Below are 56,178 nucleotides of genomic sequence, written 5' to 3' on the forward strand. Positions count from 1 at the left end.
CGCACATCGCGACGGTCGGCGCCCACCTCGCAACGACCCAGGGAGAAGACGGTGAGTGAGCAGACGAACGGGGCACTGTGCGCCGTCCCCGGCGGCCGGATCCGCTACGAGATCCTCAACCCCGACGCACCCGGCACGCCGGTCGTGACCGTCCACGGCGGCCCCGGCACCCCGCACGACTACCTGCGCCCGCTGGCCGACCTGCTGCCGGGCCACCCCGTGGTCGTCTACGACCAGCTGGGCTGCGGCCGCTCCGAGCGGCCGGCCGACCCGTCGCTGTGGCGGCTGGACCGCTTCGTCGACGAACTGGCCGCCCTCCTGGCGGAGTTGGACCTGCCGCGGTTCCATCTTCTCGGCCACTCCTTCGGCACGATGATCGCCGGGGAGTACGCCCTGCGGGGCGGTCCGCACCGCCCCGAGTGGCTCGTGCTGGTCTCCCCGGTGCTCAGCGTCCGCAAGTACGAGGACGACATGCGGCAGCTGCTTTTCCGGCTGCCGCCGGACACCGCCCAGGCACTCACCGACGCCCTGCGCACGGGCCGGTACGACACACCGGAATACGTCGATGCCGCGATGGTCTTCGCCGAGCGGCACATGTGCCGCACCGAATGGCCGGACACCCTGCTGGACGCCACCATGGACACCGCCGCGGCGGTACGCGACACCATGTGGGGCCGGACCGAGTTCCAGATCACCGGCAATCTGCGGTCCTACAGCTGCACCGACCGGCTGGGCGGCCTGTCGGCCGACACGCTCATCATCTGCGGCGAGCACGACTTCGTACCGCCGCGGGCCGGCCAGGCGTACGCCCGGGCGATACCGGGCGCGGACACCGCGGTCATCGCGGGCGCTTCGCACATGCCCCATCTGGAGGCCCCCGAGCTGTTCGCCAAGGAACTGCTGGCCCGCATCGACGCAGGTCATAAATGAGTTGCACCCTCCGACCACGCCCATACGATGGGCGTGACGACAGCCTTGACGCAGAAGGGGACACGTTGCAGCCGGCATTACGTGCCGCAGGTGGTGAACGGGCGAGCCGACGGCCTCTCAACGCCCACGCCACCTGGTGGCCTTTGGTCCGAAGACCATAGCCGCACCGCAGAGCCTGCCGACCCCGGCACGGCTCTGCTCAGCGTGCCCGCAATCCTTCTTCCCATCAGGTCCGTCCTTCATGAGGCCATGAAACAACACAGATATCTGCCTGCCCTTTTGGTCGTGACGCTCATCGGCACGATCATGGAACTCGACATGTCCGTGCCCAGCTTCCCGGACATCGCCCACAGCCTCACAGCGTCCGAGTCCTCGGTACAGCTGACGATCACCTACAACTTCTTCGGCTACTGCCTCGGCGCCCTGGTCTACGGCCCGCTCTCGGACCGGTTCGGCCGGCGCAAGGTCATGCTGATCGGCAACACGATCATGCTGGCCGGCGCGCTGGGCTGCGCCATTGCGCCGAACATCGAGTTCCTGCTCGGCTCCCGGCTCGTCCAGGGTGTCGGCGCCAGCACCTCCGTGGTCCTGGTCTTCGTCATCATCGGCGACGTCTACCAAGGCACCGAACTGTTCAAGATGTTCGGGCTCACCAACGCCGCGATGTCCACCTTCATGACGGCGGCGCCCGCGCTCGGCGGACTCATCAACCGCACGATCGGCTGGCGCGGCAACTACGCCACCGTCTGCGGCATCACCCTGGTCTCCCTGCTGCTGATGGCATGCTTCCTGCCCGAGACCAAGGGCGAACGCACCAAGGTGACCGTCCGTCAGGTCGGGGCGGACTACCGCAAGCTGCTGTCCAGCAAGGAGTTCCTCGCGGCCTCGGTCGTCCCCAGTCTGCTGTTCGCCGCCTACATGGTGTTCATCGCGTCCAGCTCGTTCCTCTACACCGACACCTACGGGCTGTCCACGATCGGCTTCGCCGGCCATCTGCTGATCATCGTGGCCTCGTTCGCGGTGACCAGCCTGTTCGCCTCGAAGCTCATCGGGGTGCTGGGCGGCCCGGAGCGCACGGTGGTCTACAGCATCGCCGCCACCGTCCTCGGCATCGCCCTGTTCCTGGTGTTCGGCCAGGGCGCATGGGCGACCACCGGCCCCATCGCCGTCTTCTGCGTCGGCTTCGCCGCGGTCTACCCGGTCATCTTTGGACGCTCCCTGGCGGTCTTCCCGGAGCTCCAGGGCGCCGCGTCCTCGCTGAACATGAGCGGACGAGCGCTGCTGGTGACGCTGCTCACCGGCGTCGCCAGCAGCCTGTTCACCGGTGACTCCATCGTGACCGCCGGGGTGATGGCCGTCGCCGTGCTCATCGCCGCGCCCCTGGCCTTCGTCAAACCGAAGCAGAGCGCGGCGGACCAGGTGGAAGCCGAGCCGGTGCCCGAGGCCGGCTGACCACCACCGTCCACCGACGGGAAGTTCGGCTTCCCACCCTTCCTTCTCTCCCCCCTTCGTCCGCACGGCGGCGCCCACCGGCAGCCGCCGTGCGGATGCACCCGCACCAGGGGCGCGGGGCCGCACCGCGATACCCCGCGCCCGGAAAGAGGCCCGTCATGAACGCCAAAGGCCAGGAAACCCCCGAAACCGTACGGACGCTGTCCAGCCTGACCGGCGAGTACACCGTCCGCTGGGAGTCCCGCTCCTCCGTCCGTACCCGCCCGCGCAAGACCATCGACTTCGAGGAGGAGGGCTACTTCTTCCCCGAGGACAAGCAGCCGCTGCTGCTGGCCGACGAGGTCGCCTCGCTCGGCGCGAAGGCCAAGAACGACATCCTCGTGCAGTCCTTCTACAAGTACCTGCACGACATCGTGAACCTGGAAATCAAGGAAATCGTCTCGGCCTGCTCGAAAATCCTCTACGCGGACCTTCCGGTGGAGTTCTCCGAGGAGACCAAGCTCAACACCTACTCGGTGATCATCGACGAGTACTACCACGTCTACATCGCCCAGGACATGATCCTGCAACTGCAGGAGCACTACCCGGACCTCAAGCCGCTCGACTACCCGATATCCGACTCGCGGCGCGCGGTCATCGAGACCAAGAAGCAGCTCGACCCGAAGTACCACGACATCTTCGAAATCCTCGCCAACTGCTGTTTCGAGACCACGCTCGTCCGCGAACTCGTGGAGTTCTTCAACAGCCCCGGCGTCCATCCGTCGATCAAGTACTACGTCAACGACCACATGAACGACGAGTCCCGGCACTACGCGTTCTTCTACGACCTGATGACCTACCTGTGGGCCGAGATACCCGAGGACTACCGGCAGGCCATCGGTATCCACCTCGCCGACTTCACGCTCCTGTACCTCTCCGTCGAATCGGAGAAGCTCTTCAACATCGAATTGCTCGGCTCCTTCATCGAGGACCGCGAGCAGGCCCGCACATCCGTGGAAGCGCTCTACGCCGGATTCGAGATCACCCCGGACGTGCCGATCGTCAAGAACGTCCTGCGTGCGTTCCGCAACGCGGGAATGCTCGACCACCCCTCCGTCCGCGCCGGTTTCACCCGGATCGGCTGGAACGTCTGACCCGCACCGCCCACCCTGCACCCGTACCGGAAACCGTCCGGGACCGACGAGGAACACCATGAATTCCACGATTTCGCACCACACCACCACCAAGGTCGACGACGACCGGCGCACCAAGGAAATCGCCGCGGAAATCGAGCAACGCCTCCGGCAGGCCGACAGACTCGTACTGCCGCTGGACGAAACCCTCGAACTCCTCGCACAGCTGACGCAGTTCGAGCTCGGCCGCTTCCTGCTGCACAACCGCGGCCTCAACGGCTACTGGACCTCCTACATCTTCCGCAACGAGCCCACCGGCCCGACCACGCCGCTGGAGCACTGGCTGCTCAACAACTCCCTGCTGTGCCAGGCTCGCGAGCGCTACCACCGCTTCAAGGAGGAGATCGCCGCCCGCATCACCGACGGCGCCGCTCTCGCGTCCATCCCGTGCGGCGTCATGGACGACCTCCTCCAGCAGGACTACGACGGCGTCACCGGCTTCCGCCTCGTCGGGATCGACCTCGACGAGGAATCCATCGGCTACGCCCGCAAGAACGCCGCCGAACGCGGCCTCGCCGAGCACACCACCTTCCACGTACGCGACGCCTGGAACCTCGGCGTGGGCGGCGAGTTCGACCTCATCGTCAGCAACGGCCTCAACATGTACGAGTCGGACCCGCAGCGGCTCACCGACCTCTACCGCAGCTTCCACCAGGCGCTCCGCCCCGGCGGCCGGCTGCTGCTGAGCTTCCTCACCCCGCCGCCCCCGCCCCCGTGGGAGGCCCCCGAGCAGGCCGCGGCCTGGCAGAAGTACCAGATCGCCGAGGCCGACCTGCGCCGCGAACTGTCCATCATGGGCGACATCATCCAGGCCACCTACCTGAACTTCTCCAGCGAGGAGGAGGTACGCGGCCAGCTGGCGGCCGCCGGCCTGAGCGTGGCGGACATCCGCTACAGCCCGCAGGGCGTACTGCCCATCGTCACCGCGGTCAAGTGACGCCCGCGCTCACCTGACCCCCGCCCCGACGGGCCGCGGCGGCCGGAGCGACGACTCGCACCGGCCGCCGCGCGCCCACCCTCGCACCACCCGAACTACGGCCCTGGAGCCCCACTTCTCATGATCACCGCCACCGGTCTCGAACTGCGCGCCGGCGCTCGCGTCCTCATCGAGTCGGCGTCCTTCCGCGTTGCCCGCGGCGACCGCATCGGCCTGGTCGGCCGCAACGGCGCAGGCAAGACCACCCTCACCAAGGTCCTCGCGGGGGAGGGCCTGCCCGCCGACGGCACCGTCACCCGCACCGGCGACATCGGCTACCTGCCGCAGGACCCGCGCACCGGCGACCTCGACGTGCTGGCGCTCGACCGGGTGCTCTCCGCCCGTGGCCTGGACACCGTGCTCCGGTCGATCCGCGAGTGCCAGGAGCGGATCGCCACCGGCCGGGGCGCCGCCCGGGAGAAGGCGCTGAAGAGGTACGAGCGGCTGGAGACCGAGTTCCTGGCCAAGGGCGGATACGCCACCGAGGCGGAGGCCGCCACCATCGCCGCCAGCCTGGGCCTGCCCGACCGCGTCCTCGAACAGCCCCTGCACACCCTCTCCGGCGGCCAGCGCCGCCGCGTCGAACTCGCCCGCATCCTCTTCTCCGACGCCGACATCCTGCTGCTGGACGAGCCCACCAACCACCTCGACGCGGACTCCATCCTCTGGCTGCGCGACTTCCTCAAGACCTACCAGGGCGGGTTCGTCGTCATCTCGCACGACATCGACCTCGTCGAGACCGTCGTCAACAAGGTCTTCCACCTGGACGCCAACCGCACCACCATCGACGTCTACAACATGGGCTGGAAGCAGTACCAGGCCCAGCGGGCCGCCGACGAGCGCCGCCGCAAGCGCGAGCGCGCCAACGCCGAGAAGAAGGCCTCGGCCCTCAGCTACCAGGCCAACCGGCTGCGCGCCGGCACCAAGGCGGTCGCCGCACAGAACATGGCCCGCCGCGCCGAGAAGCTCCTGCAGGACCTGGAACCCGAGCGGCACGCCGACAAGGTGGCCAAACTCCGCTTCCCCGAGCCCGCACCGTGCGGCCGGACCCCGCTCACCGCCGAGGGCCTGTCCAAGTCGTACGGCTCCCTGGAGATCTTCACCGATGTCAACCTGGCCATCGACAAGGGCTCCCGGGTCGTCATCCTGGGCCTCAACGGCGCCGGCAAGACCACCCTGCTGCGCCTCCTCGCCGGCGTCGACACCCCCGACACCGGCAAGGTGATCCCCGGACACGGCCTCAAATGCGGCTACTACGCCCAGGAACACGAGACCCTCGACGGCGACCGCACCGTACTGGAGAACATGCGCACCGCCGCGCCCGGCATGGACCTGGCCGAGATCCGCAAGGTCCTCGGCTCCTTCCTGTTCTCGGGCGATGACGTGGACAAGCCCGCCCGGGTGCTGTCCGGCGGCGAGAAGACCCGGCTCGCCCTCGCCACCCTGGTCGTCTCCTCCGCCAACGTCCTGCTGCTCGACGAACCCACCAACAACCTCGACCCGGCCAGCCGCGAGGAGATCCTCGGCGCCCTGCGCACCTACACCGGCGCGGTCGTCCTGGTGACGCACGACGAGGGCGCCGTCGACGCCCTCCAACCGGAGCGGATCATCCTCCTCCCGGACGGCGTCGAGGACCTGTGGGGCGACGAGTACGCCGACCTCGTGGCCCTCGCATGACCCCCGCCGCACACGAAGGGCCCCCACTGGGCATCGACGCCCCCGCCCGGCTCGGCCGCACCGCGCTGCCCGACGGGCGCCGGCTGGCCTGGGCGGAATGGGGGCCGCCCGACGGCCGGCCGGTGCTGCTGTGCCCCGGGGGCGCCACCGGCCGCAGCCTCGGATTCGGCACGCATCTGCTCGCCGACCTGGGCGTCCGCCTGCTCTCCGTGGACCGCCCCGGCCTCGGCGCCTCCGACCCCGCGCCCGGCCGCACCCTGACCGACTGGGCCGACGATGTGGCCGCCCTCCTTGAGGCCCGTAGCATCCGCCGCCCCCACCTGGTCGGCTACTCCCAGGGCGTCCCCTTCGCACTGGCCTGCGCGGCCCACGGCCTGGCCACCGCGGTATCGGCCGTCTCGGGCAGCGCCGAACCGGCCGCCCCCGAACTGGCCGACGCCCTCGCACCGGACGTACGCGCCATGGTGGCCGCCGTGGCCCACGACCCCGAAGGCGCCGAAGCGACGGTCGCGGCGTCAGCGAGCGCCGCCTCGATGTGGGACCTGGTGACGGCCGGTTGCGCCCCCGCCGATCGCGCGGTCTTCCACCACCCGGCCTTCGCCCACGCCTTCCGCCGGGCGATCGAGGAAGGCTTCACCCAGGGCCCCGGCGGCTTCGCCCGCGACACCGTACTGACCATGTGCCGCTGGCCCTTCACGCTCACCGACATCACGGTCCCGGTCGACCTCTGGTACGGCGAGCACGACACCAGCATGTTCCACTCCCACCACCTGAGCGAACCCCTCGTCCGCGACCTCCCCCTGGCCCACCGCCACCTCGTCCGGAACGCCGGCGGGCTGCTCCTCTGGACCCACGCGGAAGACGTGCTGCGCACGCTGCTGGGGCACGACGAGGGGTGAGGCACCACGGGTTGTCTGCGCGGCGTGCCCGGGTACGCGCGCCGGCACGAAGCCACCACCGGTTGCGCTGCGGGTGGCTCTTGGCGAGCGCGACCTCGACTGTCCGCTCGGTGGGGAGAGAAACCACACGGGCTGACCGGCCTCGAAAACGACGTGGGGGATGGTCGCACCGTTGCGTCGCCAGAACCAGACGTCGACGATGTGAGCGGCCCGGTAGTCCTGGTGCCGTTGCCGCCAGGCTTCGTCGGTCATCCGCTCGTGCTGGACCTCCAGGGCGAGGAGCTGGCCGCATTGCAGATGGAGACCTTCGAAGTCCTTGTGAGAGACGCGGGACGAGGGCATCACCCTGATGACCCACGCCGGGCAACTGTCAGCCAAGCAATTGCGGAGGATCACAGACGAAGTGAGTGCCATGAAAGGTGGTGCGAGCGCCCCGTGACCGATTCGGAGAGCAGTTTCACGGATTGCCTCCCTCCAATGAACACCCGCTTGCCGAGCTCTGAGACGCTGGCGGTGCCTTACAGCGCTGCCCCGATCATGGTGAGGACCTCTGCCGTGGGGCGCACGTCGCCGAAGGAGCGGTAGATCGTGGCGAGCGTGGCGTTGTGATCCTGATCGCGGCCGGTCGCGTTGGCGTCGGCGACCATGACCACCCGATACCCGAGCGCGGACGCGTCGCGAGCCGAGGACTCACAGCACACCTGGGTGACCGTGCCGGTGACCAGGACGGTGTCGATGTGGTGTTCTTCCAGGAGGTCCGGGAGCGAGCAGCGGCCCGGGAAGAAGGCGCTCGGCACGCTCTTCTCCACGAAGATGTCGCCGGGACCGGTGGCGAGGCCCGGCCACAGCCGGCCAGGCAGCGGCCCGGTGCCGCCGGAGTTGCGGAACATCTCGGCCGCTTCGGGGCCGTGGAACTCGTCGCCGACCGGGGTGCGTTCGGTGCGTGCGGGCAGCACCCACGCGACCGTTCCGCCGGCCGCACGCAGCCGGTCGGCGAGCTGTTGGATGTTCGGGACGATGCCACGCGCGTGTGGGTTGGCGTCGACGAAGAACGGCACCATGTCGATGACGACCAGCGCAGTGCGGGCGGGCGTGAGATGGGGATAGGCGAAGCGGCGGCCGCGCCGTTGCTCCTGGCGCCGGTACTCCCGCTCTTCGATGCGCCACGCGTGTAAGCGGGTCTCGCTCTCCTGCACGGTGGGTGTCCTTGTCAGTCGGGGTCGGGGCTCAGCTTGCGGTGGTTGCCGGACCGGCCGATGTCGAGTTCCACCAGGGAGCTGAGGGTGGTGCCGCTGTTCCAGAAGCCGAGCAGGTCGACATCGATGAGGCACAGACCGTGCCGCGCGGCGAAGTCCCGGGCCGGCCGTGTGAAGACGCACGACGCCACGAACACCGGTACGTCGGCGCCGTGTTCGGCGCGGGCGGTGCCGTTGAACGTCTGGATGTCGCGGCTTCCGACCGAGCGGTGCTTGGCGAAGCGTTTGCACTGCACGACGATTTTCCTGCCGTCCGGCAGATAGCCGATCACGTCGGCCCCGAGGTCGCCCGAGCCGCCCACGCGCTCCACCTTGGTGCAGCCGTCGCGGTGGCACAGCTCGGCGACGTACTCCTCGAAGGCGCGGTCGTCCATCGCCCACACCGCCGCCAGGGAGCGCCTGGCTTGGAGCTGTGCGTCCTTGGCCAGTCGGCTCTTCTCGGCCCGGGCCTCGCGTCGTCCGGCGCGCACGAGCCCCGCGACGACGACTGCGAGTGCGACCGTGGCTAACGCCGCCAACAGCACCGTCCCCATGCGTGCTCCCCTCACCTTGTGGCTGCGCCGCCTGGTCTCTCCCCATTTCGAGGCTCGTCCATCCGCTGGATGCGCAGCGGTGGGGGCGGGAGCGGGTGCCGTGCCGTACGGCCTCGCTCATGCGGACGCCGGGGCTGGAGGGAGTCCGGCAGTCTCGATGGCCGGCAGCAGGTGTTCGATGGGACCCACGACGCCAACAACCAACCGACCAGCCTCACCAACCCGTTCGGTCAGCTGACTTTCGCCTACGACGTGGGCGGTCGGGAGACCTCCCGCCACTTCGGCAGCGGGGGAGTGGTAGCACTCCAGCAGCGGTTCGTGTCTTGAGCTGGGTGGTGTAGGTGCGGTGGCGGATGCGGGACTACCTGCGGGGACTGTAACGGCTGGCAGTTGGCCGAGTATGCCGGTCACCGGACCCCGGACCTGCTGCGGGCGGGCAGCGTTCACTCGTCGTAGTACTCGCAGTCGTCGCCCTGGACGCGCGCCCCCAGCACCCCAGCGATCTCCCGCATCTTCTTGAGAAGGAGTTCATCCGGGTGCTTCACCACGATCTGCCCCTCCCTCCAGTCCAAGCAGGCACCGTGAGTGTCCCGTTCGGGGTGGGTGACCATCTGGGCCAGCCACTCGTGCCGGTACTCCAACACTGCGTCCTGGCCCCGCGGAGAAACCCGGGCCACCTGAACCATCTCCAGTTCCGGGTCGGCAGCGACCACCGCCGCCCACTCCTGCGTCGTGATCTGCTCGCCCTCGTCCTCCCACCACGGCGTACGCCTGGTGATGTGCACGCCATAGCCCATGCCCGCACAGTAAGGGGCGCCACTGACACCACCGACGCGATCACGAAGCCACACTGGAGGGGTGCCTGCGGAGGTGTGGGGGCGGGCGGTCAGGCGTCGGGGTCGACTTCGGGGTGTGTGAACCGCACGGGCTTGCCCAGCGACCGGGCGTAGGCGATTTCGGCTCGGGTGCTGTCTCCGATGTAGTCGCCGACTACGAGCACCTCATCAGCGAGCCGGATCTTCGCCCGGTGCAGATCGTCGAGTCGAACCTTCAGCGCCTCGGCCTCGAGGGGATCGGACCAAAGTTCGTGCGGAGACTTCATGTCGCAACCCGGCTTGACGACGATCCTTCCGGCTTTGGTCTCCCGCAGGTCGGCCTCGGTCATCTCGGTCATGAAGCGGGTGGAGCCGCAGATCACGACGATACGCGGGAGGTTCATCTGCTTCTTCGCGTCGGCGAGTTGCTCCTCGGGGGTGAGCGGTTGCGGGTATGACACCGGTTCCTCCTGGTGGTGTGGTCCAAGGGGTGCCTGCGGAAACGAGAACGAGGGTGTCCAAGATCGTCCTGGCGAACGACGTGGACACCCTCGCGACAGCACTCTATGCGAGGACCGACGACATCCTGAAAGAGCTCCCGACCTGGCGCCGTGGCGCCCGCCGGTCGGCATTACGCCCCCCCTGAGCGATGCCGAACTGGTTACCCTCGCCACGATGCATGGCCATACTCGGCTTCACCTCCGAGGCCAAAGGGCTCCGCCATGCCCGTGCCCACCTGCTCCACCTCTTCCCCTACCTGCCCCAGCAGCCCGGCTACAACAAGCGGCTGCGCAAGGCCGCCGGTCTGATACGAAGCATCAACCGGATCCTGGCCACCACCTCGGTGTGGAGCGACGACGTATGGGTCGTGGACTCCACCCCGGTGGAATGCAGCCGCTCCCGCGAGACCATCAAACGCTCCGACCTGGCAGGCTGGACCGAATACGGCTACTGCGCCAGCCACAGGCGCTTCTTCTGGGGCCTGCGCCTGCACCTGGTCTGCACCCTTCAGGGCCTGCCCATCACCTTCGCCCTGACCGGGGCCAAGGTCGACGAACGCGAGACCCTCCTCGACCTCCCGGCCGCCGAATGCGAGCTCCTGCGAGAGCGCCACGGACAGACTCTCATCGGCGACAAGAACCACTTCGGCCGTGGTTTCGAACGCGAACTGTCCGAGCATGGAGCCCAGTTGCTGCGGCCGGCCCGTAAAGGTGAACGGGAACGGCCAGCCCTGTTCAAGCCGCTGCGGCAGGTCATCAAATCGATCAACGAGACCTTCAAAGGACAGCTTGACCTCGAACGGCACCGAGGGCGCACACCCGGAGGGGTCATAGCCCGCCTTGGCGGTGTCGCGTGGTCGGGGTCCGGGATGACGTTCACGGTGAACCGGATGATGCTGCGGGCGATGCCCGGCACCGCCGCCGTGGGGGAGTCCCGTGTCCAGTCCCGCAGCGCGGACAGCAGCATGCATCCCGCATGAGCCAGGGCGGCACGCCGTCACCCCGCGGCGCGCCACCCCGTACCGGCGATGAGGGCCCGAAGGTGCCAGGCATCAACAATGCGACACCAAGCCCATCCTCCCTCAGGGCGTGCAGGTCACCGTGCGCCTAAACGTCGGGCCTGCCTGCCCGAGCGCCCGCAGCCCCTGAGCCGCTCCGGCTGCAGAGCCCCAAGGACGTGGCATAGGGGGATATCCCCCGGCCAGGCCCGGAGGAAGCCACCAGTGTGGTCCACCCTCGCTCAGGCCATGATCGTTTCACCGTCCGGAAAACGAGCCCGTGCCGAGGAGTTCATCATGACCGTGCACCACCAGGCGATCGGGCGACGGAGGCTGCTGCTCGCAGCAACGGCCGGCCTCGCAGCCGTGGCCCTGCTGGCGCCGACCGCCTCCGCCGTGACCAGCGCACCTGCTGCACCCGCCCTCACGGGGGCGAAGGACCAGCAGGCCGCCGCGCTCCGCGCGCTGGAGCGCGCCGCCCACCACCTGCGCTCGACGGAACCGGGCGGCAGCACCTCCGACCTGCGGGCGCTGGACGCCATGATTGGCGACACCAAGGTGGTCGGGCTGGGCGAGGCGACCCACGGCTCGCACGAATTCTTCGCCATGAAGCAGCGCGTCTTCAGCCACCTCGTCGAGGAGAAGGGCTTCACCACCTTCGCCCTGGAGATGAGCTGGACGGCCGGTCTGCGGATCGACGAGTACGTCCAGGGCGGCCCGGGCGACGCTCGGCAGGTGGCCAAGGAGACTCTGACCGGATCGCCCTGGGAGCGCGAGGAGTTCGTCAGCCTCATCAGCTGGATGCGGCAGTACAACGACCGCCACCCCGACCGCAAGGTCCACTTCATGGGGAACGACCTCGGGGCGCCCAAGCTCGGCGACGCCGTCTTCGACCGGGTGCTCTCGTACGTCCGCGCGAACCGCCCCCAGGACGTCGCGCGCCTCGAAGAGTTGTACGCGGGCCTGCGGCCCCCGAACGACGTCTTCGCGTACCTGCGCAAGCCCGTTGCCGAACGCCGCCGGAACGCCACCACCGCCCAGCAGGCGTTCGACCTGGTCACCGCGAACAAGGGGGCCGGCGGCGACGCCTACGAATGGGCCGAGCAGCACGCCCGGAGCATCGCCCAGACCTTCGCGTTCGCCGCGCTCGACCTCTCCGACCCGGCGTCGGTCTCCGAAGCGGAGCACTTCCGTGACCGGGTCATGGCCGACAACACCGCCTGGTGGCACCGTCGCACCGGCGACAAGATGCTGCTCTCAGCGCACAACGGCCACGTGGGCTACCTGTCCAGCGACCCGGCGATGTACCCGACGACCCAGGGCGTCTTCCTGCGCAAGGCCCTCGGCCGGGACTACGCCGCCATCGGCTTCACCTTCGGCCGCGGCTCCTTCCTCACCGCGACCACTCTTGGCAGCCCCTGGAACAAGGTCACGGTCCCCGCCGCCACCCCCGACATGCAGGAGTACACCCTGGACCGGGTGCGCTACCGCGACTACTACCTCGACCTGCGCACCCTGCCCGCCGCGGGCCGCACCTGGCTGAACACCCCCCGCCCCACCTACGACGCCGGCTCGTCGTTCAAGAAGGACCCGCTGCCCACTCTCGCCATCACCCAGGCATACGACATCCTGATCCACCTCAACCAGGTCCACGCGGCCACCAGCCTCTGAGGTGCCGGGCTGATGTTGGGGTTCGGCTGGGGGCGGTGCGGTCGCCAGCAGAGTACGGGGCCCTGGTCGCGGACCGGAGGCTGACGCCGCGAAGCTCCTGGTCGGCCTCCGTCCCCCCTGCGCGTCCGTGTGGATGCGGCTCGCCCCCTGCTCGTGCGCGCGATGATCGCCAGCCGCGTGCAGCGCGACCTGGGGACAGATCGGCGGGGCCGCCGGGATGACGCACCAGTCGGCCCACGAAAATGAGCGCCGGACGAGCGGCATGGGCGGCAAGCGGGCCCCTGGGGCACAGCCGGGGTGAACCCGTGGACGCATTGCGGAACGCGGCCAGGTTGGACGAGTGGTACGCCCGCGGTCGCGAAGCAGGCGACGGCATCGTCACTGGCTCGCGCGGGGTACGCGCGGTCACCGACGGCCTGGACGCCACGGACCGACCACAGCGGGACTGGGAGGAGGACCGTCCCGAGCGTCCGGCGACCGTGACCGCGATGCGTGCCGCGCTCGCCCATTACAGCGACCACGAGTGGGCGATCGGCCGCTGCGGTACCTGGTGCAGACCCTTGCCGCCGCCGGCGAGCTCCAGCGCGAGCAGACCTACGACGGACTGCGGGCAGCCGAGGCGAAGGGCAGCAAAGGCGGGCGCCGCCCGGCCGTCCCGGCCACGACGACCGACACCGTCCGGACCTCCTACCTGGAGGGCCGTTCGATCGCCGCCCTTGCCCGCGACCACGGCGTCAGCCGCGGCGCGATCCGCACGGCCGTCGTCGACCTCCTGCCCGACCACACTGCCATTGAGGAGGTTGCCCCCCCGGAGCCGCCGGTCACCCTCGAGATGCCCGGCAAGGTCGCCGACTTCCTCCGCACCACCGAACTGGACCCCGCCGAGCGGGCCGCGCTCGACCAGGGGATGACCGTACGGCGCGGCGAGGGCTACACCCTGCGCGTCAGCGCCGTCCCCACCGTGCACCGCCAGCTCCTCGACCGCTGCCAGCCGCTCGACGGCGCCCAGGGCGTCCCGGTGGTCCCGGCCCAGCGCAAGGCCCGCCGCGAGTACGAGAACCGGGTCAGCACACTCGCGCCGCCCGGACCATGATCGTTCTCATCGATAACCGCTGTACCGATGTTCCCCGAGGCCGGACTACCGCTGAGTGGGCGGACGCTGACAGGCCGCTAAACGCCTTCCCTGCCACCCTTTCCGGCGCCCGGGTCGTCGGCCGCACCCTGCGGCGTGGTACCCGTCCCCGCTCGGCCCGGCCGCACTGCGCTGTAACGGGTCACCTCAATTCCTTCTGGGGAAGCCGCCGTTCACCTGACCAGTAGGCAATCTCACTACTACATTGGGTGATGTGTCTCACGAACCTTTGCCTCCGCCTGGCGGCCCCCCGCCGCCGAGGCGACGGCAGCGGTTACGGGCTCGCTGGGCCGACCGGCACGCCCTGCCTCAGTTCGGCTTCTGGCTGCTCAGCCGCGGCGCCGTAGTGCTGGCAGCGTGCGGGGTGCTGTACGCCCTGAACGGGTTCCTGATCGGCTGGGCGGACGCCTATGAGGTGATGCTCGGCATCACCTCGCCCGCCGAAGTCCGTCCCCAGTGGTGCGCATGGCTGCTGTCCCTGATGGGCTGGGCCGTAGTCCCCGCCATCGTCGGAGCGGCCGCCGGCTACGTCATCACCGAGCAGATCAAGGCCCATCACGCACGCGAGCTGAGCGACGTGCTCAGCGAACTACGCCTCCTGGCCGCACCCTCCAGCCCTCCGCCGGCCTCCGGAGACGGCTCATGATCACCCTGCACGACGTGTACAAGCAGGGCAGCGAGAACGTCCAGAGGGCAGTCCGGGCGTTCGGCGCCCGTCACTGCCTCAACGGCGCCGCCCCTCCGGACGCCGAAACCGACTGGGAACGGGCGGAACAGCACTTCACCCGTCTGATCGAGATCATTATGGGAGGGGCGGCGCCCTCGCGAGGCAGTACCGCAGCCACCGTGCAGCGGGCCGAGAACGAGGCCATCCAATTCCTTCTGTCGGTCAGCAACGTGCCCGACTACCGCTGTCCCATCTGTGTCATGCGGCAGGCCCCCGCTGTGAGCCCTAGGCCAACGCTGGAGGTGACATGACGGACGACGAACGCGCCGAGCACGCAGCCCGTCTGCGCGGACTGCTCTACCTCGCCTGTCCCGATGCCCGGCCCTGGGCTATCGCTTCCACCGCCGAAGCCATCACCCAGCACGCCGAGGAAACGCCCCGCGAACCAGTACCTGTGGCCGCCTACCTCGACCAGCCCCGGCTGCAGTCCGCTCCGGATCGGCTGGACCTGAGCGGCGCGGTCCTGACCGGTGCGGACCTGAGCGACGCGAAACTGAGCGGCGCGGACCTGAGCCGTGCGGACCTGATCCGCGCGGACCTGCGTCGTGCGGACCTGAGCGGCACGGACCTGAGCGGCGCGGACCTGAGTGGCGCGGACCTGAGTGGCGCGGACCTGAGCCGTGCGAGGCTGCGCGACGCGAAGCTGAGTGGCGCTGGCCTGAGCGGCGCTGACCTGCGCCTCGCTGACCTGGGCGGCGCTGACCTGAGCGGTGCGATGCTGACGGATGCTACAAACATGCGTCTTCCAGTTGGAGCCATCTGGAACCGGGAAACTCTGTGGCCTGCCAACTTGGCATCGGATGTCGCCGGGCACTCCGACCAGGTGAGTCCGGGCGTCTACCAGGTGCGCCGCGGCGGACCGAGCCGGGACCGCGACGCCGTCCGGGTGTGACAGCCCCAGCACAAGCGATCCCAGGTACGTTCAGCACCACGGCGTGCAGCCGTACGGGTATGACGCCGCCGCGGAACTGCTCGATGGCTTCGTTCACGTTCAGGGGCAGCGTTTGTCGACGAGTTTCGGCAGCGGTTCGTGATTAACAAGCGCGTGGATGTTCACGAGAAATGACGGCGCCGGGGGCACTGGCACCGTCCCCGCCTTAGGCCTGCGGGCCACACGCGTCCCGCAGGCACATCGCTCTCTGTGGCCCGTACCTCCACGAGACGCGCACCCGTTACACCCGCACCAAGTTCCACCTGTGGACCGATGCTGATCACGACGGCTGCGAGACCCGCGAGGAAGTCCTCCTGGCTGAAGCAACCAAGAAGCCCCGGCAGGGCAGAGAGTGCCGACTGACCGGCGGCCCGTGGCGCTCCTACTATGACGGCAAGAGCCTCTCCAATGCCGGGCAGCGCGACGTCGACCACGTCGTTCCGCTCGCTGAAGGCCGGGATTCCGGCGCCTCGAAGTGGAACTTTCAGCGACGCGAGCAGTACGCAAACGATCTCGGTGCCAACCGTTCCCTGTGGCTGTCAGCCTTGTCTCCAACCGCGCCAAGGGCGACAAAGTCCCCGCCGAATGGATACCGCCGGCCAAAACCGCCACCTGCACCTATGCCACCGACTGGGTTGCCCCCAAGCTCCGCTGGAGGCTGATCGTTGACCGAGCCGAGAAGAACAAGCTGAGCAGGCTCGTGACTGAGTGTGCTCGCGCGACGGTGACGTACGTCCCGCGCCGTAGATCATCGTGCGCCACGCCTCCTGCCAGTACGTCGGCTGGCGTGCCTCACTGTCTCGTCGGCGCCGAACTTCTTGACCAGCCGCCACCATGTGCGTCGCTCCCCGAGGTGCCCTCCCACGGCCCGACGCTACCGCGCTCCAGCTCGCCACCGACGGCCTGATCATCGCCCCCGGACGCGCCGCTCTGCGCTCAAGCCCTCACTCCACTACGCCTATGACGGTGACGAGCCCTCCCCGTACCGCAACGCATGGGGGGGGACGTCGTGGCCGCGATCGAGGGAGCGTTCACCTCGGCCCGCACCGACCAGGCCGCCGCGCGGTAGCTTCTCGGCCTGCTCACCTGCGGCTGCCGCACGCTCGCCGCCTTCGAGCAGGAACGCTCTTACCTGTACGGAGTCGGCGTCCCCGCTGACTTCCTGCCCTGCCCCCCATGAACCCGGTCGCGTCGATCGTGCCTGACCCCGCGCTCCACATCCTTGGGTGTGGAACAGGTGTCCTGGATTGATCAACTTGGCCTGGAGTCGGCACGGGCCGCGGTGAGCGTATCGGCCCGCCGTCCCACCACGTCGTCACGTCGCGTGGTGTCGCAGCACGTCGCAGGGGGGACGTCCCAAGAGAGAGTCACTTGTCCAACGGCCCTGGTCCTTCCACCCGACAGCCGCCCATCGTGAACGCGTAAGCGGAGGACGTCGCGACAACCCGCGGCGCCCGGCCTCACCGGGAGGAATCGGAACATGAGCACCAGCAAGCGGATCAGCGCGCTCGCAGCCACCACAGCGCTCGTAGGATTGACCACCCTCGGCATCACGGCACCCGCCGCGACCGCCGCGACCGCCGCACCGAAGACTGCTATTGCTGCAGCAGGCGGCACCGCGCCTGCTTGCATTCACCGACACGTCCACACGATCCTTCGTTATGCCAGGGTCAGTAACTGGTGCGGCAAGACCATGCGGGTCAAGGTTCTCGTTGACGGGGACTTCGACAGCCGGTGCAACACGCTGCGCAACGGGTCACACTTCTTTTGGTCATGGGGCTCACACGGGGTGTACCGCAAGACGGTGGTGTGTTGAGCCACTACGCATCGTCACGGCTATAGGGGCCGCACCGTTGTGCTGACCGGCCCGGCGAACCGTTCGTCGTGGCGCGGCTAGCTTGCTGTTGACGGTCGCCAATTGGCGGCTGGCCCCCAGACACCGCAAACGGGCCCCAAATCGGGGCCCGTTTCTACAATTTGGCGCAGGTCAGAAACGGTTACCCAGGTCATTGCGGGAGAGTCCGCCGCCGGCCGTAGGAGCCGGTGCACCTGGCGTCCGGCGCTGACGCGCTGACGCCGACGGCGCCCCGCTCGCGGTGACATGGCGTCACCCCTCCTCTTCGGATGCTGGCAGGGGGATCCCGTCGCCGTACATGGCCACGCGCACCCCCTCTTCGCCGGGTACCCGGTACGGCTCCGAGGGGCCGGACATATTGCTGCGGGCGATCAGGCGGTAGGCGATGGCGAGCGCGGTCGACTCGTCCAGGCCTCCACGGTAATTCGGGCAAGGCCAGGCTGGGTCAGGGGAGCAGGGCGGTAGGTCACATTTGGGCGGACGCGTCCTGCAGCGCGGGAGTTCACGAAATCGCGGAGATTCACTCGCCCGAGCCCAGCAACCCGCCGCGATACCCGCCCTGTCGCCCGGTTACCCGTGGTGGGAAGCGAGCCGAGCGGCGGCTTGAAGGCCTTGGCCATTCCCATGCCGGAGCGGGGCAACTCGTGTCAGGCGCTGGCGAGGAAGTCGATGGCGCGTTCATCCAGCTCGGCCGCGCAGCGTATTCCGCGGGCTCGGAAGCGGGCGAGGTCGCCACGCATGCGGGTAACGGCCTTGCGGGTGCGGACGGAGCGTACGCCGTTTATGTGGTCCAGGGCCCTGTGCCAGGTGGTGCACGCCTGCTCGATCTGGCCGCGCTTGAGCTGCATCTCGGCTCCGGCGACCAGGCCCAGGGCGACGATCCGCGCGTAGGTGCCGGCGGGGCGGGCGCCGGCGGCGCGGCTGTACTGCTCGGCGGCGGTCCGGTAGTCGCCGAGCGCCTCGTAGACCTTGGCGTTGCGCGAGTAGACCGACGCGGCCGGAGGCCCCCAGGCCAGGGCCCAGAACGGCACTTCGTCGCCGGGGTCGGCGGTCAGCAAGATGCTCGCCCGCTCGGCTTCGGCGAGGGCGGTCGTGCGCTTCCCAGCCTTGGCCAGGGTGTGGGCGTGGACGACGCGGAAGGGGGATTCGGTCTGAGCGTCGAATCTGCCCTTGGCGCGGTTCAGCCCCGTCTCTGCCAGGCCGAGACAGTGTTCGGGCCAGTGCAGCTTGAGCCCTTGCATGGCCATCGTGCGCATCACGAATCTCTATGCCCCCACCGCACTTGCGCGGCTAACCCGCGGCCCCTGCATGGTGCAGCCGTTCACCTGCCGTAGCGCCGCTGCCCCTGCGGTCCACTGTTCGCGAATTCTGCTCAACCCGTGTGCGGACGTGGGGTTTTGGCGGAGCGCCGCCCACCTTCCAGCCGCCCGTAGGCGGCCCGCCGCCCGCGGACCGGGTGCCTGCCTACGCGGTCGCCTACGGAAGCTCTGCAACGGCCTGCCCGGTCGCTTCGGTGCCAGAGGCCGAGCCGGTGACCCTGCAGCCGGCCGCGCGGAGCTCCTGGCGTACGGCGGCGGTCGTGGCGGCGGCCCTGACTGTGACGGCGGTGGGCTGCGGAGTGCTGGCGGTGGCCTACCCGTCGCTGGGGCGGGTGTGGCAAGTGGCTGGCTACGTCTCCACGGTTGCGGGCACAGCCGCCGCATTGGTGACGCTGGTCGGCCGACGGAACGCTGCCGGAGCTCGGCAGTAGCTATTGAGGTCGCCGTCAGGGCCTGAGTGCCCCGTTGGAACATCGGAATGCAGATGCCCGCCACCTCGATCTCTTTGGCCGGAGCGAGAGGTGGCGGGCCTTCAGCGAAGTCGAAACCCCGTGCAATGACTGCACGGCACACTCACCGAGATCGTGCGGCTACACACTGTGAGTATTCGGCTTCTAACTGTGAGTAGAGTAGCCAGTCTCCAGTCTCACTCTATGTGCATGTACCGCTGCGCAGCGCCATAATGCCAGCTCAGGTACTCCCTCGCGAGGGAGGGTGTGACGCAACTCACTAGTACTCAGGCCCGCAGGGATGCCTGAGGGGCTGTCGTGACCTGGCTTCATGGACTCTGACGCGGAATCAGTGAAACTGGTCACATAACCATGTGTATCTCGTTGACTCCATAGCGGCAGTGACCTGCGCTCTCTTCCGATTTGTCCCATAAGTGCGATTGAGCGCGGCGTCGCGCCCTCCTCCATCATGGGTCCACCCGGATCCATCATGGGTCCGCTCGGAAGCCTCGATCTCTTTGGCCGGAGCGAGAGGTGACGAGTAACCAGCGAGGTTCGAAACCTTAGGAGGTCACATGGCAGCCGGGCGTGAGACGCCCGCACCTACGCGCCATACGAGGAAGCAGAAGAAGATCCGTCTCCAGGTCGGCGATGATCTGGATGTCTCGATCGGCTTCTACGTATCCCCGCGAGCCTTGGCTCTGATCGGTACGGCCGTCTCGGCCGTCGGCGGGTACAGCGGATACCTCATCCAGCGATAGTGCGGTCTGGGGCCGCCGGAGTTCCGACTCTGGCGGCCCCGGGAGACAAGACCGTGCACGCCAAACGCCCGCTCCAAGGCTCCGGCCGACTCCGCGATGTCGATCAGCCGGTACGCAGGTCAGGTGCGCTTTTTGCGACCCTCGGGGCATGTGCAGGTTCGGCAGAGTGAAGCCCGTTCTGGCAGGGCCCATGCTGACCCAGTGCTGACTTTTCTGATGGTGAGTCAGGTACGTGTTTAGGGGGACCTCGTATCCGGCTTGGCGCGCTCGGTGTGCAACGTGGGACCCGTGCAGTGGGCAGAACGGTGCTGGCAGTGCTGTGCAGGAGCAGTGCGGGGCAGCCGGAGACCAGCCAGGGGCGCCAGTGGTCACCGAGCAGGCGGGTGTCCGAGTCGACCATGTCCTCGGGATGGCAGCCGAGCCGCCAGCCGTCGCGGTGGGGCCGCAGTCCGTTCTCCAGCAGTAGCGCCAGGGAGCCGCAAGCGAGGACGAGGTCCTCGCGGGTAGGGGCGACGTAGGGCAGATCGAGCGGGAACGACAGCGGGGCAGGAGAGACGACGGACAGATAGGCGGGCCCGTCAATATTGATCAAGGCGCTTACCGCGACGGCCTGATCCGCGGCCAGATGGTAGCCGTTGATGGCGCCGAGGGAGTGCCCGAGGACGGGCAGGGGGCGCTGATCAAGGCCCAGGTGTGCGAGTAGGAGACGGAGGTCGCCGAGATACCCGTCCCGGTCGTACCGCTCCGCGCGGTCCGAGTCCCCGTGCCCCTGCTGATCGGGCGCGAACACCCGCCACCCCCCGGCACCCAGGGCACCGGCCAGCTCCGCGAAGTCAGCGCCTTCACCGAGGTGCCCGTGCAGCGCGAGCAGGGGCCGGCCCTCGACGGGACCGAAGTCGAGGAAGGAGAGGCGACGGCCGTCGGGGTGGTGAGGCAGGCACGCATGGGTGGGGCCGAGGCGGGACTGGTCGGCACGGCTCTACCGTACAAAACGAACGCTCCGAAGGCGGACCTGCAGCAGGTGCTCGCCGCAGCCGAGCAAGCGGACGAGAGCCCGGTGCAACACTGGCCCGGTAGCCATCAGCTCATATACGTGCTCCGAGGACGCCCCGCCTCGTGAGCAATCGCCGGAATATTCGAGTGCGGTGTACGGCTCGGCGCTAGATTCTGATCGCCCTTGCCGGGTGAGCGAGCACGCCGCACATCAGATGAACGTGTCCAGGCCGACTCAGAGATCATTTGCGGGACAGCGCTTGGGCAACAGCGATGGGTGGGCCTCCCATCTGCCAGTCGAACGGCGTTGCCCATCGCCTGACACCGCCGTCCTCGCCGGCCCCTTCGACCTGCCGAGGGATTCGCTGGTGCTCAACTGCGGTACGGCAATAGCCGTACCCGCCCATGTCTCCCTCCGCGCGTCCCGGCGCAGACCGGTATCTACGGGGCGTCGATGCCTAGGAACCCGGTGGGCTCAGGCTCGGGACCCAGCCCGTCGAGATCATCCTGCGGGTCTTCGAACCGCCGCACGACCTCAGCGACTTCCCTGTCGCTGGACTCGATGCAGAAGTCGTTGCCCTCAGGGTCGGACAGCACCACCACGGCCAGTCCACAGCTCCGATTCGTCCAGCGCTTCTCGACGACCCTGGCACCCAGGCCCGTCAGCCGGGCCACCTCGGCCTCCAAGGACCCCTCGACAGGGTTCAGCCACAGGCGCGTTCGGTTCCGTGCACGCCCCGCTCACGATCAGTCTGTCGCCTATCTCACCGGCCTGGCAGTGCACCGGGCCTCGGCCACCTATCGAGGCGAGGGAAAGACCGATGCGAAGGACGCCTTCGTCATCGCCGACCAGGCCCGCATCCGCCGTGATCTGGGACTACTCAGGCCCCGGTGACGAAATCGCCATCGACCTGCGCACCCTGACGACTCGGCGCCTCGACCTCGTCTTCGACCGCACCCGACAGATCAACCGTCTGCGGGCTCAGCTGCTGGAGATCTTCCCGGCCTTGGAGCGGTCGCTGGACTTGACCAACAAGGGCCCGCTCATGCTCCTGACCGGCTACCAGACTCCGGCAGCGATCCGCCGCACAGGTGCGAAACGAATCGAGACCTGGCTGAAGAACCGGAAAGTGAAAGGCGCCGCCGCACTCGCTGCTTCTGCCGTGGACGCCGGCCAGGCCCAGCACACCGCGCTGCCCGGAGAGAAACTGGCCGCTGCCATGGTGGTCCGCCTCGCGAAGGGGGTGATGGCCCTCGACGAGGAGATCGCGGGACTCGACGCTCTTATCGAGGACCGGTTTCGCGAGCATCCGCACGCCGAGGTGATACGCAGCCTTCCCGGCATGGGCGCCAGGCTCGGCGCCGAGTTCATCGCCGCCACGGGCGGGGACATGGACGCCTTCGGCAGTGCTGACCGCCTGGCCAGCTTCGCCGGCCTGGCCCCGCAGCCCCATGACTCGGGCCGCGTCAGCGGCAACCTTCGCAGGCCCCGCCGCTATCACCGCGGTCTGCTGCGCAGCATGTATTTGTCGGCGCTGGCCAGCCTCAAGTCGTGTCCCGCTTCCAAGGCGTACTACCAACGAAAACGTGGTGAGGGAAAGGGACACAAGCAGGCTCTCCTTGCTCTCGCCCGCCGACGAATCAACGTCTTGTGGGCGATGATCCGTGACAGACAGTGCTACCAGGCTTCACTGTCCGCTGCTGCAACGGCTTGACATCAGCATTGGGAAGTCCCGTAAAGATCGCCGGGCGTCGGTGGTGGGCTATCTCGTGACCGCTCGGGCTACGCCGCCACGTCCGCACGCTCTCGCCGTCGGGCAAGCCGTCCCGCGAGTCTGGTTGCGTTCCATCGAGTACGCACGTGCCGCGGCATGCATGGGCAGGGCGAACTGGGTGCGGATCGAGCCCGCTCCGCGACCACAGCTTGGCTGGATCTGAGGAAGAAGCCTCCGCCGTGGCCGACAGCCTCCGAGTACGGCGCCCGGATCTGACGACACCATGACCTGGGATGCCGCGTCCGCTGAGAGACCCCGCGAAGGTGACTGAGCCTACGTGAGTTCCTTTCGCATCCACGTGCACATCGTCTCGTAGCGGCGCAACGACCCATCAGGGGCTTGCTCGTCCCACGAGTCCGGCTGACGGTCGTACGCGACATAACCCAGCCTTTCGTATAGCGCACGTGCCCGGGGGTTGCTTTCCTCCACACCGAGCTCGGCCTGCCGCAGACCGCGGCTCCTGATCCGCAGTTCTGCGGATTCAACAAGGAAGGTGCCGATCCCGCACGACTGCAATGCGGGGTGGACTGCCAGCTGCCACAAAGTGCCGACCCCCTTCTTGACCTGGTAGTCGACGCCGCCTTTCGCCACAGGGACGTCCGTTGCAGGGCAGACCGCAAGGTAGTCGACCTCGCCGGTCCGGACACGTTCCAACTGCTTGGCGACGCTGGCCAGGTGGAGGTCAGACCCTGCCCACCCGCACGACGCCAGGTCCGCATGCACCAAATCACGGGCTGACAGCTTCAACACAACATTGATCATCTTCAGTACCTCCGGCAAGCCAGCATCCATGCCGATCACACAGGGCGCAAAGCCGTTTCCTCTGCCCACACTCCTGGCTCACGGGTCACCGCTGCTCAAGCAATCAGACGAACGCTGCTACTGAAAGCGAACGGAGCCAGCTGCGAGAGGCCACCGCGAATGGCCGGCAGTTGAGATGATCTTGCTGTGTCTGGTGTGATCACGGCGTCCGAGCCGTCCTGGATAGCCCCGTTCACCGGGCTGAGCCCGCGGCAGTTCGGCAAGCTGGTCACCGCGCTGCGGCGCGAAGGTGCGGACCCGGTCCGCAAGGGTCGGCCGTGGAGCCTGCCACTGCACGATCGGGTCCTGCTGGTCACCGCTTACTGGCGAACGAACCTGACACTGCGGCAACTCGCTCCGCTGTTTGGGGTATCCAAGTCTGCTGCGGACCGGATCGTCGATCAGCTCGGGCCGTTACTGGCCCTGCGGCAGCGCAAGCGATTCCGCAAGGAGACCGTGCTGATCGTGGATGGCACCCTGGTTCCCACCCGTGATCACACGTTCGCCGAGCAGTCGAAAAACTACCGGTACTCCACCAACCACCAGGTCGTCATCGACGCCGACAGTCGCCTGGTCGTCGTGGTCGGCCGACCGGTGCCCGGCAACCGCAACGACTGCAAGGCATGGGTGGAATCCGGGGCCAAGGCCGCCGTCGGCAACACCATGACGATCGCCGACGGCGCTACCCGGGCACCGGCCTCGTGATGCCCCATCGGCGCCGCAAAGGCGAAGACCTCCCCGACTGGAAGCAGGCGCACAACAAGTCCCACAAGCAGGTCCGCGCTCGGGTTGAGCACGCCTTCGCCCGCATGAAGACCTGGAAGATCCTGCGCGACTGCCGCCTCAAGGGCGACGGTGTCCAAGACGCCATGAGCGGCATCGCCCGCCTCCACAACCTCGCTCTCACCGGATAGCCAAGCGAGCAGGACAACGATCGACCTCCCCCCGTACCCATCCGAAGAACAGTTACGGGACAAGTCTTAGGCATCGACCCGGCCGACAAGCGTCTTTACGTCGCCACCCATGAGGGCGTCTTCACCCCGGGCAAGGGCGGCCAGCCCCAGCGCGTCGGCAACAGCAAGGACGACTTCATGGGTTTCACCATGGCCGGGCGAAGACCTTCCTGGCCAGCGGGCACCCCGCTCCAGGCAGCGACGAACCCGCGAACCGCGGGCTGATCGAAAGCCGCGATGCCGGCAAGACCTGGAAGACCAAGTCCCTCGGGGGTGAGGTCGACTTCCACGCCCTGGACTACGAGAACGTACCGTCTACGGCTACGACAGCACCAACGGGCTGCTGCGCGTCAGCGAGGACGGCGTCCACTGATAACCGGGCCAAGCTCCAAGCACTCGACATCGCCGTGAACCCCGCTGATCCCGACACCGTCCTGGCCACGACGGCCGACGGCATCGCTAAGAGCACCGACGGCGGCAAGACCTTCGCCGACGCCGCGCAGCCCGTCATGGCGTTCGTGTCGTGGGGAGCGAAGGACGCGTTGTACGGCATCGACGCCACCGGCGGCCTCCACCGCAGCACGGACGCCGGGAGAACCTGGAAAGAAGACCGGAGCCGTGCCCGGCGGGCCGCCGCAGGCACTCACCGCCGTCGGCGCCCAGCACGTCCTGGCGGCCACTGAGGACAGCGTCTACGAATCGAAGAACGGCGGGAAGACGTTCGCCCAGCGTCTCGCCACCGAACCGGCCAGCGGACACTGAACCGGCGGGCGGCCGGGCCGCGCAGGGAACCTCGTCATCACGGCACGTCCCGGTCCGTCCGCATTCGGCGAACAGCCCACCCAGCCCGGCTCCTTACGCCGTCTTCCGGCCGCGATGCGCATTCCGGGCAACGGGGACGTCGCAGCAGGCATCGGCAGTGCAGTGCACCAGGGCCGCGGCGATGATGACGGCGCCCCACAGGCCCCGGGCGACGGCGGGCGCGGCTGGTCCTCACCGCGGGCAAGACCCCGAACCGCGGGATCAAGCACGCGACTTCGGCAGGTCCGGCGCAGCGTCAGCTGAGTGCGCTGCCCGCGACCCACTCGTCCCAGCCCATGTTCCAGCCATTGAGGCCGTTGTCCGGGGCGACGGTCTTGTCCTTGGAGTGCTTGATGATCACGACGTCGCCGACCAAAGAGTGGTCGAAGAACCAGGCGCCGGGCTGCCGGCTGTCGTCACCGCCTTTGACGTCGTTCAGGCCCACACAGCCGTGGCTCGTGTTGACCTTGCCGAAGACCGAGTCGGCACCCCAGTAATTACCGTGGATGAACGTGCCTGAGGTGGACAGCCGCATGGCGTGCGGCACGTCCTTGATGTCGTATGCGGGCTTACCGTCCTTCTTCTTGAAGCCGACGCTCGAGCCGTTCATGTGGAGCTGTTTGAACTTCTCGGAGATCACCATCTGGCCGTTGTACGTCGGGTTCTCAGGGCTGCCGGACGAGATCGGGATGGCCTTGATCGTCCTGCCGTCGCGCACGACCTTCATCTGCTTGGTCTCGGCGTCGACCATGCTGACCTGGCTCCGGCCGATCTTGAAGGTGACGGTCTTCTGGACACCGTCACGGCTGAGCTTGACGGTGACGGTGGAGCCGGCCTTCCAGTAGTTCTTGGGGCGAAAGTCCAGGCGGTTGCCGTTGAACCAGTGGCCGACGACCTGCTGGCCGCTGGTCGAGCTGACCTTGATTGCGGACTCCACGGCCGCCTTGTTAGTGATCGCCTTGTCGAAGGTGATCGACACCGGCATGCCCACGCCTACGGTCGACCCGTCCTCGGGGGAAAGGTGTCCGATGAAGTTGTTGGCCGGCGAGACGGTGGCGAAAGTGGAGTTGGCGGTGGCGGAGCGGTCCTTGCCATCCTCGGCCTCCGCGGCGACCTGGTACGTGGTGGCCCGCTGCAGCTGACTGTTCGACTTCCACAAGGTGCCGTCCGCCGACAGGGTGCCCGGGACCTCCGCACCGGTCGCGACGGCGGTCATGGTCACCTTCGTGAGCTTGCCGCCGCTGACGGTGACCTTGACGGGGTCATTGAGCCCGACGTCGTACGCGCCGCCCTTGGGGGAGATCTCGATTCGGGCGTCGGACGCATCCTTGGCGGCCGCCTGGTTCACCGGTGCCTGCGTTTGCGGGGGGCTCCCGGGGGCGCTGCTCTTGGGGGCGGCTTCGCTGATACCGCCGAATGCCGTGAGCGCCACCACACCGCTGAGCACCGTGCTCGCAGCCGCCAACGTGGCACGTCGATTACTCTCCGCCATCACGCGCTTCTCCATTGCTGCTATCCCGGAACGCTTACAACTGGTCGCCACCATCGATCGATTTGATTAGTATTTGCATATATTCCTCCGCTTCTGGGTGCTATGTGGGAATCATCACGAAAGTGGCCTCCCTTATGGGTGGTGGTCCACTGCGTGGCGCGGTAGGCCAGGACCGCTACTCTCATGCAGCCGGCGGCCTAGGCGGTACTCTCCGATCAGAGCGCTGACGAGGACCTTTTCACCGCTTGCCCCGCTGCCCAGGCGTACTGACGGAATCTGCGCGATGGTGATGGCGGCTAGACGCGTCGAGAGCAGTACTCCGGCGATGATCGACGCGGCGCGGGCAAGGAACACGGTCCTGCGCGCTCGATTCCGCTTCGGGCGCTGTGCCGCGACGGCCACGAAAGCGGTAGCGAGCACCCCGGCCAGGCCGCGATCACCTTCTGCGTCGTGAGGCGGAGCTGCCGATGGCCAGAGCGTCGCCCAGCGGTACACCCAGCAGGGCGTTCCCGGGAGGCCGCCGGGGGATCACGGGGTGCGGCTGCGTCGGGGTCTGTCGTACCGCCGCCCAGGTGGTGCCGAGTGTGCGTAGCCGGCCGGTGTCCATCGTGTCGTGCAACCGGGAGCACCACCTGCTTCAGGACGCGTTCCCGCTGGTGAAGGTCGTCGACGGTCAGGTACTGATCCGTCAGCCGCCATTTCCTCGTGCTCACGGCGTTGCCGCACCAGGATGCCGCTGCTTCCACCGAGCTGATCGACGGTCTGGTCCTTGATGGTCTTCGATATTGGCCGCTTCCGTGCGTGCGCCGGAGACGGGCCGTGGCGCTTGTCGGAGCCACCCTGATCTCCACGCCCGCCCGCACCATCCCTTGGGGGAGCAGCCCTTCCGCTGGACGCGCCCCCAAAACTTCCAGAAACGTTGCGCTCCGGCTGGGGCAAAATCTGTGCCCGCGAGCTGAGGTTTCAACGGGATTGGCAGGCAGATTCTCTATCGCATTAAGTGGGGGTGGGATTCTTCACCGTACACAGGCCGCTTCGGCGTGCTACGGTCGATCTCAGTTGCAGTTGTGGTTCCCAAAACTTCAAGTGCCCTCCGGGCGGCGCCTGTGCCACTGGAAGCACTTTTGTTATCCGGTCTTTTTCCGGGCGGGGTGATCATCGCGGCGACACGGGGTCCGTGCAGTGCGGATCCCGATGCACTGCCCCAAAGGAGAAATGATATGGCTGCTGGTACTGTGAAGTGGTTCAACGCGGAAAAGGGCTTCGGCTTCATCGAGCAGGACGGTGGCGGCGCTGATGTGTTCGCCCACTACTCGAACATTGCCGCCCAGGGCTTCCGCGAGCTGCTGGAGGGCCAGAAGGTGACCTTCGACATCGCGCAGGGCCAGAAGGGCCCGACGGCCGAGAACATCGTTCTCGCCTGACGCTGACTGTCGCGTAGCTGTAGCTGGGGCCCGCGTCCTTCGGGGTGCGGGCCCCAGCTACTCGCATTTTCCGCAGTGGTTTCGCCTGCGGACGAGAACCAGGAAATCCGTATGCTCACCGCATACGGGGCATCCTTCAGGGGTGCATGCATCGTTTCATGGCTTCATCGCGAGGGACGCCCGAACATTGCGTCCGCTTCGCGCCACTCATTCCAGCTACTGTGCCGCGCGGATTTTTCGTCGGTCAGATTCGCTGTCGCATTCCACCGGTCCATTCTTGCAATTCTCTGTGCTGCTGATCGCTGCGGGAATTCCTTGATATGTGCCGCATCGAGGAAGGTTCCGCATGAACCGCACACGCACGAACGACCGCTTCACCCGCACCCGTAACGGCAGTGCCGAATCCGGAAGGGGCGGTAGCCGATTCGGTTCGTCGGCCAGGAGCCGCTCCGGCGGGCCGGGCCGTTCCGGTGGTTACGGCCGCCGGCCCGCCGCGGCCCAGGGGGAGTTCGCGCTGCCCAAGACGATCACTCCCGCGCTCCCCGCCGTGGAGGGCTTCGCCGATCTCGACATGCCCGGGGCGCTGCTGGGCGCGCTCAGCTCGCAAGGCGTGACCGTACCCTTCCCGATCCAGGCCGCGACCCTGCCGAATTCCCTCGCCGGCCGGGACGTATTGGGCCGTGGCCGCACCGGCTCCGGCAAGACCCTCGCCTTCGGACTGGCGCTGCTGGCCCGTACGGCCGGGGAGGGCGCCGAGGCGAGGCAGCCGCTGGGGCTGATCCTCGTACCCACGCGTGAGCTGGCGCAGCAGGTCACCGACGCGCTCGCCCCGTACGCCCGCTCCGTGAGGCTGCGGCTGGCCACGGTGGTGGGCGGAATGCCGATCGGCCGACAGGCGAGCGCGCTGCGCGCTGGCGCCGAGATCGTCGTCGCCACGCCGGGACGCCTCAAAGACCTCATCGACCGTGGCGACTGCAGACTGAACCAGGTTTCCATCACCGTCCTCGACGAGGCCGACCAGATGGCCGACATGGGCTTCATGCCGCAGGTCACCGCCCTCCTCGACCAGGTCCGCCCCGAAGGCCAGCGCATGCTGTTCTCCGCCACTCTCGACCGCAACGTCGACCTGCTCGTGCGCCGCTACCTCAGCGACCCCGTCGTGCACTCCGTCGACCCCACGGCCGGCGCGGTCACGACGATGGAGCACCACGTGCTCCATATTCACGGCGCCGACAAGCACACGGCGACCACCCAGATCGCCGCACGCGACGGCCGCGTGATCATGTTCCTCGACACCAAGCACGCCGTCGACGGCCTCACCGAACACCTCCTGAGCAGCGGGGTACGGGCCGCCGCCCTGCACGGCGGGAAGTCACAGCCACAGCGCACCCGCACGCTGGCACAGTTCAAGACCGGACACGTCAATGTGCTGGTAGCGACCAACGTCGCGGCGCGCGGCATCCACGTCGACAATCTCGACCTCGTCGTCAATGTCGACCCGCCGACCGACCACAAGGACTACCTCCACCGCGGCGGCCGCACCGCCCGCGCAGGAGAGTCCGGCAGCGTCGTCACCCTGGTCACCCCCAACCAGCGCCGCGGCATGACCCGCCTCATGGCAGCGGCCGGCATCGTCCCGCAGACCACCCAGGTCCGCGTCGGCGAAGAGGCCCTGCACCGCATCACCGGCGCCCAGGTTCCCTCCGGCATCCCGGTCGTCATCACCGCACCGGTGGTCGAACGCCCCAAGAAGCGCGGCGCCACCTCACGCGGCCGACGCCGCCCCGTCTCGGCGGCCCGCCGCGCGCCCGTACGGCAGTCCACCGCCGGTGCGGCGGCATAGAACCTTCGTGTCAGGAAGCCCGCCCAACTTCGCAGGAGGCACCCTTTGACGCTGGACCAGACGCAGTTCCGCTCAACACGTACCAACGCCGTGCAGACGGCGGCCGATCCCGCGGACGCGGCCGGACCGCAGGTCTGGGAGGACATGACCGTGGAGGTGGCACTGTCCGTGATGGCCGCCGCCCGTACAGGTCAGCTGGTCGTCTGCGACGAGGACGGTATGTGCACCGGCCTGGTCACCCGGGACCGGCTCACGGCCGTTCGTGACGGTTCCGGATACACGGACCGGATCCGCCTGCGTGACATCGCCGACTCATCGGGCCCTTCGCCTCGCCGCTGGTCACGAGGGCCGAAGCCGAGCGTGCGATGCGCTGCCGCCGGCTCGGGGCCCCGCCCGTGGTCGACGGACCCGGCAACGCTCTGGGCGTCCTCGCCCTCTCTCGCTGAACCGCCGTCACCCCTATCCGGGCCCGTCTTCTCTTCCCCCCTGGAGGCATCATGCGCTGTGTCATCGCTCGCTTCCCGTTCGACCTGACCAAGAGCGGCGTGGTGGAATCGATGAAGGGCGTCACACCTGAGCTGATCACCGGTGAGTTTGTCATCATCGGACGACGCCACTACCCCGCCAAGCAGGTCGGCCAGGTCGTCACCCGCCAGGACCGGCGTGATTTCAGCACCGGCGAAGTCCTCAGGGCCATGACCCAACTCGGCTTCACCTGCCGCACCCGCCCTACCGCCGCATCTGCGCCCCTGGCCGGCCCGTACGGGCCGGCTTCCGCAACGCTCGGCGCTCCCCCTGTCCGCCTGACGTACGGACAGGTGTGAGCCGAACCGGGCAGGGAGGCCCCACTGGCATGGGCGAATTCCAGGGGGGATAGCAACACTGCGGTGAGTTGATCAAGCCGCGAGCAGTTTAGACAGACTCGGCTGGGGTCTCCCAGGCGAGCGTTTTGCGTGGGCGGCTGTTGAGTTCGGTGGCGGCGGCGTCCAGGTCCTCGCGGGTGTGGCGGGATAGGTCGGTGCCCTTGGGGAAGTACTGCCGCAGCAGGCCGTTGGTGTTCTCGTTCGAGCCGCGCTGCCAGGGGCTGGCCGGGGCGCAGAGGTAGACCGGGATGTCCGTGGTGATGGTGAAGGCGTGGTGGGAGGCCATCTCGATGCCCTGGTCCCAGGTCAGGGACCGCATCAGGTGCGGCGGGAGGGTCTGGACGGTCTCGGTGAGCGGGTTGCGGACAGCGGCGGCGCCGAGCATCAGGTAGCGGGTGCTGGCGGGTGGACTGCGTTCGACCACGGTGCCGATGGCGGAGCCGTTGTTCTTGCCGACGATCAGGTCGCCTTCCCAGCGGCCGGGGACAGCCTGGTCGGCGGCCTCGGCGGGCCGTTCGCTGATCATGACCATGGGGCGCACGAACCGCGATCGGCGGGCCGCCGAGTGCCGGTGCGGGCGGCGCATCGCGCGTCCGGTCCGCAGGGCCCCGGGTCGGCTCGCGCCTCAGTTCCCCGCGGCCTTGGACGTAAAGCGCCTGGTAGATCGTCTCATGGATCACGTGCATCTCCGGCTGGTCGGGGAGCGGGCCCGTAGAGCGTGGCAGATCTGCTCCGGGCTCCACCGCCGGGTCACGTGGTCCTGGAGGAAGCCCGCAGCCCGGGGTTCTGGCCGATCTTGCCGGGCTTGGGGCGCGGCTCGTGAGCGTCCGCGCGGCGCTGGGCGGCGTGCGGACGGTAGGCCAGCCGCCGTTGGGCATGAGCCTGCGGTTGCGGCGGATCTCCCGGCTTACGGTGGAGGGACTGCGGCCAAGCTCGGCCGCGATGGTCCGGACGGACGCCGTCTCCCGGAGCCGGTCAGCGATGTGGATGCGGTCGGCCTCGGTGAGGTAGCGCGACGGGCCGACGGGTTCCTCAGGGCGAGCCGGGGGTTCGGGTGCTTGCCAGGGCAGCCCCGTGTCCACGATGGGCGGGGCTACCCTGTACCTCCCGGATGCCTGCCGGCCGTAGAACCAACGCTTGCCGGTGCGGCGGTTGATGCCGATGATCCGGCAGGCTTCCGTGTTCCCTATTCCAAGATCCACGAGCCGAAGGTATTCCTCCCGCTCAGGGTCCAACCTCCTGAGCCCCTGAGGCCGCCGATCCATCGGGATCTCGAAGTCCATCGCACCCCTGAACTAGGGTGTTGCGACGGCCACTAGAACCGAAGCGTGCCGGTGGGGCCTCACTGTGTGCCGTGGGTCGGTGAGTCAGTGGTCGGAGTAGCTGAAGTCGCCCACGGTCCAGGCACTGACGTCCTCGATCGCGACGCGGTACATCCCGCCTGTCTCCGGGATCCCCACCGCACCCTGCAGGATCCGGGCGACGTGGAAATGCAGATGCGTGGGCGGTCCGTCCTTCCTCGCGGGGGTGTCGAAGACGGCGGAGAACTCGCCCAGGTCGGCGGAGTCCGTCAGCACCTCCGACACCCTCTGCGTCCACATAGCTTCCGGTGCCAGCCGACCGGTGATGACAGCACCACTGGTGACCACGGTCAGGGACATCTGATTGCTCTGCTCGGACTCCACAAGGGCGGCTATCGCAACGAGCAGCTCGTCAGGCTTCGGCATGGGAACGGATTCTATGCACCGGCCCGCACGGGCGGCTTGGACGATGGCGCAACCGGGCGAGACGGGCGCATACGGCTCCCCTGGTGGCGCACCAGGCCGGGGGTGCGTATGTGCGGCGGCTGCGAGCCAGGGGCGTGCTTCGAGGCATTGGTCGGCTGCCCTTCGGCTGCTACCGGTCTTCGATGAACGCTTGTGCGGTATCGCGTGCGTCGGCAACCGCCGCGTGGAACGGGGGAGATGTGGCGTTGACGGACATTGTGTTCATCAGGGTCACCCTCGTCTGCGGATCGTTCATGCCCGGCCCTTGCCTACCCGACCCTGCGCCCCGCCCGCCAGCCCACCGGAGCCACCGTGCTCGCCGGAGGGGCTGAGAATCGCGGTCGACGCGCCGCGCCGGTCGGCGCCGCCACGGGAAGCTTCGCGGGCGGCTCTGGGTCTCGTCCGTGCGTCGGACCTGCGCTGCGGACAGCCCCCAGCGTTCGCGGATCGGCTTAGCGGGAGACCTCATCGTCGAGCCGCAGCAAATCTATACTTGCTGGAGTAGACATTCGGTTGTCCCCGTGATTACGATTTCTTTCGTAGACGAGATCGAGCAAGGCCCGGCAGACACGAACTGCCGGGCAGCAGTCCACGTATGACGGTGCGGTGGTGGAGTTCCGAAGCCAGGTTGTTGTGCGACGGCGACGGGACTGACGACCGGACCGGGTGGCCCGAAGTGATGAGGGGCCGCCGTGAGCAGGACCGCAGTTGACGCGGTTGCAGTACCAGTCGTACGCAGCCCCTGTTTGCAAGTGATTGGTTCCGAGGAAAGAACGGAGGAGTCGAGCGCCATCAGGATCGCCCGGGCGGAAGACGCGAGCCCGGGTACCGCAGGGCATCGATAGGTAGGTGGTCTCCGGTCACGCATCCGCGATCCCCGCACCCCCGCCGGAGTATCAGGCGGCCGGGCGGACACAGAAGGCCGGCGCAGCACTAGGGCCGGCAGATGGTGTTGCAGTTCCTTCGGGGCCTTGGTGCCAAGTGGCACCAAGGCCCCTCCCCGCGTTTCACATAGAGGTGAGATACAGCAGACGAGTCGCTAAGCCGTCTCGACGACGACGACCACCCCGACTACACGATGGGCCGGGCCGCCGAGTTGCTCGGTAGCAGTCCCGGCTTTCTCCGCGCCATCGGCGAAGCGCGGCTGATCACACCACTGCGCTCCGAGGGCGGACACCGCCGCTACTCCCGCTACCAACTGCGCATCGCGGCCCGCGCGCGTGAGCTCGTCGACCAGGGCACCCCGATCGAGGCCGCATGCCGGATCATCATCCTCGAAGACCAGCTCGAAGAAGCCCAACGGATCAACGCCGAATACCGGCGCACCGGCGGATCGTCCAGTCCACCGGCCGCAGCCTGAGGTGAGCGGGCCCGCCGGTATCGGCGGGCTATCACACCCGCGCGTGGCCGAGCTGCGGCGCGCAGAGAGGATCCTCGTGTCCGAACGGCTCCACCGTCAGTAGACGGCGAGGGAGATGGCGATGTAGTGGGCGGTGAAGGCCGCCACGGTCAAGGCGTGGAACACCTCGTGGAAGCCGAACCAGCGGGGCGAGGGGTCGGGGCGTTGGACGGCGTAGACGACCGCGCCCGCGCTGTAGAGGAGACCGCCGGTCACTGTCAGGGTGACCACGGCCGCACCGCCGGTGTGCAGGAAGTCAGGCAGGTAACGCACCGGTGCCCACCCCAGGGCCAGGTAACAGGGGGTGTACAGCCAGCGGGAAGCGTTGACCCACAGCACGCGGAAGGCGATACCGGTCAGCGCGCCCGTCCACACGATCCACAGCAGCAGGTTTCGCCGGTCAGGAGGGAGGAGGAGCACGGCCAGAGGGGTGCAGGTCCCGGCGGTGATCAGGAAGATGTTGGCGTGGTCGAGGCGACGCAGGACGGCCTCGCCCATCGGCCCCCAGGTACCCAGGTGGTAGACGGCGCTCGTCCCGAACAGCAGCCAGGCGGTGACGGAGTACAAGGTGCAGGCCAGGGCCGCCTGCTGGGTCCGAGTCAGGCAGACGAGGACGATGCCGGCGCTCACCGAGGCAGGGACCATCGCGGCATGGAGCCAGCCACGCAGCTTCGGCTTTACCGGCTCGACCAGGTCGGCCGCCCACTCGACCAGGTCGGCAACCGGGTGAAACTCCTCCCCGGCATTGCCATGATGTGATCCGCCGGGGAGACCGGCTACGGCGTCCCCAGACACAACTTCCCGTCCTGTCCCGTTCTTCTGGGCGTCATCGGCAACCATCCGATCATGCTAAGAGCCTGCCCGTGACAGCGTCGGTCGATCTAGCCACCAACTGGGCCTGCGGTAGCCGCCACAGGAAAGTCACGCCGGGCGGGGGCCGGTCGTGCGGATGCGTGCCATGTCGTTTCGGGGGTATTCGTGCGCCTTAACCGGGCTGTTCAGGATGAGGGTGGCGGTGTGGGCCCAGTGGTGCACGAAAACGAGGACTAGCCGCTGGCCCGCCGCCCGATACTGCCGGCCCTCGCCTTCGAGGGCAGCGAACCGATCGCCGAGGCCCGCAGCGTGGCCCGCCGCTTCCTGACCGACGTCCAGGCAGTACACGGCATCCTGGTCTCCGACCGCGCGATGGGCACCGTGCAGGTGGCCGCCAGCGAGCTGGTCACCAACGCCTACAAGTACGCGCCCGGCCCCTGCCTGCTGGACCTGGAGGTCAGCGAAGGCGCCGTTCAGATCAGCGTCTGGGACACCGACCCGACACTGCCCGCGGCCTGTCCCGCAGACCCGGGCTGGGTCGGGCAGCACGGCCTGGAGATCATCATGGCCGTGTGCCAGAGCTTCGAGGTGCGCCGCGAGCCGGTGGGCAAGCGAGTCAGGGCCGCCATCGTGCTGGCCGACGACCCCGGCGGAGATCCGGCCGGCCGCCTGCTGTGACCGTCCCTGGGCGCCGGAACCTGACGCAGGTGTCTGCCGGCCCTCCAGGTGGTCGGCGGCCCGCTCGGCAGCCTCATGGAGAGTCCGCCGCCGGGCCGGTGGTCGATCCCGCCAGCCAACGTCCTCCAGGTCGTTGGCTGCCCATGAGCCGCCTCCTCCAACGACCGCCGCCGCGGCCCCCCGCTGCGGTGAGCCTCCCGCCGTCGTTCATGGAAGCGGGCCAGCCAGCCTCCGCGCACACCGGAACCCTGCGGATCACTCACGGGACAAGATCATCCCATGGCCCGTTTGACGCGTACCTCGGCGGCCCGGGGCGGCGGCAGCCCCCAACTCAGGGCCATGATCAATCTCAGCGCCAACGGCTGTACCGATGTAAAGGCCGGTCTCCATGGCGGTCATGCGCTGTCACCCCACCCTGGATCGGGTTTGTGCCTCCAGGCTCAGCATGTGGTCGCCGAGCCAGGAAGCAACCCAGGGACGGCACTCTTCCGGGTGTATCTACGGAAGAACCAGACACTAGCCATGGAGAAAACCTGTCGTGACGACAGTAGACATTGGCCCGTCGCAGGGATATTGTCTTTGTCGTACCCAGGAAGTCGAAGTGGGCACGGCAGACACGAACTGCCCTGCCGGCAGGTCAAGCAGGACACGGCCCAAGAGGGTCGTGAGCAGTACCCGCTGTATCAGCAGTACCACCGAGTAACCGAAGTTAAGGAGCGAGACGCCATCAGGATCGCCCGGGCGAGGAAGCAGTCCGCCCGGGTACCGCAGGCCCCGGATTGGAAGGTGGTCCCCGGTCACGCATCCGCGATCCCCGCAGTCCCGCCCTCCCAGGCGGACCCTGCGGACATACAAGGCCGGCGCAGTTCGCCGGTAGATGGTGTTGAAAGCTCGGGGCCCGGGTGCCAGTACGGCGCCCGGGCCCCCCGACGCGCCCCCCGGAAGAAGAGGTCTATGCCCCCTGGCAGTTCCCGCGCCGTCACCCCTCTCGATGACGACGACTACCCCGCCTACACCATGGGCCGGGCCGCCGACATGCTCGGCACCACCCCCGCCTTCCTGCGCGCCCTCGGCGAACACCGCCTGATCACACCTTTGCGCTCCGAAGGCGGCCACCGCAGCTACTCCCGCTACCAGCTGCGCATCGCTGCCCGTGCCCGCGAACTCGTCGACCAGGGCACCCCCATCGAAGCCGCCTGCCGCATCATCGTCCTCGAAGACCAACTCGAAGAAGCGCAGCGCATCAACGAGCAAATGCGCACACAAGGCCCCGAGCCGCAGTCGAAGACCTCAGCCTGACCGGACGCCGGCACGAAGACACGGACGACGCTCCCGGCCCGCCACCGACTGGAGCCCACCATCGGCCCCTGAAACGAGCGCCCCTGACTACCACAGGGCAAGGACCCCGGCGATCACCACGCTGGGGTCCTTCTCTGCCCAAGAGGGTTCCACCAGTCCCGGGCCGGAGCCCTGCCAGCGCGCCGGTGGCCCATCAGCGGCCTGCCAGTCCCAGTGAGGCACACGCCTGCCGTGTCGACGTCCGTGCCGTCCCGCGCGCCTGGCACGATGGTTCCCATACAGCCGCTGCCGGCTCCCTACCCCGCCGACCTCGTTCCCGACGCGACGGGCATGGCGGCCTTCAACGCGGCGTACCGGCAGGCCAAGGAGCAGGACGCCGTCTTCGTCGCCATCGAGTCTCTGGGCGAGCACTGGACGGTGAAGGCCGACATGATCACCGCCCCGCAGCACGCCGTCGCCGACTCGGTGTACGACGCCATCCGCGCTGCGGTCATCCAGATGATCCGCGCCGGCGAGATCCGCTCGGACTCCTCCGCGGGGCCGGTCTACTTCGTACTGCACGACGTGGCAGACGAGAGCCGGGTCCGCGAACTCGCAGCCGCCCTGCACGCCGCCCTGTACTGAAACCTGGCGCCGCTCGCCCGCGCGATGCCTACCGCATCCTGATCAGCCGCCTTCAGGACTCCAAGATCATCTCGTGGCGGCTTTTGAGCTCACCTTGGCTGGACCCCGCCTTGACCCCTGTCTGTCCGCCGTCGGCGTCATCGGATCGTCCTCGGATACCCGTTGTGGTGCCCCGACCCTGTCGGGAGGAGGTAGTGGATCACCCTGTCCGCTCTCCGGGTACCGTCAGGGTATGAGTCATCCGCATCCCGAGCTGAAAGCCGCACCGCCCCTTCCGGAAGGAGGGCTGCGGGTCATCGCCCTGGGCGGCCTGGGTGAGATCGGCCGCAACATGACCGTCTTCGAGCACGCGGGCAAGCTGCTCATCGTCGACTGCGGCGTGCTGTTCCCCGAGGAGACCCAGCCCGGCGTGGACGTGATCCTGCCGGACTTCACCTCGATCCGGGACCGGCTGGACGACATCGTGGGCGTGGTCCTCACCCACGGTCACGAGGACCACATCGGCGGCGTGCCGTACCTGCTGCGGGAGCGGTCAGACATTCCCGTCGTCGGTTCCAAGCTGACGTTGGCGTTCCTGGAGGCCAAGCTCAAGGAGCACGGCATTCGGCCGCGCGCGGTGCGGGTGCGGGAGGGCGACCGGCGTGGTTTCGGGCCCTTCGATTGCGAGTTTGTAGCGGTCAACCACTCCATCCCCGACAGTCTCGCGGTCGCGATCCGCACCCAGGCCGGGATGGTGCTGCACACCGGCGACTTCAAGATGGACCAGTTCCCTCTCGACGACCGCATCACCGATCTGCGCTCCTTCGCCCGCCTCGGCGAGGAGGGCGTGGACCTGTTCCTCACCGACTCCACCAACGCCGAAGTGCCCGGCTTCACCACCTCCGAGCAAGAGCTGAACCCGGCGATCGAGCAGGTGATGCGCACCGCGCCGCGCCGGGTCATCGTCTCGAGTTTCGCCAGCCACGTGCACCGCATCCAGCAGGTCCTGGACGCCGCCCACCAGCACGGCCGCAAGGTCGCCTTCGTCGGCCGGTCGATGGTCCGCAACATGGGCATCGCCCGTGACCTGGGCTATCTGAACGTACCCTCCGGTCTGGTCGTGAGCACGAAGGAGCTGGAGAAGCTCCCCGACCACAAGATCACTCTGGTGTGCACCGGCTCCCAGGGCGAACCGATGGCCGCGCTGTCGCGGATGGCCAACCGCGACCACATGATCCGCATCGGCAAGGACGACACCGTCCTGCTCGCCAGCTCCCTCATCCCCGGCAACGAGAACGCCATCTACCGGGTGATCAACGGACTCACCCGGTGGGGCGCCCACGTGGTCCACAAGGGCAACGCCAAGGTGCACGTCTCCGGGCATGCCAGCGCCGGCGAACTCGTCTACTGCTACAACATCGTCAAACCCCGCAACGTCATGCCCGTGCACGGCGAATGGCGCCACCTGCGGGCCAACGCCGACCTCGCCATCCGCACCGGTGTCGACCCCGACCGGGTCGTCATCGCCGAGGACGGCGTCGTCGTCGACCTGGTCGACGGACGCGCGTCCATCACCGGCAAGGTCCCCGCCGGCAACGTCTACGTGGACGGCATGGAAGTCGGCGGCGCTACCGAGGCGTCCCTCAAGGATCGCCTCACCCTCGCCGCCGAAGGCGTGGTCACGGTGGTGGCGATCGTCGACGCGGACACCGGCGCCCTCGCCGAGGCCCCCGACTTCCTGGCCAGGGGCTTCGTCCACGACGACGCCACCTTCGAGCCGGTCATCCCCGTCATCGAGAAGACCCTGGCCACCGCAGCCGAGGAAGGCGTCGGGGACGCGCGCCAACTCGAACAGCTCCTCGCCCGCGCCGTGGCGAACTGGGCGTTCCGCACCCACCGCCGCAAGCCCCTCATCATCCCCATCATCATCGACGCCTGAGCCGCACCCGGGCAGGCGTCCGGGGGCGGACGCCGATGTGCACGAGGTGAAGCTCGACGACGAGTCGGTCCTGCTGTCCAGCCTCATCACCGGCCCACCGGGTCGGCCCGGGCGGCCCGGTGGCGAGCGCTGCGCCGGGCATCCCGCAGCGCCTCCAGCAGCTGACCTGCCGCCCGAGCAGCAACATGACGGCCACGGGGACCAGAAACGCGGACAGTCTGGCGTACCGGCCAAAGGAGGAGAGAAAGTCCGTTAGACATGACGCTCATTTGACGCTCCGGCCGCCTCACAGCCCGTGTCCAAGGCAGGAAAACGACATGTGACCTGTAGATTCTCCCGTCCACATACCTTGTGACGTGTTTCCTATGACGCGTCATGTGGAGTGCGTTGGATGCTGGAGAAGGCGACTAAGGGCGTCTGAACTGCGGATTTGTGTGTGCGCATTGCGTGCGGTGTGGGCGGTACACCGTGCTGGAGTACGCAACGTCGCTGCTTTCGACACCCGGCAACCGTCACGGTGATCAGGTGTAGACGAAGGCTCCGGGTGCGGTGGTGGTGCCGCCCGTCGTTGTCACGGTGACGTTCGCCGGGCCGGGGGCGGCAGCGGGGGGGGGGAGTGACGGCGGCGATCCGGGTGTTGGAGATGATCCCGAAGGCAGCCGGGACGCCGCCGATCGTCACCGACTGGGTGGACGCGAGCTCGGTGCCCACAATCAGGACCGGGTCGCCTCCCGCGGTCGAGCCGCTGGAGGGGGTCACGGAGGTGATGCCGGGCGGCCCGACGTAGGTGAAGGTGGCTCGCCCGTAGGAGTTGCTCCGCGTGACCACGGTGACCGGCACAGGGCCGGCCGTCTCCGCGGATGGCACGGTGACGGTGATCCGGTCGTCCAGGACGGACGAGGGAGTGACGGCGACGGTGCCGAAGCGCACCGATGTGGTGGTGATCAGGCCGTGGCCGGTCACGGTAAGGGTGTTGCCCCCGCTCAGCGGGCCGGACGTCGGGCTGATGCTGCTCAGCACCGAGTCCGGGAGGTAGTAGAACCGGCCTACGGTCCGGGTGGTGTTCTGCCCGATGGTGGCATCGATCTTGACGTCGGTGACGAGGCGCGGCGAGACGGCCACGATCTGCTGGTCGTTGAGGACGGTGAAGGAGGCGGCCGGCTGGCATCCGAAGCGGACGGCGGTGGTGTTGCCCCAGTCCTTCCCCGATGATGTCCACCGGCGTCCCGCCCGACAGGGGACCTTCATCGGGGTAGGTACCGGGTGGTGCGGGCAGCACGCTCACCGTCTCGTTGCCGTTGTTGACGACGTAGACCTCAAGGTCGTCCGGTGTGACCACCGGCCAGGACGGCGCGTGGAAGCCCGGTACCGTATCGACGGTCTCGTTCCTGATGAGGTCGATGGCGGAGAGGCTGTCATCGCCGTCGCGCGCGACGTACGCCAGCAGCCCGTCGTGGCTGACCGCCAGGCCGAAGGGGATGGGCAGCCCGGTGACCGTGTCCACGACGGTGTGCGTGGCCGTGTCGATGACGTCCAGTTGGTTGCCGCCGTACTCCGTCACATAGACGCGCTGCCGGTCGGGGGAAACCGCCACCCCCCGAGGGAAGACGAACCCGGTGAGGGTCGCGATGACGGTGTGCGTGGCGGTGTCGATGACCGAAACCGCGTTGGCACCTTCCTCAGTGACGTAGACCTCCGTTCCATCGGGGGTGACCGCCAGGTTGCGCGGCCCGGTGCCTACCGGTACCGAGTCGATGACGGTGTCGGTGGCCGTGCTGATGACATCCACCCGGCTCCCACCCTGGCTGGCCACATAGAGCCTGGAGCCGTCGGGTGACACCGCAAGGCTCAAGGCTTGTTCACCCCCGGGATGCTGGCCGTGACGGTGCGGGTGGCGGTGTCGATGACCGCCACTTTGTCGGTCCCGAAGCAGGCCACATAGGCGCGCAGCCCGTCCGGGGCGACCGTGACCCCCCACGGCCCGCTGGTCACACCGATCGTGGTGATGACGCTCCGGGTGGTCGTGTCGATGACGCTGGCGCTGCTGCTCCCGAAGTTGGTCACATAGACGTGCCGGCCGTCCGGGGTGATCGCCGCCATGATGGGGGCGTGCCCCACCGGAATCTCGGCCGCCAGCAGCGGCTCATTCGCCGCCATGACGTCCCCCCGGCTCCGCGACTCCCTCCGTACCCGCCGCCGATGCACCGGCAAAACCGGTGCTGCTGCCGGTGAACGAAGTGCCTCTTGCTGGAGCGCGTTGGCTGGTGCTGACGCCGATGACTAGCGGACCCATGACGCTCTCCTTTTCCTGACGTCCGAGTCGATCGCCCCGCACTGACGGCAACCGCATTGACGGCAACCGCAACCGCCCTGACGGCAACCCAATCGCACTGACGGCAATCGCAACCGCAAGGGCAGCCGCACTGACGGCTCGTCGGCCGGCGGGCTCAGGACGGGTCGTAGACGTAGGGCAGGGCGTTGCTGTTCCCGGCCGGGGTGTGCGCCACGACGCTCACCGTGCCGGGTGCCCCGCCGGGGCTGGTCGCGACGACCTGGCTGTCGGAGATCGCCGCGAACGAGGCCGGGACGCCGCCGAAGGTCACCGCATCGGTGTAGGTGAGGTTGCTGCCGCCCAGCACGACCGCGTCGCCTCCCAGGTCAGCGCCGTGGGAGGGGCTGAGGCTGGTCAGGACGGGTGCCCCCAGATACGTGTAGTACGGATTCCCGGTGGTCGCGGTACTGGTTCCGCCCGGTGTGGTGACGGTGACGGTGACCGTGCCGGTCCCGGCCGGAGCGGTCACGATCAACTGGTTGTCGGAGACCACGGTGAAGCCGGTGGCCGGGATGCCTCCGAAGCTCACGGTGCTGGTGAGCGTCAGATTGCTGCCGAAGAGGATGACGGTGTTGCCTCCAGTGGCCGGGCCGAGGTGGGGGGACAGCTCACTGACGGTGGGCGCGGCGATGTAGAAGTAGGGCAGCGGATTGCTGGTGCCGCCGGCCGTGGTAACGGTCACAGTCACCGAGGACGGCGGTCCGACGGGAGCGATGACTGTGATCTGGGACGCGGTATTGGTGAGAACCGTCGCCGAACTGCTCCCGAACTTCACCGACGTGGCACCGGAGAGATTCGTACCGTTGATGGTCACCACATTGCCACCTGACGTCGGGCCCGAGGCAGGGCTGAGACTGCTGAGAACCGGAACCGGAGCAGCAACGTAGGTGTAGATCAAGGCGTTGCTGGTGCCGCTGGCTGTAGTGACTGTGACAGCGACCGACGACGGCGGCCCGGCCGGCGCAAGCACCGTGATTTGACCCGGGGTATCAGTGAGGATCGTCGCCGGAATACTCCCGAACTTCACCGACGTAGCGCCAGAAAGATTCGTGCCGCTGATGGTCACCACATTGCCGCCCGAAGTCGGGCCCGAGGCAGGGCTGAGACTGCTGAGGGCCGGGGACGAGGTGTAGGTGAAGAGGACGCTGTGGGTGCTGGTTCCTGTCGGCGCCGTGACCGTGATCTGCACCGTGCCGCTTCCCGCGGGGGTCTTGGCCGTGATCAGGGTGTCGCTCACGATGACGAAGTTGGTGCCGTTGGGGCCGAACCTGACCTGGGTGGCTCCGGTGAAGCCGGAGCCGGTGATGATGACGTCGGTGCCGCCCGCTGGAGCGCCTTGGGCGGGGATGACGGTGGTCACTACGGGGGCCATGGGCTCTTCTCCTTCTCGTACCACCTTGGCGACCGCCCCTGGCCGGCGGTTGTCGGTAAGGGCGTGGGGCGTCGCCGCCCGTCCGCGTCGGGGCTCTGCGGACGGGCGGCGACTGGGGGTCTGCCGTGGGGCCCGGCCGACCTGACGGTCAGGTGAGCGTGAAGGGCTCGGCGTTGGAGTTGCCGCCGCAGGTGTGGACCGTGATGGTTCCGGCCCCGGTGGCGAGTCCGCCGGGCACGGTGGCGACGAGCTGGGTGCCGCTGACGGGAGTGAACACCGCGGTGGCGGTGGCGGCGGCGCTGTCGGTGAAGGTGACGGTGTCGACGCCGACGAAACCCGTTCCGGTGATGGTGACCTGGTCCCCCGCCGTACCCGAGGTGGGCAGCACGGAGGTGATGGTCGGCGCGAGGTAGTAGTCGATCTGGGTGGTGCCCGAGGTGCTGGTGCCGCCGGCGGTGGTGATGGTCACCGGCTGGGTCGACACCGTGGCGACCTGGCCCGGGTTGGCGGGGGCGGTGAAGGTGACCTGGGTCGGCTGGGTGGGGGTGACCGCGACGGTGCCGACGGCGCCCACCGCTACCTGCGTACCGGTGAGGAAGTTGGTGCCGAACAGCGTGAGCGGACCGCCGGTGGCGGCTGGCACACAGGTGACGTTGGTCCCTGTGGTGGTCGGTGTGGCGATGACGAAGAACGGCAGCGCGTTGCTGGTGGCCCCGGAACCGCTGGTGACGCTGACCGACACCTGGCCGGAGCACGGCGCCGAGCTGGGCACCACGAACGTGACCTGGGTGGCGGTGACGGTTGTCGGGGTGACAGCCGCCGTGCCGAAGTTCACCCTCGTGGTGGTGGACAGAGCGGTGCCGTTGATCTGGACGGTGTCCCCGGCCTTGCCCTGGTTGGTTGTGGTCGTGGTGTCCACTAAGGAAGTGATGGTTGCCATGATCTTTCTCCTTCGAACGTCTTGCTCTGCCTGTGTGTGAGCAAGAGCAGGCGGATGGCTGACGCGGCCCGCAACCGCAGGAGGTGTCCCAGCGGGCAGTGGGGCGGGAAGAGAGGTGAAGACCGGTGTCTCAGGGCGCCTGGGCGGGTCGTCCTGCGTGAAGGGACGGGGCGCCGCCACACGGGGCGCCGTCAATCTCGCCGGCTTGGTGGTTGCACCGCTTCGGGCAGGCGAGGGCGCATTCGCCGAATGCGACACCAACCCCCCTGCTGAGGAGGGGAATTTGGCGCCTTGCGGTCTCAGCAGGGAGCGGTCAAGGGGGCGGTGGCGGCGCAGTTGTTCGGGGTGTTGCCGGACACATTGGTGACGAGCAGCGTGGCGGAGCCCGCGTTACGGTAGATGCCGCCGCCGTTGACGGTGGCGGTGTTACCGGTGACGCTGCTGGCGGCCATCGCCAGCGTGGTGTCGGTGTAGATGCCGCCGCCGTACGAGGCGTGGTTGCCCTGGACGCCGCCCGCGGTCACCCTCACGGACCCGCCGAGGTTGGCGATGCCGCCGCCCACGCCGAGGCCGGCGTCACCGTTGCTGATGGTGACCGTGGCCAAGGTGAGCTGCCCGTTGGCGGCCGGGAATTGTGAGGGTCCGTCCACCTCGATGATGCGGAAGGCTGGCGCGGTCGACACACGGGTGATCTCGGTGGCCAGCCCGGTCATGGTGATCGGCGTGGTGATGTTCGGCAAGCCCGCCGGCCCTCCGCTGCCACCCGTACTGTGTGGGCTGGTCAGGGTGTAGGTGCAAAAAGGCGCGAGGAGCAGGTCACCGCCCCCGGCGGCGTTGGCTGCGTTGACGGCGTTGACCAATGCCGTCTCGCTGCACGGCACGTCCACCGCTTGCGCCGGACCCGCGGCATCTGCATGCGCTGCCGGGGCGGCGAGCAAGAGACCACCAGCCGCGCCGACCCCGGAAAGTAATCGAAACAGATCGATGGCTCGCACCACGCCTCCTTGGACGTATGAGCCACCCTCATCAGCCGATGCATCGTAAGAGCGCGTCGGCCGACGGCTTCCTCCGGTGGGCACCCTCACGTACCTGCGGCAGCATGCGCAGGCAGACGCCGATGAGCTGCATTCCCAGCGGAGGGATGGGCAGCCCACCTGGTCGGACCCCAACAAGGTAAGTCATCTGAGCTGCCTTACTACAAGAGGTTCGCCGGATCGCCACCCATTCGGCGGGGCGCACCGCCCCGGGGTGTAACTGGAGTTGCACAACGGGAGCCTCGCTCCTTGCCGCGCACGCCGGTGCTGCACCGGACCGAGGCAGCCACTGAACAGCCAGCCGGTCTCTCACCTGTATCGCGTCTGGACTCGCGACGTTAAATCTCAAGCTAGGGCGTGTATCGAAAGCGCGGACGGGCCGGGCGGGGTGATGCCCGGTCCGGCCCGCCCACTCTCTGCTAAAGGTCGAGCTGGCGTGTCGTGTGCGTGGGTGCGTAGCCGAAACCGTCGTTGATCTGTCTCATGTGCGTGTTGCTGTCGACGGTGTCGGTCAGGAGGCCACCGAGGCCCGGATAGTCCCTATGGGCCTGTCGGATCGACTGGGCCTTCATCCATCGGCCGAGGCCATGTCCACGGTGCTCGGGCAGCACACCGGTGCCGTTTTGCTGGCCGTCACCTGCGCCGTTGCCGGGGATTACTGTGCGGAGCAGGCGCGACGGAAGGAGGCGGAGCGTATGCGGGCCCGGAACGCATCCAAGGCTCCGGCCCGTGAGGGCGGCCGCCTTTGGCAAGTGTTTTGTGGGCCGGATCCGCGGATCGTCGCACGGTGGGAGACCGAACGCGCCGAGGTGGAACGCGCCGAGGCGCCACGGCGACCGGATGCGGAACCGGCCCGACCCTCATCTGCAGCGTCCACTCCGTCGGCGCCGCCGGCCGCGCCGACACCCGGCGTGAGGCCTCCCGCTGCTCTGCCTCGGCCATCCGCCGGCACACGTGCTCCCGCTTCTGGTGCGGTACGGCCTGACTCCTGGCATCGGTCGATCGGTCATCCGCACACCGAGACGCCAGTCACCCGCGCGAGGCCGTCGCGCGAAGGTGACCACGGGCGCCATGTCCGATGGCCGATGAGGAGCACGCAAGCGGTGATGTCCGATCGGTCATGGCCGGTCCGCTGCATGACCGATGACCGATGGCCGATATACCGGCATCAGCCATCGGCCATGGCCAACGGTGGCCGGTCGGTCATGGCGGTGCAGTGTGCAGCTCACGGCGGGGTCACTGGGGAGGCCCGGGTCATCATCCCGCGCCGGCGGTAGCTGCCTGCCGACCATCCAGCTCCACGTGTGAGGGCCCGGGCCATCGCGTCCCTGATGGGATGGGGCTCAGGAGGTGGATGCCCTCCCTGAGACTGAAGGGTTCAAACTCAAGTCCGTGCTGGTGCACTGCCCTGAACTGGACGCTCTGACCAGGCATGTCCGTTCCTTCGCCTAGATGCTCACTCAACTCCAGGGCGGTCGACTCCTCGCATGGATGGCGGCGGTCGGCGCCGACGACCTGCCCAGCATGCACACCTTCATCAACGGTCTCGAACGTGATCTCGACGCCGTCATCGCAGGTCTGACCCTGCCCTGGAACTCGGGGATCGTCGAAGGCCATGTCAACCGGTTCAAAATGATTAAGCGTCAAATGTACGACCGCGCTGGCTTCACCCCCCTCCGCAAACGGGTCATCCCGGCATGGACTGATCACGGACTGTAATTGACCGCAGACCGAGCCAGAAACCTGACTTTGGGAGTCGCCGCTACGGCGCGGCGGACGTAGACGCCGGCAACTAACTGGAGGGTTGGCAGCACAGGGCACCACTGCCTCGTCATCCACCAGCACCGCCCAGTCGCGCACCTTGGCGATCGAAAAGTTCAGTCACCGCCAGAGCGCTTCCCACATCCGTAGAGATCGTTTCCCCGCAGGTTTCGACCAACGCAATGGACACGGACAAGTTGGCGTGGTTGTGTCACGACCCATGCGGACGACAGAGATCAAGGAACTGAGAATACGGCTTGCTCAGTGGGACGATCTGGCGTCCCTGCCGGCGCTCCAGTTGGCTGCCGGAGAAGCCTTTCGCGGCATCGGCATGACCGAGGTGGCCGACAACCCGCCACAGGCCGCTGAGGAACTGGCTGTCTACCAGCGCGCCGGGCGAGCCTGGGTGGGGGTGGACTCCGCCGATACTCCGATGGGGTTTGTGGTTGTCGACCTACTCGACGGCTGTGCCCATGTTGAGCAGGTAAGCGTCCACCCGACAGTCCGCGGTCGAGGACTGGGCCGCCGGTTGATCGATCGCGTTGCCTCATGGGCGGCTGGCATGGGGCTGCCCGCGCTCACCCTGTCGACGTTCCGGACGGTTCCGTGGAACGCCCCGTATTACCGACGCCTCGGCTTCCGTGAGTTGGAGGGTGGACAGATCACGCCTGGGCTGCGCTCGGTGCTGGCGGCTGAGGCAACTTTCGGCCTCGATCCGTCGACCCGGGTGTGTATGCGCCGGTCGGTGAGGCAAGGACCTGACGTCCTGCCGGACTGAAACGCGGGTGCCTCTCGATGGAGGCCAACGGCCCCATTGCTGGCCTCATGGCTCCCGAGCCTTCCTGAGTTTGGGAGGCACCAGGTCTCTTGCCAGGGCGGCATCGGGATGGTCCTAGTGGAAAGGTGCTGGTCATGCCGCAGATGTCGAAGGTCGAGCTGTACGCAGCATCCGCTTCGGCCTGCCGACGGAATAGGGCCATCTGCCGCCTGCCAACACTGTACGGAGCGGTCCGCAAGACCAAGCGTCGGGTGTGTCAGAGCCGTCTCGTAGTGAACAGGTTGGTCCCGTATACCGCGTCCACTTCTTTCCGATCGGTCTCTGTGAATCCGACCTTGGCCAGCACTCGGCGAGAAGCTGTGTTCCAGTCCCAGACCGTGGCCCACAGACGTTCGTACCCAGACAATCGCGCCCATTCAAGAACCGCCAACGAGGCCTCGGTCGCATATCCCTGACGCCACACTCGGCGTAGCAGTTCGAATGCCAGTTCCGGTTCCCCTACCGACCCTCGTCCGCTGTCGACCAGCCCGCAGTAGCCGATGACGTCACGAGAGGTTTTCCGTTCGACCGCCAGCAACCCGGTCGACCACACCTTGTTGGTGCGGATCGCATCCTCGAGCTCCGCGACCGTGGGGTGTCCGTCCGTGTCGATTCGGCGGTGCGGCGGCACTCGTGGATCACGTTCGGCCCACAGTTCACGCTGGACGACTGCCTCGGCTACCCGCCAAGGCCTGAGCAGTAGGCGACTCGTCTCCAGTACAACCTCGCTGCCCGGTGCGCCAACTGTCATGACAGCAACCATCTCACGGGCGAACGCGCTGTCGTGCCACGGGGCGCGGTCGGTCCTGCCGATCGTGGACGCCCGATATGCGGGACAACCGGGATCCATCCCTGAGCGTCGTCTTGGGCCTGTGCGCGTTCGGCTGTACCCGGTGGGACAGGTTGACCTGTACGCCGACATCCCGCTTCGCGGACACGGCAGTGCCGTCATTTCTCCTCGACATCTCCGAGCTCGTTGATCACTAACTGTCTCCGGCAACCGTCGACAAACACTGTCCCTAGACATCAACGAAGCCACCGGGGTATCCGCGACGCAAGCACGACGACGTCCCGGCCCCAGCGGCAGGTAGTCCGGTGACTCACCACCTGATCAAGCACCCGGGGCAGCGGTACCGGTGCTCGCGGTGCCGGGCGGCCTTCCTGACGAGGGATGACGGCCGGGCCTCCCGGTTCGAGTGCCCCGGCGTTCCGCTGGCTCACGGGTCGCAGGGTGGCGCGAGCACGTCATCTACCCCATGTGGTCGAAGGACCGGAGCTGTGCGGCGTGGGGTGCCCTGCCCCGGCTCCCATGCATCAGTGGCATGGGCCGGATCCGTTCTGCGGTGAGCTGTCGTGCGGGCGGTGCATGCACTCGTGCGACTGCGACGTGTGCGAAGGACGGGTGTGGGCACCGGGGCTGTTCCGGTTGGGCGACAGCCGGGAAGTGTGAAGCGCGAGGGGCCGGTGTGCAGCACCGGCCACGGCTGCCCTGATGCGGATGGCCGATGACCGATATACCGGCGTCGGCCATCGACCATGGCCGATGGCAGTCAGCCGCGGCGGTGCCAATGGTGGTCGGTGGCCGGGCGGGGTGACTGGTTGGCCGATGGCCGGGGTGGCCGCTCGGCCACCAGCACGGCGGCGGCCCGGCGCTTGTGGCCAACCCGGCTGCCTCGGGCGATCCCTCGGGTGCTCGCCGCTCAGCACGGTCAAGTGACTCGGCCGCCCGGAGCCCCGCAACGATTCGACTCTACTCACCGCTCCCGTATCGGCGATGGGGCTCTCGGAACCCCGGCTGCTGAAGAGGCCCGGGTGGAGTTGGGGGAGTTGACCGTCGCATCCGAGGACGATGTCCCCGGGTGAGTCGGAGCACTGGATCATCCAATACGGCGCTTGTGACACCCGCGAAGTCGTGCTCCGGCGTGAGGGCAGCGTCCCAGAACATGGTCACTGCGTGGCGCATCTTCGCAGATCAGGGGTGGGGACATCCCACGAGGTACCCGTGTTTCCTCAAGCTGTAGCTCTCCCTCGGAAGGGGTCTCAGGGTTGGTGTCGAAAGCCGGACCACACGGTCTGTCTGGAGCACTTCGCCGACCGCACGGTCGTCTCAGAACGGAGAGAACACAGTGGGCAATACAGGAATTCGCGTGAGGCCGTCCAAGCGCATCGCCTTGGCCGCGGCGGCAGCTGCGGTCATCGGCGGCATTGCGGCAGCCCCGTCTGCAAGTGCCGCCACCTCCTCCTGCGGCGGCAATGTCGTCGCCACAGCTGTGAAGTACAGCTACGGGAACGCAAGCTGCTCCATCTCTGGCGTCCCCGGCCTCAAGGTCACGTATAGGTGGACAGCGACCGACGGATACGCCGCCATGCAGGCCTTCGGCATGGACGCCAACGGCGTTAGCCACTGGTACAACTGTGGCTCGGGCGGGGGCGCTTGCACCGTCCCATGGGGCAATGAGATTGCCACCCCGAAGATCCGCGCGTGGGACGCTCTGCGCGCAGCCAGGATCGACTTCACCGTCAGCTGAGCATCAGCTTCACACGTCTGTCGCCACGCCGACAGATGGTCAGATCCCCCCATGGGTGGTCACGGCACCTCGGCGCCGGCCAGGCTCCTCCGCGTGACCGGCGCCGTTTGTCCGGGCGACGCCGTATACCCCACACCGACGACCACGACCAGGGGGCGGCTGCGCCGCGCCCGCTGCGCCCAGAACCGCGCCCGACTCGTGTGGGCCCTCTACAGGCGGTTGGACCGCCTCACAGGACCTCTCCCCACCGCCCAGTAGCCCCATTGGCCACCCATGCCATCCCGTGGCGGAAGTCCTGCCGCCGGGTAGCTCGTTGAACAACATGACGACCAAGGAGCTGGCCGCCTCATGGTGACCCTGCGAGAACTGACCACCGACGACACCCAGGCCCTAACCCGAATCTACAGCGGCGCCTCCATCCGGTACACCACCGGCAAGCCCCTCACCCTCGACCAGGCCCACGAGAAGATCCGCACGGCCCTCGCCAGAGCCGCCGAGACACCGCGCGCGCAGTGGAGCTGGGGCATCGTCGACACCGGCGAGATGATCGGCCTGGTCGTCTTGCGGCGACGATCCCCGTCCATGGGCACCCTCAGCTACATCCTCCGCGAGGACACCTGGGGCAACGGCTACGCCACCGAAGCTGTCAAGCACGTCGTCGCCTTCGCCTTCACCACGGTCGGCCTGGAGCGCCTGGAGGCCATGCACCACCCCGACAACCCGGCCTCCGGCCGCGTCCTGACCAAGACCGGCTTCACCCGCACCGGCACCTGCGACCGGCACGCCGACGACGGAACCTGCGCGGCGTACCAGGTGTACGCATTGCCGAAACCCCAAGACGACGTCCTGGACCTGGTCGACTGACGAAGGGACGTCCGCTTGGACCGGCGGGCCCCTTGGCTACCTCGAAAACGAACAGCCCGTTGTCGTATCCCCTCTGGCCATGACCGACCTCTTAGCGCCCCCGGCCTCATGAAGGCGCGGTCCGGTTCCCTGCCGTTGGGCAGGGGCCCGTGGCCTGGCTCAGGCGTCGGTGCGGATCACCACCACCAGGGTGCGTGGACCGTGCACCCCCTCGACGCGCTCCAGCTCGATGTCGGACGTGGCCGACGGTCCGCTGATCAGTGTCGTCGGGCGCTCCGGGACCAGCCGGGCGAACGCCTCCGGCACGCCGGCCACCACCGACGACAGGGCGACGACGCAGACGTGCAGGTCGGGGACGAGGGACAGCGCGCGTCGGCCCTGATCGGGGGAGCCGTCCAGGAAGATCGTGCCGGTCTCGGCGGAACTGACCGCGGATGCGGTCACCACCCCGTCCAGCTTGCCGAGTTGGTGGGCCGGGATGTCCGCGGAGTCCCACTGGACCTCGCCGTCGTAGGCGGCGAGCCAGGCTGCGTCGAGGCCGGCGGGCGCCCCAACCCTGCGCGCGCCGTGCTCCCGCAGGGCTTCGGCGATCATCTCCGGGGTGCGGTCGGCGGTGCACGTGCGCACGTGCGCTTTGTAGTCGGCCAGCCGGTCCTTGAAGAGGGCGAGTCGTTCGTCGTCGGGCAGAGCGCGGCCGGTGCGGTATTCGCGGGGGACCGTCACCTCCGCGGGGCCGGAGCGGGCGAGGGCGTCCCGGACGCGTCCGAGCACCGTCTCCCGTGCGGTAGCGCTCACCGGTTCTCCTCCTCATAGGAGTCTTTTGCCTGCCGGGCACCCTCGTCGGCGGCGGCCCGCAGGGCGGCTTCGCCCTCTTCGGACGCCAGCCAGGAGCGGAAGGTCTGCCTGGGTGGGGCCGGGATGTCTCGGCTGTCGGTCCAGCCGTCGAACGGCGCGGGGAGCCGCGTGATCTTCCGGTCCCGTGCGGCCACCAGCCTGCCGCCGGGTCCGGCAGCCTTTTGCACGGCGGTGAACAGTCCGGGCCGCTTCATGACGGCTGCCGCGGCCTTCATCGCCAGCTTCTCCCCCGTGGTGCCGGCCTGCTCGGTGTGCTGGTGCCTCAGTTCGACCAGGAGCGACGGGATGTCGATCTTCACCGGGCAGGCGTCGAAGCAGGCGCCGCACAGGCTGGAGGCGTACGGCAGCGAGCTGTTCGGGTCGTTCTTCGCGGCGTCCATCCCAGCGAGCTGGGGGGTGAGCACAGCGCCGATGGGCCCGGGATAGGTCGATCCGTAGGCATGACCGCCGGCCCGCTCGTACACCGGGCAGACGTTGAGGCAGGCGGAGCAGCGGATGCAGTGGAGCGCTTCCCGCCCGATCCGGTCGGCGAGTGCCGCGGTGCGTCCGTTGTCGAGGAGCACCAGGTGGAACGCCTGCGGGCCGTCGCCCGGGGTCACCCCGGTCCACATCGAGGTGTAGGGGTTCATCCGCTCACCGGTCGAGGAGCGGGGCAGCAGCTGGAGGAAGACTTCCAGGTCCTGGTAGCGCGGCAGCACCTTCTCGATGCCCATGACGGTGATCAGGGTGTCGGGCATGGTCAGACACATGCGGCCGTTGCCCTCGGACTCGACCACCGACAGGGTGCCGGTCTCGGCGATGCCGAAGTTGGCGCCGGAGACGGCCACCGGGACCGTCATGAACTTCTGGCGCAGATACGCCCGGGCCGCGGCTGTCAGATGGGCCGGTACGGAGTCGAGAGCGGGGTCGACGCCGGGGATGGCCGTGCGGAAGATGTCCCTGACCTCGTGGCGGTTGCGGTGGATCGCCGGGACCAGGATGTGCGACGGCTTGTCGTCGGCGAGCTGCACGATCAGCTCGGCGAGGTCCGTCTCGTACGCCGCGATGCCGCGGGTGGCTAGGTGCTCGTTGAGGCCGATCTCCTGGGTGGCCATCGATTTGACCTTGATGACCTCGTCGCTGCCGGTCTCCTGGACCAGGCGGGTGACGATCTCGTTGGCCTCGACGCCGTCGCGCGCCCAGTGGACGGTGCCGCCGTGCTCGGTGACCTTCCGCTCCAGTTGTTCGAGCAACTCGGGCAGCCGGTTCATGGTCTCCGTCTTGATCGCCGAGCCCGCATCGCGCAGCCGTTCCCAGTCGGGCAGTTCACCGGTGACGGCGAGCCGCTTGGCGCGGATGGCGTGGGTGGCCTTGCGGAGGTTGCCGCGCAGCTGCTCGTTGCGCAGCTCGTCGTGGGCGGCCTCGGGGAACTTCCGGTCGCCGCGCAGATTGCCGGTCCCGTACGGGGAGCGGGGTGGGGCTGCGGGCATGCCGAGGAAGGTGCGGCTCATCGGGCGGCCTCCGGTTGCGGGAGCAGGAAGGGCGAGGTGCGGGTGGAGGCGAGGATCTGCGCCAGGTGCAGGGTGCGGGTCCCGGCCTTGAGGCGGGACAGGCCACCCCCGATGTGCATCAGGCAGGAGGAGTCGCCGGCCGTGCACACGTCCGCGCCGGTGGACAGCACGTCGTGCATCTTGTCCCGGAGCATGGCACTGGACGTGTCCGCGTTCTTGACCGCGAAGGTGCCGCCGAAGCCGCAGCACGCGTCGGACTGCGGCAGCTCCACCAGGTCGATGCCGGCGACTGCGCGCAGCAGCGTCAGCGGCTTGTCGCCCACTCGCAGCATCCGCAGCGAGTGGCAGGTCGGGTGGTAGGTCACCCGGTGCGGGAACCAGGCTCCGACGTCGGTCATGTCGAGCACATCGACGAGGAACTCCGACAGCTCGTAGGTTTTGGCCTTGACGGCGGCGACCCCGGCGCGGAGCGCCGCGTCCCCGTACCGCTCGGCCACGATCTCGTGCTGGTGGCGCACCGAGCCCGCGCAGGATCCGGACGGCATGACCACCGCGTCGAGCGACGAGTCCCCGAACTGCTCGGCGAAGGCCCGCACCAACGGGACGGGTTCGCGCTGGTAGCCGGTGTTGATGTGCATCTGACCGCAACAGGTCTGCTCCGGCGGAAACACCACATCGTGGCCCAGCCTGGCGAGCAGCACCGCGGTCGCCTTCACCGCGTCGGGGAACAGTGTGTCTCCCAGACAGGTGGCGAAGAGTCCGACGCGCATGGAGCCTCCCTAGTTAGGTCGGACCATAGTAGGCACCGACCCTTTTGTTGGCCACACTTTGGTCCGACCTTATTGACATGTGAGGTCATCGGTGACCTACTGATGCCGCTTCGGCAGCACCACGGGCATGGCCGACGGGACGGGACACCGACGGCGGCGGCCCCCGCAGCACCCGCACTCACGAAGGAGCACGCACTTGTTGACAGCGCAACCGGCCGTCCTCGCGGCTTACACCCCTGACGTGACCGCCTTCGGGGGGAGCCTCACCGCCACCGCCCTGCTCGCTCTCGTGCCCCTCGCGGTCTTCTTCGTGCTGCTGATGGCGGCCAAGCGCTCGGCGCTCCAGTCAGCACTCGGTGCCTTGGTCACCGCGCTGCTGACCGCGGTGCTGGGCTACGGGATGCCGGTAGGGCTCGGCGTCCTGTCCGCCACCCAAGGCATGCTCTTCGGTCTGTTCCCGGTGATGCTGATCGTCGTTGCCGCCCTCTGGTTCTACGAACTCACCGTCGTGAGCAACCGGTTCGGGGACCTGCGCCGCTCCTTCAGTGCGATCGGCCGCGGCGATCTGCGCATCCAGGCGATGCTCATCGCCTTCTGCTTCGGCGGCCTGCTTGAGGCCCTGGCCGGATTCGGCGCGCCCGTCGCCATCACCGCCGCGATGCTGATGGCGATCGGCCTGCCCAAGCTCAAGGCGGCCATGACCGTCCTGGTCGCCAACACCGCGCCGGTTGCCTTCGGCGCCATGGCCATCCCCGTCACCACGGCCGGCAACCTCACCGGCATCGCGCCCGAGGACATCGCCGCGGTGGTCGGTCGGCAGACGCCGCTGCTTGCCCTCTTCGTCCCGATGCTGCTGCTCTTCCTCGTCGACGGGGTGCGCGGTTTCCGGCAGCTGTGGCCCATCGCCCTGGTCACCGGACTCGTCTTCGCCGTGGCCCAGTTCTGGTGCGCGTCGCACTTCGCCTACGAACTCACCGACGTGGTCTCCGCGCTGGCCGGGTTCGCGGCCGCGGTCATCATGCTGCGGTTCTGGACGCCGAAGACCCCCGACACCCAGCGTTCCCAGGTCGATCCGGAGCCGCTGACCCCGCGCCGGGTGAGCCTGGCCGTCCTGCCGTACCTCCTGGTGATTGCCGTCTTCGCACTGGCCAAGCTCCAGGCCGGCGGGCTCGACGTCCCCGCGCTGCTCGGCGCCGTCAAGATCGAGTTCCAGTGGCCCGGCCTGTACGGCAATCTGCTGGCCGGCGACGGCTCTCCGGCCGCCAGCGCGGTCTACAAGCTGGAGGTACTCGGCAACCCGGGCACCTTGCTGATCGCCTCCGGCCTTCTGGTGACGCTCGTCTACAGCCTGGCTAGCGACGTCGACCGGTTCCCGATGTCCGCCCGCACCGCACTGCTCGCCGCGGGGCGCACCGTCAAGAACATGCGCACGGCCATAGCCACGGTCGCCACGGTGCTGGCACTGAGCTACGTCATGAGCCAGTCCGGCCAGACGGTTGCGATCGGCACCTGGCTCGCCACGGTCGGCGGAATCTTCGCCCTGCTCTCGCCGGCTCTCGGCTGGCTCGGCACCGCCGTCACCGGCTCCGACACCTCGGCGAACGCCCTGTTCGCCACCCTCCAGCAGACCGCGGGCAAGAGCGCGGGCATCGACCCGACCCTCCTGGTGGCCGCGAACACCTCCGGCGGCGTGGTCGGCAAGCTGGTCAGCCCCCAGAACCTGACCATCGCGGCGACCGCGGTGGGGGAGCCCGGCTCCGAACGGACCCTGCTGCGCAAGGTCGTCGCCTACAGCGTCGCGATGCTTGCAGCGCTGGGACTGCTGGTCTACCTGCAGTCGTTGCCGGCCCTGTCCTGGATGCTGCCGTAGAGCATCTGACACGGGTGGAGGAGCAAGGCGGCTCGCCCCGCTCCTCCCAC

General features: G+C 68.2%; 50 protein-coding genes and 8 pseudogenes (1 of these 58 cut by a window edge). 34 read left to right on the plus strand and 24 right to left on the minus strand.

Annotated features, from left to right (window positions below):
- The 7 genes from ACZ7MX_RS34660 to ACZ7MX_RS34690 form a co-directional block, all read left to right on the plus strand.
- Positions 1 to 59 carry the 3' portion of an amino acid adenylation domain-containing protein gene (locus tag ACZ7MX_RS34660; RefSeq protein WP_472138040.1) on the plus strand. Its footprint begins 16,126 nt before the window's first position, so only the last 59 of its 16,185 coding nucleotides appear in the window; its start codon lies off the left edge, out of view; it ends in the stop codon at positions 57 to 59.
- A complete protein-coding gene (locus ACZ7MX_RS34665; RefSeq protein WP_472138042.1) occupies positions 52 to 930 on the plus strand; it encodes a proline iminopeptidase-family hydrolase in 879 nt (292 codons plus the stop codon). The genes ACZ7MX_RS34660 and ACZ7MX_RS34665 overlap by 8 nt, the downstream gene beginning before the upstream one ends.
- 249 nt (positions 931 to 1,179) lie before the next feature.
- Complete coding sequence (locus tag ACZ7MX_RS34670) at positions 1,180 to 2,382, plus strand: multidrug effflux MFS transporter (protein ID WP_472138044.1); 1,203 nt, start codon at positions 1,180 to 1,182, stop codon at positions 2,380 to 2,382.
- Between the two features lie 158 nt (positions 2,383 to 2,540).
- Complete coding sequence (locus ACZ7MX_RS34675) at positions 2,541 to 3,515, plus strand: diiron oxygenase (protein ID WP_472138046.1); 975 nt, start codon at positions 2,541 to 2,543, stop codon at positions 3,513 to 3,515.
- Positions 3,516 to 3,573: 58 nt separating this feature from the next.
- Positions 3,574 to 4,491, plus strand: a complete 918-nt coding sequence (locus ACZ7MX_RS34680; protein WP_472138048.1) for an SAM-dependent methyltransferase — start codon at positions 3,574 to 3,576, stop codon at positions 4,489 to 4,491.
- 120 nt (positions 4,492 to 4,611) lie between these two features.
- Entirely contained in the window at positions 4,612 to 6,207 is a 1,596-nt protein-coding gene (locus ACZ7MX_RS34685) for an ABC-F family ATP-binding cassette domain-containing protein (protein WP_472138050.1), read from the plus strand.
- Entirely contained in the window at positions 6,204 to 7,106 is a 903-nt protein-coding gene (locus ACZ7MX_RS34690; protein ID WP_472138052.1) for an alpha/beta fold hydrolase, read from the plus strand. The genes ACZ7MX_RS34685 and ACZ7MX_RS34690 overlap by 4 nt, the downstream gene beginning before the upstream one ends.
- 518 nt (positions 7,107 to 7,624) lie before the next feature.
- On the opposite strand, the gene ACZ7MX_RS34695 is transcribed toward ACZ7MX_RS34690, so the two are convergent.
- The 4 genes from ACZ7MX_RS34695 to ACZ7MX_RS34710 form a co-directional block, all read right to left on the minus strand.
- Positions 7,625 to 8,302, minus strand: coding sequence for an isochorismatase family protein (locus ACZ7MX_RS34695; RefSeq protein WP_472138054.1), 678 nt, complete (start codon positions 8,300 to 8,302; stop codon positions 7,625 to 7,627).
- A gap of 14 nt (positions 8,303 to 8,316) precedes the next feature.
- Positions 8,317 to 8,895, minus strand: coding sequence for a restriction endonuclease (locus ACZ7MX_RS34700; RefSeq protein ID WP_472138056.1), 579 nt, complete (start codon positions 8,893 to 8,895; stop codon positions 8,317 to 8,319).
- A 443-nt stretch (positions 8,896 to 9,338) separates the two neighbouring features.
- The gene (locus tag ACZ7MX_RS34705) at positions 9,339 to 9,692 is read right to left on the minus strand and encodes a hypothetical protein (RefSeq protein WP_472138058.1); all 354 of its coding nucleotides are present in this window, start codon (positions 9,690 to 9,692) and stop codon (positions 9,339 to 9,341) included.
- 89 nt (positions 9,693 to 9,781) lie between these two features.
- Positions 9,782 to 10,171, minus strand: a complete 390-nt coding sequence (locus ACZ7MX_RS34710) for a hypothetical protein (protein WP_472138060.1) — start codon at positions 10,169 to 10,171, stop codon at positions 9,782 to 9,784.
- A 68-nt stretch (positions 10,172 to 10,239) separates the two neighbouring features.
- Between ACZ7MX_RS34710 and ACZ7MX_RS34715 the strand changes: the two are divergent.
- The 7 genes and pseudogenes from ACZ7MX_RS34715 to ACZ7MX_RS34745 all read left to right on the plus strand — a co-directional run.
- Positions 10,240 to 11,052, plus strand: a pseudogene (locus ACZ7MX_RS34715) (IS982 family transposase); the annotation flags it as partial.
- 453 nt (positions 11,053 to 11,505) lie between these two features.
- Entirely contained in the window at positions 11,506 to 12,879 is a 1,374-nt protein-coding gene (locus ACZ7MX_RS34720; RefSeq protein WP_472138063.1) for an erythromycin esterase family protein, read from the plus strand.
- 523 nt (positions 12,880 to 13,402) lie between these two features.
- Positions 13,403 to 13,972, plus strand: coding sequence for a hypothetical protein (locus ACZ7MX_RS34725; RefSeq protein WP_472138065.1), 570 nt, complete (start codon positions 13,403 to 13,405; stop codon positions 13,970 to 13,972).
- 253 nt (positions 13,973 to 14,225) lie between these two features.
- Complete coding sequence (locus ACZ7MX_RS34730) at positions 14,226 to 14,657, plus strand: DUF6313 family protein (protein WP_472138067.1); 432 nt, start codon at positions 14,226 to 14,228, stop codon at positions 14,655 to 14,657.
- The gene (locus tag ACZ7MX_RS34735; RefSeq protein ID WP_472138069.1) at positions 14,654 to 14,989 is read left to right on the plus strand and encodes a hypothetical protein; all 336 of its coding nucleotides are present in this window, start codon (positions 14,654 to 14,656) and stop codon (positions 14,987 to 14,989) included. Before ACZ7MX_RS34730 ends, ACZ7MX_RS34735 begins: the two co-directional genes overlap by 4 nt.
- On the plus strand, positions 14,986 to 15,630 hold the full coding sequence (locus ACZ7MX_RS34740) for a pentapeptide repeat-containing protein (RefSeq protein ID WP_472138071.1): 645 nt from the start codon (positions 14,986 to 14,988) through the stop codon (positions 15,628 to 15,630). The genes ACZ7MX_RS34735 and ACZ7MX_RS34740 overlap by 4 nt, the downstream gene beginning before the upstream one ends.
- Before the next feature lie 1,519 nt (positions 15,631 to 17,149).
- Positions 17,150 to 17,485, plus strand: coding sequence for a hypothetical protein (locus ACZ7MX_RS34745; protein WP_472138072.1), 336 nt, complete (start codon positions 17,150 to 17,152; stop codon positions 17,483 to 17,485).
- Between the two features lie 291 nt (positions 17,486 to 17,776).
- Here the strand turns inward: ACZ7MX_RS34745 and ACZ7MX_RS34750 are convergent, their stop codons facing one another.
- The 3 genes from ACZ7MX_RS34750 to ACZ7MX_RS34760 all read right to left on the minus strand — a co-directional run bounded on the left by ACZ7MX_RS34750 (position 17,777) and on the right by ACZ7MX_RS34760 (position 20,924).
- The gene (locus ACZ7MX_RS34750; protein ID WP_472138074.1) at positions 17,777 to 17,881 is read right to left on the minus strand and encodes a hypothetical protein; all 105 of its coding nucleotides are present in this window, start codon (positions 17,879 to 17,881) and stop codon (positions 17,777 to 17,779) included.
- A 290-nt stretch (positions 17,882 to 18,171) separates the two neighbouring features.
- Positions 18,172 to 18,780, minus strand: coding sequence for a tetratricopeptide repeat protein (locus ACZ7MX_RS34755; protein ID WP_472138076.1), 609 nt, complete (start codon positions 18,778 to 18,780; stop codon positions 18,172 to 18,174).
- Positions 18,781 to 20,156: 1,376 nt separating this feature from the next.
- Positions 20,157 to 20,924, minus strand: coding sequence for an alpha/beta hydrolase (locus tag ACZ7MX_RS34760; protein WP_472138187.1), 768 nt, complete (start codon positions 20,922 to 20,924; stop codon positions 20,157 to 20,159).
- Here ACZ7MX_RS34760 and ACZ7MX_RS34765 point away from each other — a divergent pair.
- Positions 20,817 to 21,173: a hypothetical protein gene (locus ACZ7MX_RS34765; protein ID WP_472138077.1), complete on the plus strand. Its 357-nt coding sequence runs from the start codon at positions 20,817 to 20,819 to the stop codon at positions 21,171 to 21,173. The genes ACZ7MX_RS34760 and ACZ7MX_RS34765 overlap by 108 nt on opposite strands.
- A gap of 314 nt (positions 21,174 to 21,487) precedes the next feature.
- Here ACZ7MX_RS34765 and ACZ7MX_RS34770 read toward each other — a convergent pair.
- Positions 21,488 to 21,766: pseudogene (locus tag ACZ7MX_RS34770) on the minus strand (VOC family protein); the annotation flags it as partial.
- 22 nt (positions 21,767 to 21,788) lie between these two features.
- Between ACZ7MX_RS34770 and ACZ7MX_RS34775 the strand changes: the two are divergent.
- Positions 21,789 to 22,761, plus strand: a pseudogene (locus tag ACZ7MX_RS34775) (IS110 family RNA-guided transposase); the annotation flags it as partial.
- Positions 22,762 to 23,094: 333 nt separating this feature from the next.
- Here ACZ7MX_RS34775 and ACZ7MX_RS34780 read toward each other — a convergent pair.
- A complete protein-coding gene (locus ACZ7MX_RS34780; protein WP_472138188.1) occupies positions 23,095 to 23,613 on the minus strand; it encodes a GNAT family N-acetyltransferase in 519 nt (172 codons plus the stop codon).
- Between the two features lie 156 nt (positions 23,614 to 23,769).
- On the opposite strand from ACZ7MX_RS34780, the pseudogene ACZ7MX_RS34785 reads away from it, so the two are divergent.
- Together ACZ7MX_RS34785 and ACZ7MX_RS34790 are read left to right on the plus strand one after the other, a co-directional pair.
- Positions 23,770 to 24,536: pseudogene (locus ACZ7MX_RS34785) on the plus strand (transposase).
- Positions 24,537 to 25,193: 657 nt separating this feature from the next.
- Entirely contained in the window at positions 25,194 to 25,337 is a 144-nt protein-coding gene (locus ACZ7MX_RS34790; RefSeq protein ID WP_472138079.1) for a hypothetical protein, read from the plus strand.
- Between the two features lie 295 nt (positions 25,338 to 25,632).
- On the opposite strand, the gene ACZ7MX_RS34795 is transcribed toward ACZ7MX_RS34790, so the two are convergent.
- The gene (locus ACZ7MX_RS34795; protein WP_472138081.1) at positions 25,633 to 26,724 is read right to left on the minus strand and encodes a L,D-transpeptidase; all 1,092 of its coding nucleotides are present in this window, start codon (positions 26,722 to 26,724) and stop codon (positions 25,633 to 25,635) included.
- Between the two features lie 73 nt (positions 26,725 to 26,797).
- On the opposite strand from ACZ7MX_RS34795, the gene ACZ7MX_RS34800 reads away from it, so the two are divergent.
- The 5 genes and pseudogenes from ACZ7MX_RS34800 to ACZ7MX_RS34820 all read left to right on the plus strand — a co-directional run bounded on the left by ACZ7MX_RS34800 (position 26,798) and on the right by ACZ7MX_RS34820 (position 30,959).
- Positions 26,798 to 26,938 (plus strand): hypothetical protein, encoded by a 141-nt coding sequence (locus ACZ7MX_RS34800; protein WP_472138083.1) that lies wholly within the window; start codon positions 26,798 to 26,800, stop codon positions 26,936 to 26,938.
- Between the two features lie 1,150 nt (positions 26,939 to 28,088).
- Positions 28,089 to 28,292 carry a cold-shock protein gene (locus ACZ7MX_RS34805; RefSeq protein ID WP_014145516.1) on the plus strand — a complete coding sequence of 68 codons (204 nt, stop codon included), beginning with the start codon at positions 28,089 to 28,091 and terminating at the stop codon, positions 28,290 to 28,292.
- Positions 28,293 to 28,638: 346 nt separating this feature from the next.
- The gene (locus tag ACZ7MX_RS34810) at positions 28,639 to 30,135 is read left to right on the plus strand and encodes a DEAD/DEAH box helicase (protein ID WP_472138085.1); all 1,497 of its coding nucleotides are present in this window, start codon (positions 28,639 to 28,641) and stop codon (positions 30,133 to 30,135) included.
- 45 nt (positions 30,136 to 30,180) lie between these two features.
- A pseudogene (locus tag ACZ7MX_RS34815) lies at positions 30,181 to 30,581 on the plus strand (CBS domain-containing protein).
- A gap of 51 nt (positions 30,582 to 30,632) precedes the next feature.
- Positions 30,633 to 30,959 carry an SCO5918 family protein gene (locus tag ACZ7MX_RS34820; RefSeq protein ID WP_472138087.1) on the plus strand — a complete coding sequence of 109 codons (327 nt, stop codon included), beginning with the start codon at positions 30,633 to 30,635 and terminating at the stop codon, positions 30,957 to 30,959.
- 72 nt (positions 30,960 to 31,031) lie between these two features.
- On the opposite strand, the pseudogene ACZ7MX_RS34825 reads toward ACZ7MX_RS34820, so the two are convergent.
- Together ACZ7MX_RS34825 and ACZ7MX_RS34830 are read right to left on the minus strand one after the other, a co-directional pair.
- Positions 31,032 to 32,281: pseudogene (locus ACZ7MX_RS34825) on the minus strand (IS30 family transposase).
- An 84-nt stretch (positions 32,282 to 32,365) separates the two neighbouring features.
- Entirely contained in the window at positions 32,366 to 32,725 is a 360-nt protein-coding gene (locus ACZ7MX_RS34830; RefSeq protein WP_472138089.1) for a hypothetical protein, read from the minus strand.
- A 1,117-nt stretch (positions 32,726 to 33,842) separates the two neighbouring features.
- Here ACZ7MX_RS34830 and ACZ7MX_RS34835 point away from each other — a divergent pair.
- On the plus strand, positions 33,843 to 34,124 hold the full coding sequence (locus ACZ7MX_RS34835; RefSeq protein ID WP_472138090.1) for a MerR family transcriptional regulator: 282 nt from the start codon (positions 33,843 to 33,845) through the stop codon (positions 34,122 to 34,124).
- A gap of 96 nt (positions 34,125 to 34,220) precedes the next feature.
- On the opposite strand, the gene trhA is transcribed toward ACZ7MX_RS34835, so the two are convergent.
- Positions 34,221 to 34,856 carry a PAQR family membrane homeostasis protein TrhA gene (gene trhA / locus ACZ7MX_RS34840; RefSeq protein WP_472138190.1) on the minus strand — a complete coding sequence of 212 codons (636 nt, stop codon included), beginning with the start codon at positions 34,854 to 34,856 and terminating at the stop codon, positions 34,221 to 34,223.
- Positions 34,857 to 35,285: 429 nt separating this feature from the next.
- Between trhA and ACZ7MX_RS34845 the strand changes: the two genes are divergently transcribed.
- The 4 genes from ACZ7MX_RS34845 to ACZ7MX_RS34860 all read left to right on the plus strand — a co-directional run bounded on the left by ACZ7MX_RS34845 (position 35,286) and on the right by ACZ7MX_RS34860 (position 39,495).
- Complete coding sequence (locus ACZ7MX_RS34845) at positions 35,286 to 35,654, plus strand: ATP-binding protein (protein ID WP_472138091.1); 369 nt, start codon at positions 35,286 to 35,288, stop codon at positions 35,652 to 35,654.
- Between the two features lie 954 nt (positions 35,655 to 36,608).
- Positions 36,609 to 36,953 (plus strand): helix-turn-helix domain-containing protein, encoded by a 345-nt coding sequence (locus ACZ7MX_RS34850; protein WP_472138093.1) that lies wholly within the window; start codon positions 36,609 to 36,611, stop codon positions 36,951 to 36,953.
- A 267-nt stretch (positions 36,954 to 37,220) separates the two neighbouring features.
- Positions 37,221 to 37,577: a hypothetical protein gene (locus ACZ7MX_RS34855; protein WP_472138095.1), complete on the plus strand. Its 357-nt coding sequence runs from the start codon at positions 37,221 to 37,223 to the stop codon at positions 37,575 to 37,577.
- Between the two features lie 232 nt (positions 37,578 to 37,809).
- Positions 37,810 to 39,495: a ribonuclease J gene (locus ACZ7MX_RS34860; RefSeq protein WP_472138096.1), complete on the plus strand. Its 1,686-nt coding sequence runs from the start codon at positions 37,810 to 37,812 to the stop codon at positions 39,493 to 39,495.
- A 363-nt stretch (positions 39,496 to 39,858) separates the two neighbouring features.
- On the opposite strand, the gene ACZ7MX_RS34865 is transcribed toward ACZ7MX_RS34860, so the two are convergent.
- Positions 39,859 to 40,743 (minus strand): IPT/TIG domain-containing protein, encoded by an 885-nt coding sequence (locus ACZ7MX_RS34865; RefSeq protein WP_472138097.1) that lies wholly within the window; start codon positions 40,741 to 40,743, stop codon positions 39,859 to 39,861.
- 83 nt (positions 40,744 to 40,826) lie between these two features.
- Between ACZ7MX_RS34865 and ACZ7MX_RS34870 the strand changes: the two genes are divergently transcribed.
- Complete coding sequence (locus ACZ7MX_RS34870; protein WP_472138098.1) at positions 40,827 to 41,060, plus strand: hypothetical protein; 234 nt, start codon at positions 40,827 to 40,829, stop codon at positions 41,058 to 41,060.
- Here ACZ7MX_RS34870 and ACZ7MX_RS34875 read toward each other — a convergent pair.
- The 6 genes and pseudogenes from ACZ7MX_RS34875 to ACZ7MX_RS34900 form a co-directional block, all read right to left on the minus strand.
- Positions 40,961 to 41,347 (minus strand): annotated as a pseudogene (locus tag ACZ7MX_RS34875) (YncE family protein); the annotation flags it as partial. The gene ACZ7MX_RS34870 and the pseudogene ACZ7MX_RS34875 sit on opposite strands and share 100 nt — an antisense overlap.
- Entirely contained in the window at positions 41,344 to 41,652 is a 309-nt protein-coding gene (locus ACZ7MX_RS34880; protein ID WP_472138099.1) for a YncE family protein, read from the minus strand. The gene ACZ7MX_RS34880 and the pseudogene ACZ7MX_RS34875, both read right to left, overlap by 4 nt.
- 290 nt (positions 41,653 to 41,942) lie before the next feature.
- Complete coding sequence (locus ACZ7MX_RS34885; protein WP_472138101.1) at positions 41,943 to 43,199, minus strand: IPT/TIG domain-containing protein; 1,257 nt, start codon at positions 43,197 to 43,199, stop codon at positions 41,943 to 41,945.
- 148 nt (positions 43,200 to 43,347) lie between these two features.
- Complete coding sequence (locus ACZ7MX_RS34890) at positions 43,348 to 44,139, minus strand: IPT/TIG domain-containing protein (protein WP_472138103.1); 792 nt, start codon at positions 44,137 to 44,139, stop codon at positions 43,348 to 43,350.
- 299 nt (positions 44,140 to 44,438) lie between these two features.
- The gene (locus tag ACZ7MX_RS34895) at positions 44,439 to 45,134 is read right to left on the minus strand and encodes a hypothetical protein (RefSeq protein WP_472138104.1); all 696 of its coding nucleotides are present in this window, start codon (positions 45,132 to 45,134) and stop codon (positions 44,439 to 44,441) included.
- A 458-nt stretch (positions 45,135 to 45,592) separates the two neighbouring features.
- Positions 45,593 to 45,832: pseudogene (locus tag ACZ7MX_RS34900) on the minus strand (GNAT family N-acetyltransferase); the annotation flags it as partial.
- Between the two features lie 793 nt (positions 45,833 to 46,625).
- Between ACZ7MX_RS34900 and ACZ7MX_RS34905 the strand changes: the two are divergent.
- Entirely contained in the window at positions 46,626 to 46,892 is a 267-nt protein-coding gene (locus ACZ7MX_RS34905; protein WP_472138200.1) for a hypothetical protein, read from the plus strand.
- A gap of 262 nt (positions 46,893 to 47,154) precedes the next feature.
- The gene (locus tag ACZ7MX_RS34910) at positions 47,155 to 47,712 is read left to right on the plus strand and encodes a GNAT family N-acetyltransferase (protein ID WP_472138106.1); all 558 of its coding nucleotides are present in this window, start codon (positions 47,155 to 47,157) and stop codon (positions 47,710 to 47,712) included.
- 256 nt (positions 47,713 to 47,968) lie between these two features.
- On the opposite strand, the gene ACZ7MX_RS34915 is transcribed toward ACZ7MX_RS34910, so the two are convergent.
- A complete protein-coding gene (locus tag ACZ7MX_RS34915; protein ID WP_472138108.1) occupies positions 47,969 to 48,502 on the minus strand; it encodes a GNAT family N-acetyltransferase in 534 nt (177 codons plus the stop codon).
- A gap of 1,396 nt (positions 48,503 to 49,898) precedes the next feature.
- Between ACZ7MX_RS34915 and ACZ7MX_RS34920 the strand changes: the two genes are divergently transcribed.
- Complete coding sequence (locus ACZ7MX_RS34920; RefSeq protein ID WP_310726688.1) at positions 49,899 to 50,279, plus strand: hypothetical protein; 381 nt, start codon at positions 49,899 to 49,901, stop codon at positions 50,277 to 50,279.
- 348 nt (positions 50,280 to 50,627) lie between these two features.
- Positions 50,628 to 51,143: a GNAT family N-acetyltransferase gene (locus ACZ7MX_RS34925; RefSeq protein ID WP_472138110.1), complete on the plus strand. Its 516-nt coding sequence runs from the start codon at positions 50,628 to 50,630 to the stop codon at positions 51,141 to 51,143.
- A 159-nt stretch (positions 51,144 to 51,302) separates the two neighbouring features.
- Here the strand turns inward: ACZ7MX_RS34925 and ACZ7MX_RS34930 are convergent, their stop codons facing one another.
- Genes ACZ7MX_RS34930 through ACZ7MX_RS34940 form a run of 3 tightly spaced genes read right to left on the minus strand, consistent with a single transcriptional unit; the run spans position 51,303 to position 54,258 of the window.
- Entirely contained in the window at positions 51,303 to 51,938 is a 636-nt protein-coding gene (locus tag ACZ7MX_RS34930) for a LutC/YkgG family protein (protein ID WP_472138112.1), read from the minus strand.
- On the minus strand, positions 51,935 to 53,488 hold the full coding sequence (locus tag ACZ7MX_RS34935; RefSeq protein ID WP_472138113.1) for a lactate utilization protein B: 1,554 nt from the start codon (positions 53,486 to 53,488) through the stop codon (positions 51,935 to 51,937). Before ACZ7MX_RS34935 ends, ACZ7MX_RS34930 begins: the two co-directional genes overlap by 4 nt.
- Entirely contained in the window at positions 53,485 to 54,258 is a 774-nt protein-coding gene (locus tag ACZ7MX_RS34940; RefSeq protein ID WP_472138115.1) for a (Fe-S)-binding protein, read from the minus strand. Before ACZ7MX_RS34940 ends, ACZ7MX_RS34935 begins: the two co-directional genes overlap by 4 nt.
- 196 nt (positions 54,259 to 54,454) lie before the next feature.
- Here ACZ7MX_RS34940 and ACZ7MX_RS34945 point away from each other — a divergent pair, with 196 nt between their 5' ends.
- Positions 54,455 to 56,128 (plus strand): L-lactate permease, encoded by a 1,674-nt coding sequence (locus ACZ7MX_RS34945; RefSeq protein WP_351533282.1) that lies wholly within the window; start codon positions 54,455 to 54,457, stop codon positions 56,126 to 56,128.
- The last annotated feature ends 50 nt before the right edge of the window (positions 56,129 to 56,178 follow it).

The sequence above is a fragment of the Streptomyces sp. NPDC107765 genome, from assembly GCF_055657085.1.

What these genes read in the sequence shown, in the direction of transcription:
- ACZ7MX_RS34865 (WP_472138097.1), bottom strand. Translation starts at nt 40,743, where the DNA reads ATGAAGGTCCCCTGTCGGGCGGGACGCCGGTGGACATCATCGGGGAAG.
- ACZ7MX_RS34855 (WP_472138095.1), top strand. Translation starts at nt 37,221, where the DNA reads ATGGTTCCCATACAGCCGCTGCCGGCTCCCTACCCCGCCGACCTCGTT.
- ACZ7MX_RS34860 (WP_472138096.1), top strand. Translation starts at nt 37,810, where the DNA reads ATGAGTCATCCGCATCCCGAGCTGAAAGCCGCACCGCCCCTTCCGGAA.
- ACZ7MX_RS34805 (WP_014145516.1), top strand. Translation starts at nt 28,089, where the DNA reads ATGGCTGCTGGTACTGTGAAGTGGTTCAACGCGGAAAAGGGCTTCGGC.
- ACZ7MX_RS34780 (WP_472138188.1), bottom strand. Translation starts at nt 23,613, where the DNA reads ATGGATGCTGGCTTGCCGGAGGTACTGAAGATGATCAATGTTGTGTTG.
- ACZ7MX_RS34685 (WP_472138050.1), top strand. Translation starts at nt 4,612, where the DNA reads ATGATCACCGCCACCGGTCTCGAACTGCGCGCCGGCGCTCGCGTCCTC.
- ACZ7MX_RS34720 (WP_472138063.1), top strand. Translation starts at nt 11,506, where the DNA reads ATGACCGTGCACCACCAGGCGATCGGGCGACGGAGGCTGCTGCTCGCA.
- ACZ7MX_RS34675 (WP_472138046.1), top strand. Translation starts at nt 2,541, where the DNA reads ATGAACGCCAAAGGCCAGGAAACCCCCGAAACCGTACGGACGCTGTCC.
- ACZ7MX_RS34835 (WP_472138090.1), top strand. Translation starts at nt 33,843, where the DNA reads ATGGGCCGGGCCGCCGAGTTGCTCGGTAGCAGTCCCGGCTTTCTCCGC.
- ACZ7MX_RS34880 (WP_472138099.1), bottom strand. Translation starts at nt 41,652, where the DNA reads ATGGCGGCGAATGAGCCGCTGCTGGCGGCCGAGATTCCGGTGGGGCAC.
- ACZ7MX_RS34940 (WP_472138115.1), bottom strand. Translation starts at nt 54,258, where the DNA reads ATGCGCGTCGGACTCTTCGCCACCTGTCTGGGAGACACACTGTTCCCC.
- ACZ7MX_RS34700 (WP_472138056.1), bottom strand. Translation starts at nt 8,895, where the DNA reads ATGGGGACGGTGCTGTTGGCGGCGTTAGCCACGGTCGCACTCGCAGTC.
- ACZ7MX_RS34820 (WP_472138087.1), top strand. Translation starts at nt 30,633, where the DNA reads ATGCGCTGTGTCATCGCTCGCTTCCCGTTCGACCTGACCAAGAGCGGC.
- ACZ7MX_RS34690 (WP_472138052.1), top strand. Translation starts at nt 6,204, where the DNA reads ATGACCCCCGCCGCACACGAAGGGCCCCCACTGGGCATCGACGCCCCC.
- ACZ7MX_RS34680 (WP_472138048.1), top strand. Translation starts at nt 3,574, where the DNA reads ATGAATTCCACGATTTCGCACCACACCACCACCAAGGTCGACGACGAC.
- ACZ7MX_RS34935 (WP_472138113.1), bottom strand. Translation starts at nt 53,488, where the DNA reads ATGAGCCGCACCTTCCTCGGCATGCCCGCAGCCCCACCCCGCTCCCCG.
- ACZ7MX_RS34885 (WP_472138101.1), bottom strand. Translation starts at nt 43,199, where the DNA reads ATGGCCCCCGTAGTGACCACCGTCATCCCCGCCCAAGGCGCTCCAGCG.
- ACZ7MX_RS34810 (WP_472138085.1), top strand. Translation starts at nt 28,639, where the DNA reads ATGAACCGCACACGCACGAACGACCGCTTCACCCGCACCCGTAACGGC.
- ACZ7MX_RS34850 (WP_472138093.1), top strand. Translation starts at nt 36,609, where the DNA reads ATGCCCCCTGGCAGTTCCCGCGCCGTCACCCCTCTCGATGACGACGAC.
- ACZ7MX_RS34890 (WP_472138103.1), bottom strand. Translation starts at nt 44,139, where the DNA reads ATGGCAACCATCACTTCCTTAGTGGACACCACGACCACAACCAACCAG.
- ACZ7MX_RS34745 (WP_472138072.1), top strand. Translation starts at nt 17,150, where the DNA reads ATGAGCACCAGCAAGCGGATCAGCGCGCTCGCAGCCACCACAGCGCTC.
- ACZ7MX_RS34735 (WP_472138069.1), top strand. Translation starts at nt 14,654, where the DNA reads ATGATCACCCTGCACGACGTGTACAAGCAGGGCAGCGAGAACGTCCAG.
- ACZ7MX_RS34915 (WP_472138108.1), bottom strand. Translation starts at nt 48,502, where the DNA reads ATGACAGTTGGCGCACCGGGCAGCGAGGTTGTACTGGAGACGAGTCGC.
- ACZ7MX_RS34925 (WP_472138110.1), top strand. Translation starts at nt 50,628, where the DNA reads ATGGTGACCCTGCGAGAACTGACCACCGACGACACCCAGGCCCTAACC.
- ACZ7MX_RS34905 (WP_472138200.1), top strand. Translation starts at nt 46,626, where the DNA reads ATGCTCACTCAACTCCAGGGCGGTCGACTCCTCGCATGGATGGCGGCG.
- ACZ7MX_RS34910 (WP_472138106.1), top strand. Translation starts at nt 47,155, where the DNA reads ATGCGGACGACAGAGATCAAGGAACTGAGAATACGGCTTGCTCAGTGG.
- ACZ7MX_RS34755 (WP_472138076.1), bottom strand. Translation starts at nt 18,780, where the DNA reads ATGCGCACGATGGCCATGCAAGGGCTCAAGCTGCACTGGCCCGAACAC.
- ACZ7MX_RS34740 (WP_472138071.1), top strand. Translation starts at nt 14,986, where the DNA reads ATGACGGACGACGAACGCGCCGAGCACGCAGCCCGTCTGCGCGGACTG.
- ACZ7MX_RS34705 (WP_472138058.1), bottom strand. Translation starts at nt 9,692, where the DNA reads ATGGGCTATGGCGTGCACATCACCAGGCGTACGCCGTGGTGGGAGGAC.
- ACZ7MX_RS34830 (WP_472138089.1), bottom strand. Translation starts at nt 32,725, where the DNA reads ATGCCGAAGCCTGACGAGCTGCTCGTTGCGATAGCCGCCCTTGTGGAG.
- ACZ7MX_RS34670 (WP_472138044.1), top strand. Translation starts at nt 1,180, where the DNA reads ATGAAACAACACAGATATCTGCCTGCCCTTTTGGTCGTGACGCTCATC.
- ACZ7MX_RS34750 (WP_472138074.1), bottom strand. Translation starts at nt 17,881, where the DNA reads ATGTCCGGCCCCTCGGAGCCGTACCGGGTACCCGGCGAAGAGGGGGTG.